Annotated in this window: 64 protein-coding genes; 10 read left to right on the top strand and 54 right to left on the bottom strand. The window is 63.1% G+C overall.

The genetic code is table 11. The features are described 5' to 3' along the window. Positions 1–281 precede the first annotated feature (281 nt). The 6 genes from LB526_RS15245 to LB526_RS15225 all read right to left on the bottom strand — a co-directional run bounded on the left by LB526_RS15245 (position 282) and on the right by LB526_RS15225 (position 4,561). Positions 282–647 carry a PRC-barrel domain-containing protein gene (locus LB526_RS15245; protein ID WP_095765629.1) on the bottom strand — a complete coding sequence of 122 codons (366 nt, stop codon included), beginning with the start codon at positions 645–647 and terminating at the stop codon, positions 282–284. A gap of 136 nt (positions 648–783) precedes the next feature. Then, positions 784–1,629, bottom strand: a complete 846-nt coding sequence (gene kdsA / locus LB526_RS15240) for a 3-deoxy-8-phosphooctulonate synthase (protein WP_224628226.1) — start codon at positions 1,627–1,629, stop codon at positions 784–786. Beyond that, positions 1,626–2,498, bottom strand: a complete 873-nt coding sequence (locus LB526_RS15235; protein WP_224628224.1) for a VOC family protein — start codon at positions 2,496–2,498, stop codon at positions 1,626–1,628. The genes kdsA and LB526_RS15235 overlap by 4 nt, the downstream gene beginning before the upstream one ends. A 69-nt stretch (positions 2,499–2,567) precedes the next feature. Beyond that, on the bottom strand, positions 2,568–2,858 hold the full coding sequence (locus LB526_RS15230; RefSeq protein WP_224628223.1) for a Dabb family protein: 291 nt from the start codon (positions 2,856–2,858) through the stop codon (positions 2,568–2,570). A gap of 102 nt (positions 2,859–2,960) precedes the next feature. Further along, complete coding sequence (locus LB526_RS29625) at positions 2,961–3,089, bottom strand: hypothetical protein (RefSeq protein WP_263481783.1); 129 nt, start codon at positions 3,087–3,089, stop codon at positions 2,961–2,963. A gap of 206 nt (positions 3,090–3,295) precedes the next feature. Beyond that, positions 3,296–4,561, bottom strand: a complete 1,266-nt coding sequence (locus LB526_RS15225; protein ID WP_224628222.1) for an NAD(P)/FAD-dependent oxidoreductase — start codon at positions 4,559–4,561, stop codon at positions 3,296–3,298. A 173-nt stretch (positions 4,562–4,734) separates the two neighbouring features. Between LB526_RS15225 and LB526_RS15220 the strand changes: the two genes are divergently transcribed. Next, entirely contained in the window at positions 4,735–5,394 is a 660-nt protein-coding gene (locus tag LB526_RS15220; protein ID WP_224628221.1) for a 5-formyltetrahydrofolate cyclo-ligase, read from the top strand. Here LB526_RS15220 and LB526_RS15215 read toward each other — a convergent pair. Continuing rightward, on the bottom strand, positions 5,391–5,864 hold the full coding sequence (locus tag LB526_RS15215) for an Lrp/AsnC family transcriptional regulator (RefSeq protein ID WP_040982960.1): 474 nt from the start codon (positions 5,862–5,864) through the stop codon (positions 5,391–5,393). The genes LB526_RS15220 and LB526_RS15215 overlap by 4 nt on opposite strands. Before the next feature lie 206 nt (positions 5,865–6,070). Here LB526_RS15215 and ald point away from each other — a divergent pair, with 206 nt between their 5' ends. Further along, positions 6,071–7,186, top strand: coding sequence for an alanine dehydrogenase (ald, locus tag LB526_RS15210; RefSeq protein WP_224628220.1), 1,116 nt, complete (start codon positions 6,071–6,073; stop codon positions 7,184–7,186). A gap of 431 nt (positions 7,187–7,617) precedes the next feature. On the opposite strand, the gene LB526_RS15205 is transcribed toward ald, so the two are convergent. The 5 genes from LB526_RS15205 to LB526_RS15185 all read right to left on the bottom strand — a co-directional run bounded on the left by LB526_RS15205 (position 7,618) and on the right by LB526_RS15185 (position 11,411). After that, positions 7,618–8,085 (bottom strand): DUF1203 domain-containing protein, encoded by a 468-nt coding sequence (locus LB526_RS15205; protein ID WP_140843424.1) that lies wholly within the window; start codon positions 8,083–8,085, stop codon positions 7,618–7,620. 103 nt (positions 8,086–8,188) lie between these two features. Continuing rightward, positions 8,189–8,752, bottom strand: a complete 564-nt coding sequence (locus tag LB526_RS15200) for a GNAT family N-acetyltransferase (RefSeq protein WP_224628479.1) — start codon at positions 8,750–8,752, stop codon at positions 8,189–8,191. After that, complete coding sequence (gene sseA, locus LB526_RS15195; RefSeq protein WP_224628219.1) at positions 8,752–9,603, bottom strand: 3-mercaptopyruvate sulfurtransferase; 852 nt, start codon at positions 9,601–9,603, stop codon at positions 8,752–8,754. The genes LB526_RS15200 and sseA overlap by 1 nt, the downstream gene beginning before the upstream one ends. A gap of 30 nt (positions 9,604–9,633) precedes the next feature. Continuing rightward, on the bottom strand, positions 9,634–10,377 hold the full coding sequence (locus LB526_RS15190; RefSeq protein WP_224628478.1) for an alanyl-tRNA editing protein: 744 nt from the start codon (positions 10,375–10,377) through the stop codon (positions 9,634–9,636). Next, a complete protein-coding gene (locus LB526_RS15185) occupies positions 10,377–11,411 on the bottom strand; it encodes a cysteine synthase A (protein WP_095765481.1) in 1,035 nt (344 codons plus the stop codon). The genes LB526_RS15190 and LB526_RS15185 overlap by 1 nt, the downstream gene beginning before the upstream one ends. A 191-nt stretch (positions 11,412–11,602) precedes the next feature. On the opposite strand from LB526_RS15185, the gene LB526_RS15180 reads away from it, so the two are divergent. Both LB526_RS15180 and LB526_RS15175 read left to right on the top strand, forming a co-directional pair. Then, complete coding sequence (locus tag LB526_RS15180; RefSeq protein ID WP_224628218.1) at positions 11,603–12,451, top strand: SDR family NAD(P)-dependent oxidoreductase; 849 nt, start codon at positions 11,603–11,605, stop codon at positions 12,449–12,451. 69 nt (positions 12,452–12,520) lie between these two features. Beyond that, on the top strand, positions 12,521–13,510 hold the full coding sequence (locus LB526_RS15175; RefSeq protein ID WP_095765483.1) for an alpha/beta hydrolase: 990 nt from the start codon (positions 12,521–12,523) through the stop codon (positions 13,508–13,510). Between the two features lie 186 nt (positions 13,511–13,696). On the opposite strand, the gene LB526_RS15170 is transcribed toward LB526_RS15175, so the two are convergent. After that, on the bottom strand, positions 13,697–15,136 hold the full coding sequence (locus LB526_RS15170; protein ID WP_224608817.1) for a DEAD/DEAH box helicase: 1,440 nt from the start codon (positions 15,134–15,136) through the stop codon (positions 13,697–13,699). 395 nt (positions 15,137–15,531) lie between these two features. Between LB526_RS15170 and LB526_RS15165 the strand changes: the two genes are divergently transcribed. From LB526_RS15165 to waaF, 3 genes are read left to right on the top strand one after another with little or no spacing between them, the layout of a single operon-like run. Then, positions 15,532–17,064, top strand: a complete 1,533-nt coding sequence (locus LB526_RS15165; RefSeq protein WP_140542881.1) for an acyl-CoA carboxylase subunit beta — start codon at positions 15,532–15,534, stop codon at positions 17,062–17,064. 52 nt (positions 17,065–17,116) lie between these two features. After that, complete coding sequence (locus LB526_RS15160) at positions 17,117–18,058, top strand: glycosyltransferase (protein ID WP_224628217.1); 942 nt, start codon at positions 17,117–17,119, stop codon at positions 18,056–18,058. Positions 18,059–18,118: 60 nt separating this feature from the next. Then, complete coding sequence (waaF, locus tag LB526_RS15155; RefSeq protein WP_224628216.1) at positions 18,119–19,138, top strand: lipopolysaccharide heptosyltransferase II; 1,020 nt, start codon at positions 18,119–18,121, stop codon at positions 19,136–19,138. A gap of 1 nt (position 19,139) precedes the next feature. Here the strand turns inward: waaF and LB526_RS15150 are convergent, their stop codons facing one another. Then, complete coding sequence (locus LB526_RS15150) at positions 19,140–21,140, bottom strand: hypothetical protein (RefSeq protein WP_224628215.1); 2,001 nt, start codon at positions 21,138–21,140, stop codon at positions 19,140–19,142. Beyond that, positions 21,137–22,654: an NAD(P)H-hydrate dehydratase gene (locus tag LB526_RS15145; RefSeq protein WP_224628477.1), complete on the bottom strand. Its 1,518-nt coding sequence runs from the start codon at positions 22,652–22,654 to the stop codon at positions 21,137–21,139. Before LB526_RS15145 ends, LB526_RS15150 begins: the two co-directional genes overlap by 4 nt. A 346-nt stretch (positions 22,655–23,000) precedes the next feature. On the opposite strand from LB526_RS15145, the gene LB526_RS15140 reads away from it, so the two are divergent. Both LB526_RS15140 and glnA read left to right on the top strand, forming a co-directional pair. Continuing rightward, the gene (locus tag LB526_RS15140; RefSeq protein ID WP_018428041.1) at positions 23,001–23,339 is read left to right on the top strand and encodes a P-II family nitrogen regulator; all 339 of its coding nucleotides are present in this window, start codon (positions 23,001–23,003) and stop codon (positions 23,337–23,339) included. Between the two features lie 50 nt (positions 23,340–23,389). Next, the gene (glnA, locus tag LB526_RS15135; protein ID WP_095765489.1) at positions 23,390–24,799 is read left to right on the top strand and encodes a type I glutamate--ammonia ligase; all 1,410 of its coding nucleotides are present in this window, start codon (positions 23,390–23,392) and stop codon (positions 24,797–24,799) included. A gap of 370 nt (positions 24,800–25,169) precedes the next feature. On the opposite strand, the gene LB526_RS15130 is transcribed toward glnA, so the two are convergent. Next, positions 25,170–26,207 (bottom strand): glutamine synthetase beta-grasp domain-containing protein, encoded by a 1,038-nt coding sequence (locus LB526_RS15130; protein ID WP_095765491.1) that lies wholly within the window; start codon positions 26,205–26,207, stop codon positions 25,170–25,172. Positions 26,208–26,517: 310 nt separating this feature from the next. On the opposite strand from LB526_RS15130, the gene LB526_RS15125 reads away from it, so the two are divergent. Next, positions 26,518–26,712: a DUF2735 domain-containing protein gene (locus LB526_RS15125; protein WP_224530070.1), complete on the top strand. Its 195-nt coding sequence runs from the start codon at positions 26,518–26,520 to the stop codon at positions 26,710–26,712. 86 nt (positions 26,713–26,798) lie between these two features. Here the strand turns inward: LB526_RS15125 and LB526_RS15120 are convergent, their stop codons facing one another. The 38 genes from LB526_RS15120 to rpsJ all read right to left on the bottom strand — a co-directional run bounded on the left by LB526_RS15120 (position 26,799) and on the right by rpsJ (position 54,617). After that, positions 26,799–28,688 carry an MFS transporter gene (locus LB526_RS15120; protein ID WP_140847586.1) on the bottom strand — a complete coding sequence of 630 codons (1,890 nt, stop codon included), beginning with the start codon at positions 28,686–28,688 and terminating at the stop codon, positions 26,799–26,801. Positions 28,689–28,969: 281 nt separating this feature from the next. After that, positions 28,970–29,434 (bottom strand): cupin domain-containing protein, encoded by a 465-nt coding sequence (locus tag LB526_RS15115; RefSeq protein ID WP_095765494.1) that lies wholly within the window; start codon positions 29,432–29,434, stop codon positions 28,970–28,972. Positions 29,435–29,547: 113 nt separating this feature from the next. Beyond that, a complete protein-coding gene (locus LB526_RS15110) occupies positions 29,548–30,339 on the bottom strand; it encodes an ATP12 family chaperone protein (protein ID WP_224628214.1) in 792 nt (263 codons plus the stop codon). 103 nt (positions 30,340–30,442) lie between these two features. Then, positions 30,443–31,318 carry a DMT family transporter gene (locus LB526_RS15105; RefSeq protein ID WP_224628476.1) on the bottom strand — a complete coding sequence of 292 codons (876 nt, stop codon included), beginning with the start codon at positions 31,316–31,318 and terminating at the stop codon, positions 30,443–30,445. A gap of 43 nt (positions 31,319–31,361) precedes the next feature. Beyond that, entirely contained in the window at positions 31,362–32,342 is a 981-nt protein-coding gene (locus LB526_RS15100; RefSeq protein ID WP_140847581.1) for an RluA family pseudouridine synthase, read from the bottom strand. Positions 32,343–32,444: 102 nt separating this feature from the next. Continuing rightward, a complete protein-coding gene (locus LB526_RS15095; protein WP_224628213.1) occupies positions 32,445–32,807 on the bottom strand; it encodes a DUF779 domain-containing protein in 363 nt (120 codons plus the stop codon). 64 nt (positions 32,808–32,871) lie between these two features. After that, the gene (adh, locus tag LB526_RS15090; RefSeq protein ID WP_224628212.1) at positions 32,872–34,389 is read right to left on the bottom strand and encodes an aldehyde dehydrogenase; all 1,518 of its coding nucleotides are present in this window, start codon (positions 34,387–34,389) and stop codon (positions 32,872–32,874) included. A gap of 135 nt (positions 34,390–34,524) precedes the next feature. After that, on the bottom strand, positions 34,525–35,472 hold the full coding sequence (locus tag LB526_RS15085; RefSeq protein WP_224628211.1) for a helix-turn-helix domain-containing protein: 948 nt from the start codon (positions 35,470–35,472) through the stop codon (positions 34,525–34,527). Between the two features lie 264 nt (positions 35,473–35,736). Next, the gene (locus tag LB526_RS15080; protein WP_224628210.1) at positions 35,737–36,564 is read right to left on the bottom strand and encodes an aspartyl/asparaginyl beta-hydroxylase domain-containing protein; all 828 of its coding nucleotides are present in this window, start codon (positions 36,562–36,564) and stop codon (positions 35,737–35,739) included. A 168-nt stretch (positions 36,565–36,732) separates the two neighbouring features. Further along, positions 36,733–38,043, bottom strand: coding sequence for a replication-associated recombination protein A (locus LB526_RS15075; protein ID WP_224530047.1), 1,311 nt, complete (start codon positions 38,041–38,043; stop codon positions 36,733–36,735). Positions 38,044–38,173: 130 nt separating this feature from the next. Beyond that, positions 38,174–39,661: a DegQ family serine endoprotease gene (locus LB526_RS15070; protein ID WP_095765502.1), complete on the bottom strand. Its 1,488-nt coding sequence runs from the start codon at positions 39,659–39,661 to the stop codon at positions 38,174–38,176. Between the two features lie 190 nt (positions 39,662–39,851). After that, positions 39,852–40,283, bottom strand: coding sequence for a 50S ribosomal protein L17 (gene rplQ, locus LB526_RS15065; RefSeq protein ID WP_140544883.1), 432 nt, complete (start codon positions 40,281–40,283; stop codon positions 39,852–39,854). Positions 40,284–40,387: 104 nt separating this feature from the next. After that, positions 40,388–41,398: a DNA-directed RNA polymerase subunit alpha gene (locus LB526_RS15060; protein ID WP_027170350.1), complete on the bottom strand. Its 1,011-nt coding sequence runs from the start codon at positions 41,396–41,398 to the stop codon at positions 40,388–40,390. A 97-nt stretch (positions 41,399–41,495) separates the two neighbouring features. After that, positions 41,496–41,885 (bottom strand): 30S ribosomal protein S11, encoded by a 390-nt coding sequence (gene rpsK / locus LB526_RS15055; protein ID WP_006205444.1) that lies wholly within the window; start codon positions 41,883–41,885, stop codon positions 41,496–41,498. A 127-nt stretch (positions 41,886–42,012) separates the two neighbouring features. Beyond that, positions 42,013–42,381: a 30S ribosomal protein S13 gene (rpsM, locus tag LB526_RS15050; protein ID WP_027170351.1), complete on the bottom strand. Its 369-nt coding sequence runs from the start codon at positions 42,379–42,381 to the stop codon at positions 42,013–42,015. A 231-nt stretch (positions 42,382–42,612) separates the two neighbouring features. Then, positions 42,613–43,203, bottom strand: a complete 591-nt coding sequence (locus LB526_RS15045; protein WP_224628209.1) for an adenylate kinase — start codon at positions 43,201–43,203, stop codon at positions 42,613–42,615. Next, complete coding sequence (secY, locus tag LB526_RS15040; RefSeq protein ID WP_095765505.1) at positions 43,200–44,540, bottom strand: preprotein translocase subunit SecY; 1,341 nt, start codon at positions 44,538–44,540, stop codon at positions 43,200–43,202. Before secY ends, LB526_RS15045 begins: the two co-directional genes overlap by 4 nt. A 256-nt stretch (positions 44,541–44,796) precedes the next feature. Continuing rightward, a complete protein-coding gene (gene rplO / locus LB526_RS15035) occupies positions 44,797–45,270 on the bottom strand; it encodes a 50S ribosomal protein L15 (protein ID WP_224628208.1) in 474 nt (157 codons plus the stop codon). A gap of 22 nt (positions 45,271–45,292) precedes the next feature. After that, positions 45,293–45,490: a 50S ribosomal protein L30 gene (rpmD, locus tag LB526_RS15030; protein ID WP_027170355.1), complete on the bottom strand. Its 198-nt coding sequence runs from the start codon at positions 45,488–45,490 to the stop codon at positions 45,293–45,295. Between the two features lie 25 nt (positions 45,491–45,515). Then, entirely contained in the window at positions 45,516–46,079 is a 564-nt protein-coding gene (rpsE, locus tag LB526_RS15025) for a 30S ribosomal protein S5 (RefSeq protein ID WP_032933400.1), read from the bottom strand. Between the two features lie 149 nt (positions 46,080–46,228). Beyond that, on the bottom strand, positions 46,229–46,591 hold the full coding sequence (gene rplR, locus LB526_RS15020) for a 50S ribosomal protein L18 (protein WP_224628206.1): 363 nt from the start codon (positions 46,589–46,591) through the stop codon (positions 46,229–46,231). 138 nt (positions 46,592–46,729) lie between these two features. Next, complete coding sequence (rplF, locus tag LB526_RS15015; protein ID WP_095765508.1) at positions 46,730–47,263, bottom strand: 50S ribosomal protein L6; 534 nt, start codon at positions 47,261–47,263, stop codon at positions 46,730–46,732. Between the two features lie 90 nt (positions 47,264–47,353). Beyond that, positions 47,354–47,752: a 30S ribosomal protein S8 gene (gene rpsH, locus LB526_RS15010; protein WP_066989600.1), complete on the bottom strand. Its 399-nt coding sequence runs from the start codon at positions 47,750–47,752 to the stop codon at positions 47,354–47,356. A 12-nt stretch (positions 47,753–47,764) separates the two neighbouring features. Beyond that, on the bottom strand, positions 47,765–48,070 hold the full coding sequence (gene rpsN / locus LB526_RS15005) for a 30S ribosomal protein S14 (RefSeq protein ID WP_042642199.1): 306 nt from the start codon (positions 48,068–48,070) through the stop codon (positions 47,765–47,767). 26 nt (positions 48,071–48,096) lie between these two features. Then, positions 48,097–48,675 carry a 50S ribosomal protein L5 gene (rplE, locus tag LB526_RS15000; protein WP_224628203.1) on the bottom strand — a complete coding sequence of 193 codons (579 nt, stop codon included), beginning with the start codon at positions 48,673–48,675 and terminating at the stop codon, positions 48,097–48,099. Further along, positions 48,668–48,982 (bottom strand): 50S ribosomal protein L24, encoded by a 315-nt coding sequence (rplX, locus tag LB526_RS14995; protein WP_095765510.1) that lies wholly within the window; start codon positions 48,980–48,982, stop codon positions 48,668–48,670. The genes rplE and rplX overlap by 8 nt, the downstream gene beginning before the upstream one ends. 12 nt (positions 48,983–48,994) lie before the next feature. Then, positions 48,995–49,363, bottom strand: a complete 369-nt coding sequence (gene rplN / locus LB526_RS14990) for a 50S ribosomal protein L14 (RefSeq protein WP_006205457.1) — start codon at positions 49,361–49,363, stop codon at positions 48,995–48,997. A gap of 82 nt (positions 49,364–49,445) precedes the next feature. Next, positions 49,446–49,685, bottom strand: a complete 240-nt coding sequence (gene rpsQ, locus LB526_RS14985; protein WP_023675136.1) for a 30S ribosomal protein S17 — start codon at positions 49,683–49,685, stop codon at positions 49,446–49,448. Between the two features lie 4 nt (positions 49,686–49,689). Then, positions 49,690–49,890, bottom strand: coding sequence for a 50S ribosomal protein L29 (rpmC, locus tag LB526_RS14980; protein ID WP_042642190.1), 201 nt, complete (start codon positions 49,888–49,890; stop codon positions 49,690–49,692). A 12-nt stretch (positions 49,891–49,902) separates the two neighbouring features. Then, positions 49,903–50,316: a 50S ribosomal protein L16 gene (rplP, locus tag LB526_RS14975; RefSeq protein WP_095765511.1), complete on the bottom strand. Its 414-nt coding sequence runs from the start codon at positions 50,314–50,316 to the stop codon at positions 49,903–49,905. Positions 50,317–50,343: 27 nt separating this feature from the next. Then, positions 50,344–51,078 carry a 30S ribosomal protein S3 gene (gene rpsC, locus LB526_RS14970; RefSeq protein WP_095765512.1) on the bottom strand — a complete coding sequence of 245 codons (735 nt, stop codon included), beginning with the start codon at positions 51,076–51,078 and terminating at the stop codon, positions 50,344–50,346. Then, on the bottom strand, positions 51,078–51,467 hold the full coding sequence (rplV, locus tag LB526_RS14965) for a 50S ribosomal protein L22 (RefSeq protein ID WP_006205462.1): 390 nt from the start codon (positions 51,465–51,467) through the stop codon (positions 51,078–51,080). The genes rpsC and rplV overlap by 1 nt, the downstream gene beginning before the upstream one ends. A 2-nt stretch (positions 51,468–51,469) precedes the next feature. Then, entirely contained in the window at positions 51,470–51,748 is a 279-nt protein-coding gene (gene rpsS / locus LB526_RS14960; RefSeq protein ID WP_006205463.1) for a 30S ribosomal protein S19, read from the bottom strand. A gap of 16 nt (positions 51,749–51,764) precedes the next feature. Next, positions 51,765–52,598, bottom strand: a complete 834-nt coding sequence (gene rplB / locus LB526_RS14955) for a 50S ribosomal protein L2 (protein WP_126084116.1) — start codon at positions 52,596–52,598, stop codon at positions 51,765–51,767. Between the two features lie 22 nt (positions 52,599–52,620). Continuing rightward, positions 52,621–52,914 (bottom strand): 50S ribosomal protein L23, encoded by a 294-nt coding sequence (locus tag LB526_RS14950; RefSeq protein ID WP_040983033.1) that lies wholly within the window; start codon positions 52,912–52,914, stop codon positions 52,621–52,623. Further along, positions 52,911–53,531 (bottom strand): 50S ribosomal protein L4, encoded by a 621-nt coding sequence (gene rplD, locus LB526_RS14945; protein ID WP_095765514.1) that lies wholly within the window; start codon positions 53,529–53,531, stop codon positions 52,911–52,913. Before rplD ends, LB526_RS14950 begins: the two co-directional genes overlap by 4 nt. Beyond that, on the bottom strand, positions 53,531–54,247 hold the full coding sequence (rplC, locus tag LB526_RS14940; protein ID WP_095765515.1) for a 50S ribosomal protein L3: 717 nt from the start codon (positions 54,245–54,247) through the stop codon (positions 53,531–53,533). Before rplC ends, rplD begins: the two co-directional genes overlap by 1 nt. A gap of 61 nt (positions 54,248–54,308) precedes the next feature. Then, positions 54,309–54,617, bottom strand: a complete 309-nt coding sequence (gene rpsJ, locus LB526_RS14935) for a 30S ribosomal protein S10 (protein ID WP_006205468.1) — start codon at positions 54,615–54,617, stop codon at positions 54,309–54,311. Between the last annotated feature and the right edge of the window lie 34 nt (positions 54,618–54,651).

Raw genomic sequence — 54,651 nt, 5'->3', positions numbered from 1 at the left:
AGCGCAATTTTCTGTCATCATAAGTCATGCGCGCTGTGTGACCATCTCATCTATGGTCGCGTTCGCGCGGGGCGAAACAGGAGGAGTTTCGCCATGTCCCAGTTGAGCGGTATCGTGAGTTTGTTCCTGATCGCGGCAGCGTTCCTGACGTCATGCGACGATCAGAAACCCCAGCAGAGCTCGGTGGAGCTATCGACTCTCAACGCGGCGGAGTAGCTAAACGTCAAAGGCCCCCGGCTTTGTGTCGGGGGCCTTTCGATTCCCAGCTTGCCGATCTGCGATCAATGCCAATAGGGCTTCACATGGTAATACTGGAATGACGCATCGCGGGCGGCTTCGCCGTCGGCGCCGGTCAGCTCGTCGATCGAATAGGCGGGCGCGGCCTGAAGCTGTTCCTTTGTGAACGGCACGACGTAGCCGCCTCTGTCCTCGTCATAGTCGAGCGTCGCCCACGGAACGGCGTGGTATTTCTCGCCCATACCGAGAAAGCCGCCGAAGCCGATCACGGCGAACATAATGCCATTCGACATCTTGTCGAGCATCACATCCTCGATGCTGCCGATGCTCTTGCCTTCGGTGTTATAGACCGACGTGCCGATGACGCGCGAGGCGGCAATGGCTTCGGTATGCCCGGACGGAGTGGTCATGATGGTGCTCCTCTCGTTGAATGCCTGCACCGACAATGAGAGGAGCGCGCTAAGGTTCCCGACGATTTGCTCGGCTGTCGGTGAGGCAGCCCCCGCTCACCACAAACCGGCGCCGGATCGAGGTCCGCCGCTGCAATCAGTGACCCTTGGCAATCCGATCAAAGGCCATGAGCTTTTCCAGCAACGCCGGCATGTCCTTGAGAGGCACCATGTTGGGGCCATCCGAAGACATCGAATTGTCCGGGTCCTGATGGGTTTCGATGAAGACGCCGGCGACACCGACGGCAACGGCCGCGCGCGCGAGCGTCGCGACAAAGCGCCGTTCGCCGCCGGAGGAGCCGCCCTGCCCGCCCGGCTGCTGCACGGAATGGGTGGCGTCGAAGATTACCGGGGCGCCGATCTCGGCCATGACCGGCAGAGCGCGCATGTCCGAGACGAGCGTGTTGTAGCCGAACGAGACGCCGCGCTCGGTGGTGAGCACATTCGGGTTGCCGGAGCCGGTGATCTTGGCGACGACGTTCTTCATGTCCCAGGGCGCGAGGAACTGCCCCTTCTTCACGTTGATGACCTTGCCGGTCCTGGCGGCGGCGACCAGCATGTCAGTCTGGCGCGACAGGAAGGCGGGGATCTGCAGGACATCGACATGGGGTGCTACGATCGCGCATTGCTCCTCGTTGTGGACGTCGGTCAGCACAGGAAGGCCAAACTCGTTGCGCAGATCGTCAAAGATCGGCATCGCCGCATCGAGCCCGGCGCCGCGGGTCGCCGACAGCGAGGTGCGGTTGGCCTTGTCGTAACTGGTCTTGTAGACGAGGCCGATTCCCAGACGTTCCGTCAGTTCCTTCAGCGCGCCGGCCATGTCGAAAGCGTGCTGGCGCGATTCAAGCTGGCACGGGCCGGCGATTAGCGACAGCGGCGCATTGTTGGCGAAGACGACCTTGCCGACGGTTACCGATGAATTGGGCGCCAGGGGCTTGCTCATGGGATCTCCCGGAAGATGAAGGCCGCGCCCCGCCCGCGCGCCGGTGGAACGACGATGTCAGTGCCGCTCATGTCGTGATCGATGGCCCCGGCCGCAAGCGCGTGCGCCGCTGTAGCTTTGTCGCGGATCGAGAAAACAATCGCCTCAAACCGTAAATGTGGTGAGGCTTCGGCCGCCAGGCCGAAACGCTGCGCGTAGCTCTCTGGCGTGACCACGCTCAAGATTGCATTCGGCAACCGCACCATGTCGCCGTCTGCCTCTGACCCGGCGGCGATCGAGATCAATGCGATCTGTGCGGAAGGCACATCGCTCACGGCGATTACCTCGATGACGCCGGTCACGCCATTGGCATGGGCCTGCAGCGCCGTGCGATCGATCTTCGGCGGGTTCACGCGCTCGCAGGCGAAGAGGAAGGCGTCCGTCGCTCCCTTGCCGACCGCAAAGGCCAGCTTGAAGGATGCCGTGTCGCTCTTTCCGTTCGTATCTGTGAACGCGCGCGAGAAACGCAGCGTATCGCCGGCTGACAGACCGGCTTCGACAAAACGCATATGGTCGGCATCGGCATTGCCGGTTCCAAGCACGACGGCGGAAAAACCTTCCTCGCCCAGCCGCTCGCGATAAAGGCGGTCGCGCGTAATGAAAACATTGCCGGCCGCAATCGCTTGTCTTGCCGCCTGTTCATTTCCCACCGCCAGCGGCTCGAGATAGGTGCCGTCGGCGAAAAAGACGCAAGCATTCTCCGTGCCGAAGGGGTGGATGCCTGTGGGCGCTACGACAAAGCCGAGCGAGGTCAGACGCGACCGGACGGCATCGAGGCTCGGTGTCGGCAGCACGAGATGGTCAAGCGGATGGGCGGAGCTTTCGATCATACCGGCGCGGTGTGCCCCATTCCGGCCGGCTGTTCAAGTGCACCGAACGGTCGGCCGCGGCTTTGCCGCTCAGGCAGCGGCCACTACATCCGCAGAATAGCGCAGTTCGCGCAGCGGCTTCACCTTGCTGGTCGTATCCGCATAAATCGGATGCGCCTTGTAAGCGGCAAGCGCCGCCTCGTCCTCGAACTCGGCATAGACGACGACATCGATCGCATTGGAGAACTGATCGACCTTGGTATTGAGCGTCACCTCGAAATGCTTCGAGTGCGGAATGTTGCCAAGCGCCAGCAGGCCCGAGCGCACAGTCTCGACATCTTCCTTGCGCCGCACGCTGAAGAAAACGATGTGCCGGATCAAGCCAGCCTCCCTGGTCTTCGCTTCAGCGGCGTTTTTGTGGGAGCAATGCCCAGGCGTCAACCGGCAACGATGTCGCGCCCGCGATGCGAAACCGGCGAGACCTTACCCGGTAACATAGCGCACGATGCGCGACACTTCCCGCACGGTCACATCGAGGTAGTGGCCGCGATTGTAGAGTCCGTCCCAGAACAGGAAGAAGGTGATGGAGGCGATGACGATCACATAACGCATGGCTAAAACTATCCCATGCGGACGGCCGGAACCAGAGGGGGGAGCGACGGCAGTCGTTCCAGTTAACCGCTTTTTGCCTGGCGCTCTCGGCCAACGGCGCCTGCGCAAGAGGGCCTGGCCGCAGAGTGCCACGCTCTTGAGGCGACGGAATGAAACCGCGATCGGCCATCAAGCATCTCCGCTGCCCGCAGGCGGCGGCCTGGGAATCAGCTTTTGTCGTCGTCGCCCTGCGTGATCAGGCGCGCGCTGCGCTGACCCGTAAAATATATCCATAGCCAGCTAAGCGAGACCGCCAGGCGGTTGCGGAAATCGATCAGGAAATAGATGTGCGCTATGCCCCAGAGCCACCAGGCGAGCCAGCCGGTGAGCTTGATCCAGCCGAAATCGATTGCCGCGGCGCGCTTGCCGATCGTCGCCAGATCGCCGTCATGACGGTATTGGAAAGGACGCATCGCCGTGTCGCCGGCGAGCCGCGCCTTGATTGTCGCGGCAACATGCTTGCCCTCCTGCTTGGCAGAGGGCGCCACACCCGGCACTGGCTTTCCATCCGGCCGCAGCACATGCGCGGTGTCGCCGATGACGAAAATGTCGGGACTGCCCGGCACGGTGAGGTCGGGTTCGACGACTACCCTGCCCGCCCGGTCGGCCGGCGCTCCCAGCCATTCGGCCGCCGGCGAAGCGGCAACGCCAGCCGCCCAGATGATCGTCCTTGCCGACAAGCGCGCGTCGCCGAAGACGACACCTTCGGCATCGAGGTGCGTGACCGGACGCCCGAGCTCGACGGTGACGCCCAGCCGTTCCAGCGCCTTGCGGGCATAGTCGGAAAGCTGCGGCGCGAAATTGGCCAGGATCCGGTCGCCGGCTTCGATCAGCACGACGCGCGCCTGGCTTGGATCGATGTGGCGGAACTCGCCGCGCAACGTGTCGTGCGCGAGCTCGACAATGGTACCGGCGAGCTCGACACCGGTCGGCCCGCCGCCGACGATGGCCAGGGTCAGCAGCGCCTGGCGCTTGGCCGGATCGGTTTCGCGCTCGGCCTGCTCGAAAGCGAGCAGGATACGGCGCCGGATCGTCGTGGCATCCTCAAGCGTCTTCAGACCCGGCGCGAACGGCTCCCATTCGTCATGGCCGAAATAGGCGTGGCGCGCGCCGGTGGCGAGCACCAGCGTGTCATAGGGGATCGAGCCGCCGTCCTCGAGCAGCACGCGCTTGCCGGCGCGGTCGACGCCGGTGACATTGCCGAGAAGCGTCGTCACGTCCTTGCGCCTGCGCAGAAGATGGCGGATCGGCCAGGCGACTTCCGAGGTCGCCAGCGACGTCGTCGCCACCTGGTAAAGCAGCGGTTGGAAGAGATGGTGGTTGCGCTTGTCGATCATGGTGATGCGCACCGGAGCTCCCGCCAGCGCGCGCGTGAGTTCGAGGCCGCCGAAGCCGGCGCCGACGACAACGACTTTATGCTCGGTTTCGCTCATTTCATTCCACCTCGCCAAAGTGCAATCCTGCCGATGATGTAAGTATTTTTGTGCACTGCAACAATATTGCGCATGGCAACGGTCATGCCCGGGAGTCGTCGTGCGGCGTCGTGAATGCACATGCGGTCGCACAGGTGCGAGTATAGCGTGAAACAAAACGACAGGAGCCAAGCATGGCTGACAAACACGACGACGAAGGCCCGGCCCAATACGCCTCACCGCCCTGTTTCATGCACGAACTCGACCCGGAATACCGGGAGCCGCTCTCCGACTGGACGGATGTTCGGCGATGGCGCAAGGCCGAGCGTGAGCGGCTCATCACCGGGCGCCTCGCCGTTTCAGCCGATGCGCGCGCCGCGATGTCGGCACGCATCGCGGAAGGCCTCGACGCGTTGATCGGCGACATAGCCGGCCGGATGGTCAGCCTCTACTGGCCGTTTCGCGGCGAGCCGGATCTGCGTGGCTGGATGACCTCGATCAACGAGCGCGGTGGGCGCACCGCGCTGCCCGTCGTCATCGAGAAGGGACAGCCGCTGGTGTTTCGCGCCTACAAACAGGGCGACCGGCTGGAAAAGGGCGTGTGGAACATTCCGATCCCGGCCGAGGGCGACCCGGTGCTGCCCGACATCGTGATCTCGCCGATCGTCGGCATCGATCCGGGTAACTATCGGCTGGGTTATGGCGGCGGCTTTTACGATCGCACGCTTGCCGCAATGCCGTTCAGGCCGCTGGTGATCGGCGTCGGCTACGAATTGCAGCGCATCCCGACCATCTACCCGCAGCCGCACGATATCCCAATGACTACTGTGGTGACCGAAGCCGCAGCGGTTTAAGCCATCTCAGGCCGCAGCCCGACCGCGGTGCGATCGACGATCTCGCGCAGCGCGAAGGACGAGTTGATCTTGGTGACGTGCGGCATGGCTGACAGCCATTCCTTGTGGATGCGCTCATAGTCGACGAGATCCTTCGCCGCGATGCGCAGGATGTAGTCGTATTCGCCCGACATCAGATGGCAGGAGAGCACGTTCGGGCAGCGCTTGATTGCCGCCTCGAAATCCGACAGCGTTTTTTCGAATTGCCCCGACAGCGATATGTGCACGATCGCCGTCATCTGGTGGCCGAGCGCGGAATTGGACAGCCGCGCGTGATACCCGCGGATGGTTCCGGACTTCTCCAGATTGTCGAGCCTGCGTGAACAGGCTGATTGGGAAAGGCCGACCTTCTCCGCGAGCGCTGCATTGGGGATCCGGCCATCCTTCTGCAAAGTCTCCAGAATGGCGATATCAATCCTGTCGAGCCGCATTTTTCGTGGTTCCTGCGAATTTCAAGTCATTTTGCGCAACGATTATCGAAGAGCGACCATTACCGCAAGTGCATTCGCAAACACATACGGAACGATTCGTGGTTGACTGCGGTTACTGCGTGTCCACCCTCCGCATTTTCGACCCGGTGACATGCACGAGCGACAGTGAGAGCGCCCCCTGAAGGGCGCGGACAGGGAGAAGAAAAATGCGTGTCGGCTGCCCCAAGGAAATCAAGAACCATGAATATCGCGTCGGCCTGACGCCGGGCTCGGTCCGCGAATATGTCGCGCATGGCCATGAAGTGCTGGTCGAGACCGGTGCTGGCGCCGGCATCGGCGCCGACGACAACGCCTATCGCGCCGCCGGCGCCACTATCGCCAAGACGGCCGCCGACGTGTTCGCCAAGTCCGACATGATCGTTAAGGTCAAGGAACCGCAGCCAAACGAATGGGTGCAGCTGCGCGACGGCCAAATCCTCTACACCTATCTTCATCTGGCTCCGGATCCGGAGCAGACCAAGGGTCTTCTTGGCTCGGGCGTCACCGCGATCGCCTATGAGACCGTGACCGACGACCGCGGCGGCCTGCCGCTGCTCGCGCCGATGTCGGAAGTCGCCGGCCGCCTGTCGATCCAGGCCGGCGCGACTGCGCTGCAGAAGGCCAATGGCGGCCGCGGCGTGCTGCTCGGCGGTGTGCCCGGCGTGCTGCCCGGCAAGGTCACCGTGCTCGGCGGCGGCGTCGTCGGCCTGCATGCGGCCAAGATGGCGGCCGGCCTCGGCGCCGACGTCACCATTATCGACCGTTCGATCCCGCGCCTGCGCCAGCTCGACGACATTTTTGGCGGTCGCGTCCACACACGCTACTCGACCGTCGAAGCGCTGGAGGAAGAATGCTTCTCGGCCGACATCGTCATCGGCGCCGTGCTGATCCCGGGCGCCGCGGCGCCCAAGCTCGTCACCCGCGAAATGCTTTCCGGCATGAAGAAGGGCTCGGTGCTGGTCGACGTCGCGATCGACCAGGGCGGTTGCTTCGAGACCTCGCATGCCACGACACACGCCGATCCGACCTATGAGGTCGACGGCGTGATTCACTATTGCGTCGCAAACATGCCTGGCGCCGTGCCGGTCACTTCGGCGCACGCGCTCAACAACGCGACGCTGCACTATGGCCTGCAGCTCGCTGACAAGGGCCTCAAGGCGCTGGTCGACGACCACCATTTGCGCAACGGCCTCAATGTTCATAAGGGCAAGATCACCAACCGCGCCGTCGCTGAGGCGCTCGGCTACGAAATGGTCGAACCGAAGGCGGTCCTTGCCGCCTGATAATTCGCAACGATTTCCTTCAGTCGCCCGCCGGGTCATTCCGGCGGGCTTTTTCTTGCGCGGAAACTGCGCTTCCGTCGAAAAATCCGGTCAACAAAAAAGCGGAGCAAAAAGCCCCGCTTCCTCGACTGTCGCGATCTGCCGCCGGTCCATCCGCGGTCGACACATCGCAACCGCTGCGTTTTAGCGCAGTAGTACGACGATAATACGACGGTCTTGAAAATGCGCTTCTTTTCGTTCTTCCGCCATTATGCGGCCTTGTGTGAAATGCTTCACATTCGCTCGACGAGAAAGCTGCCTAGAGACGGACCGTTACTGGCGGTCTGAGCTGCTTGCCGGGTCGGGCAAGTCCGACCCGGACGGCACTGGCCCGACAGCTTCTGTCAGACCCTCCAACGGCCCGCCCGACCATCGGCGGGCTTCTTTTTTGGTCATGCCCGCTCGATGCGGCATTGATAGCAATTGTTGCGGGCCGAGCGGACATGGATGTAGGCGATGTCGTCGCGCCCAAACAGCGTCCGCGCGCGGGCGGCAATCTCGCTGGTCGGCGTGACGGCGCCGCTGCCATAAACGATGCGATCGTCCCTGCCGTAACCCCTGACGATATAGTCGCTGCTTTCGAGCATCTCCGGCAGCGCATCCCCTTCGGCTGCGCGCTCGCATTCCTCCGCATGCAGGAAGATTGGGCCGGTTTCGGCATAGGGCTGCAGTTCCGGAAACGGGCGGTAGGCAACGATCAGATAGCCGTCACCCTCGGCGACATTCCTGAGGCAATGTCTGCAAGGCACGCCGTCGCCGTCGGAGATGCGGTGCTCCGGGGTGCGGCCGTAGGCATCGGGCCCTCCCCGCTGCAAGGCGCGCACGGCTTCGGTCGGCAAGGCTTTGAACTGGATGCTCATGGCAGATCTCCGGTGTCGATCTCCGGAAGCTATGCCTTGGCGATAGTGCCTCCCACCCGATTCCTGACTGGCGGAGCCGTTTCTCACTAGTCCTGGAATTGCTCTAGTCTCGCATGACGCTGGCCGAGCGCTCGGCGAAGGTCAGCGGATGCACGACCTCTTTCTTCTGCGCCACCGGGGTGAAGCCGAGCTTCTGGTAGAGCGGCAGAGCCGCCGGATGGTCGAGGGTACAGGTCTGCACGGTGACGCGCCTTGGCCCATGCGCCCAGGCGGCCGAGATCGCGGCGCCGAGGAACCAGCGACCGATGCCCTGACCATGCGCATGCTCCATCATGCCGAAATAGGCGAGCTCCACCTCGTCAGGCAGATGCGGCTTCAGGTCGAAGAAGCCGGCGGGAGCGCCGTCGAGATAGAGCACGCGGATGTCGCGGTCCTCGCGGTGCAAGCCGGCGGCAAGCTCCTCGTCGCTCAGCCTCAGCACGTTGACCCAATGCCATTTGCGCCCGACGCGATCCATCAGATAGCGGTAGAAATGGAGCGGGATATCTTTCGTCTTCAGCAGCGCGATCTGGCGATTGTAGGGGATCGGCGGTGAAACCGCCGGCGCCGCATGCATCTCCAGGAAAGTGACCGTGACATCGATATCTTGCAGCGCGCCGTTTTCCATCATTCTTTCCCCGTCACCACCGGTGTGTCGCTGAGACTGCCCCACTCAGCCCAGGATCCATCGTAAAGCCGGTTGTCGGTGTGGCCGAGCGTCTCGAGCGCCAGCGTGATCGCCGCCGCCGTGATGCCCGAGCCGCAGGACGTCACGACCGGTTTCGACAGGTCGATGCCGGCATCCTCGATCACCTTGCGCAGACGGTCCTTGGGCAGCAGCTCGCCATTCTCGGCTAGCGCCGTGACCGGAACATTACGCGCACCCGGCATATGGCCCGAACGGACGCCCGGACGCGGCTCCGGATCGGTTCCGGCAAAGCGGCCGGCCGAGCGCGCGTCGGCGATCTGGCTCTCATGGCTGCCGACGATCCTGCGCATCTCGTCGAGGCCGACAACACGTCCGGCATCGAAATCGGCATAAAAGACACTCGGCGCGATTTTTGTCGGCTCGGCCGTCACAGGTCGCCCCTCGGCCTTCCAGCGATCGATGCCGCCGTTCAGGATGTAGACCTGGAACACGCCCATGACGCGGAACATCCACCAGGCGCGCGGTGCCGAGAACAGGCCGGGCCCGTCATAGACGACGATGGTGTCGTCAGCCGAAACGCCCATGGCGCCGACATATTGGGCGAAGTGCTGCGGCGATGCCAATGTGTGCGGCAGTTTCGAATCCGGATCGGAAACTGCGTCCTGGTCGAGGAAGCGCGCTCCGGGAATGTGGGCGGCATCGTATTCGGCGCGGGCGTCGCGCTTTTGCGCCAGCAGGTACCAGGAGGCGTCGATGATGGTGAGACCCGGCTCGCCAAGTCGCTTTTCCAGCCAATCGGCGTCGACGATGAAGGGACTGTCCTGCGCCATTTTATTCTCCTGCCCCGCCCAGCTTTAACGTCAGTTCGCCGGCATCGGTCCGAATCGGATGCGGAAGCGCCGGTTCTCGCGGCCTTTCTTCTCGATTTTGCCGATATGAATCTCGCCAACCTCGCCGGTCGACCTCACATGCGTTCCGCCGCATGGCTGGCTGTCGATCGAGCCGTCGTCGCCGATGCAGACCAGGCGGATCTTGCCGGTGCCGACCGGTGGGCGGACGTTCTTCGATTTGACCAGGCCGGGATTGGCGGCGAGTTCCTCGTCGGTGATCAGCCGGGTGAAGATCGGATGATCGGCGCGCACCAGCTCCATCAGCCTCGCCGTCACATCCTCCTTGGTGAAGCCGGCGTCGGGAATGTCGAAGTCGACGCGGCTGTCGTCCTCTGCGACCGCTGCCCCGGTGATTGGGAAAGGGCAAACGACAGTCAGCAGGTGACAGGCGGAGTGCATGCGCATCAGGAGGTGCCGCCGCTCCCAGTCGATCAGGAGTTTCAGCTTTTCGCCGACCGCGGGCAGCGCCTGCTCCGGCGCCGGCACATGGACGATCTCGTCCTTGGTCTCGCCGGTGATGGTGGCAGCGATCGCGATGCGGTCGCCATCGGCGCGCTCAAATATCCCGGTGTCGCCCGGCTGCCCACCGGACGTTGCATAAAAGACTGTCCGATCGAGAAGGATGCCGCCACGATCGTTGATCGCGACGACCTCGGCCTCCGCCGTCTTCTGATAGGCGTCGTCGCGAAACCGCGCCTCGGTTTTGTACGCCATCATGCCACCTTTTCGAACGGCACTGAAATATCGGCTTTTTCTTCCATCCAGCCCGGCACCGGAAGGTTCTTGCCGCGCAGGAACTCCGGATTGAAGAGCTTGGCCTGGTAGCGCGTGCCGTAGTCGGCCAGGATCGTCACGATGGTGTGGCCGGGTCCGAGCTCGCGCGCCAGCCGGACGGCGCCGGCGATGTTGATGCCGGTCGAGCCGCCGACGCAGAGCCCCTCTTCCTGGATCAGGTCGAAAATGATGGGCAACGCTTCCTCGTCCGGGATCTGGTAGGAGAAATCCGGCGTGAAGTCTTCCAGATTGGCGGTGATGCGGCCCTGGCCGATACCTTCGGTGATCGAGCTGCCATCGGATTTCAGCTCACCGCTGGTGTAGAAACTGTAGAGGGCGGCACCCAGCGGGTCGGCGAGCGCGATCTTGACGTCCTTGCTCTTGCCCTTGAGCCCGAGCGCGACACCCGCAAGCGTGCCGCCGGAGCCGACGGCCGAGACGAAGCCATCGATCTTGCCGCCGGTCTGGGCCCATATCTCCTGGGCAGTCGTGCGGACATGGCCGTCGCGGTTGGCGACATTGTCGAACTGGTTGGCCCAGATCGCGCCGTTCGGCTCCGAGCGCGCCAGTTGCTCGGCAAGGCGGCCGGACAGTTTTATGTAATTGTTGGCGTTTTTGTAGGGCACCGCCGGCACTTCGATCAGCTCCGCGCCCAGGATCTTGATCGTGTCCTTCTTTTCCTGGCTCTGCGTGTCGGGGATGACGATGACGGTGCGGTAGCCAAGCGCCTTGGCGACCAACGTCAACCCGATGCCGGTGTTGCCGGCAGTACCTTCGACGATCAGCCCCCCGGGCTTGAGCAGGCCGCGCTGCTCGGCATCGCGGATGATGAACAGGCCCGCCCGATCCTTTACTGATTGCCCCGGATTCATGAACTCGGCCTTGCCGAGGATCTCACAGCCGGTCGCTTCCGAAGCCTTGTTGAGCCGGATCAGGGGCGTGTTGCCGATCGCTTCGATCACAGAACGGGGCATGCGGGATTCCTTTATGTGTGCGGCGAGACCCTAAAAACCGGACGCCCCGGTTTCAAGGTAAGATTTTGTCTGGTCCAGTCGCATTCTGGACGCTGCAATGCTTGCGATCATTTCAACGCCAAGCGCAAAAGCGCTCTTTTCATTCGATTTCTTCGCCGCTACAGCAAGCCCGAACATTCGCAGGACATCGCATGACACTCTACCGGGCCAATCCGAAGGACGGTGTCGCTTGGATCACGGGCGGCAGCAGCGGGCTTGGCCGCGCGTTGGCCAAGGATCTTGCCAATCAAGGCTATGCCGTCGCGGTGACCTCTCTGCCCGAAGATCCGGCCGACACGCTGGTCGTCGAAACGGCGCAAATGTCCGGACATGTGAAATCCTTTCCCTGCGACGTCACCGACGAGCAGGGCATGGCGCGTACGGCCGCCGCAATCGAGGAGCAGATGGGCCCCATCGTGCTTGCCGTCTTCAACGCCGGCAACTACATCGCCACCCCCGGCGAGAATCTGGTTGTGCGCGATTTCCACCGCTCCTTCGCCGTGAACTATTTCGGCATCGTCAACGGCGTGGTGCCTATCGTCGAGCATATGCGCGTGCGCGGGCGCGGCCATATCGTTCTGGTGGGATCGGTCACCGCTTATTCCGGCTGGCCGACCACGGCGGCCTATGGCGGCACCAAGGCCGCGATCAACATCCTGGCGGAGTCACTGAAATACGACTTCGACAAGATGAACATCCGCATCCAGGTCATCAATCCGGGATTCATCGACACGCCGCTGACGGAAAAGAACAGGCTGCCGATGCCGGGCCTCATGCCTGTGCATCGCGCGTCGCGCCGCATGGCTCGCGGCATCCGGAAGGGCGGCTTCGAAGTCACCTTCCCGTACCACATAAGCTTGCCGTTGAAGGTGCTCGGCCTGCTGCCGCGGCCGATCGGCCGCTTCGTCATCGGGCTCACCACCCACTGGTGGGGACGGCCATTGCATTTCGATCGCAGGCTGCCCGGCGACAAGAACCCATCCCGCGACAAGGCGGCATAAACCGGCGAAACGGCGATTGCCTGCCGGCGGGTACGGCCATAGGTTGAGAATCATTGCTTGGAGACTGTAATGGGGCGGCGGATCGTGCTGACGGTGCTTGGCCTTGCAGTCGTCCTGATAGCCGTTTTCTTCCTCGGTCCACGCGTGCCGGTCGACACCACAATCCGGTTCAATCCGTCGGCGATCGGCGACGATCCGCAGGCCTATCTGGCGCGCGAAGAGGCTGCCGTGCCCAACATCCGCGACGGCCTCGACAAGGAGATCATCTGGGCGAACCCGATGGTCCATGCCAAGACGCCCTTGGCCATCGTCTATATCCATGGCTTTTCCGCCTCGAAGGGCGAGGTCCGCCCCTTGCCGGACGACATTGCGAATGAATTGGAGGCCAACCTCTTCTACACGCGCCTGACCGGCCACGGCCAGGACGGCGGGGCTATGGCGCAAGGCAGCGTCAATGCCTGGATCAACGACTATGAGGAAGCTTTGGCCATCGGCCGTGCCATCGGTGACAAGGTGATCGTCATCGGGACCTCGACCGGCGGCTCGCTCGCAGCATGGGCTGCAACCCGGCCGGATGCATCGGACGGTGTCGCTGCTATCGCATTCATATCGCCGAATTTCGGCGTCAAGGCCTCCGGCGCCGAGGTTCTCACACTGCCCTGGGGCCGGCAGATCGCCGAGCTTGTCGGCGGCAAGGAGCGCAGTTTCCCTGCCCGCAACGCGCTGCACGAGAAATTCTGGACCACCAAATATCCCATGAGATCGGTGCTGCCGATGGCGGCGCTCACCAATCTCGCCTATGAGGCGCCGGTCGAGAAGGCGAAAATCCCTGCCCTGTTCATCTTCTCGGATTCCGACAAGGTGGTGCGGCCCGACCGGACGCGCGAGATAGCTGGGCGCTGGGGTGCGCCGCATGAGCTGGTGCCGGTCGACGACACCGGCGATCCGGACAATCACGTCATCGCCGGCGATGTGCTGTCGCCGCAGACCACAGCCTTCCTCACCCAGCGTATCGTGGTGTGGGTGAAGGCGTTGATGCAGCAGCAATCAGGCCAGTGAAATCAGGCCAGTGAAATGGAAAACGGCCGAAGCATCGCTCCGGCCGTTCCTGTTCGCGTGGTTCTGCTAGAGCATAATGCCGAAAAGTGTGGAGCGGTTTTCGGACGACATCATGCTCTATGTCTTTGATTTAGAGCCGGATTCAGATTTCAGCTCGACTCGACCTGAAATCATCCGGCTCTAGGCTCAGGCGGCCCGGTTCGCCGGACGCTTGCCGCCAAAGCGGCGCTTGTTGTTGCCCTTGAAGCGCTTGAAGCCGTCGGGCTTGCTCGAGCCATTCGGCTTGGCCGCGGCCGGGCGTTCGCCCTGCGGCTTCGGAGCGCGCTCGCCATGAGGCTTGCCGCCGAAACGCTTGTTGTCGCCACCGTTGCCCGGGCGGCGGCCATCGCGACGGGCGCCGTGATGCTCGCGGTCATTGGCCGGTTCGAAATGACGCTCGGTCTTTTCCCTGGGGTCGCGCTGCGGATCCGGGCTGCCGAGATGGTCGGCGACGACCGGCAGCTTCATGCGGATGATGCGCTCGACCTGCCGCAGCTTGGCGTTTTCCGAAGGATCGCACAGCGTGATCGCAATACCGTCCCTGCCGTTGCGGCCGGTGCGGCCGATACGATGGACATAGCTCTCCGCTTCGTCAGGCAAGTCGAAATTCACGACATGGCTGATGCCGGGCACGTCGATGCCGCGCGCCGCGATATCGGTCGCGACCAGGATGCGCACCGAGCCGTCGCGGAAATCGTTGAGCGCCTTCTGGCGCGCGTTCTGCGACTTGTTGCCGTGGATAACGGCCGCCTCGAAACCGTCACGGGCAAGGTCCTTGGTGACGCGGTCGGCACCATGCTTGGTGCGCGAGAACACGATCACCGAACGCATCGCCTCGTCGGCCAGCATCTTGGACAACACCTGGCGTTTCTGCTTGGTGCGGGCGAGCACCAAGCTCTGCACGATCTCGACCGCAGCGGTGCTTTGCGGCGAGACTTCGATACGGACGGGGTTCTTCAGCAGGCCCTTGGCAAGCTCCGCGATTTCATCGGGCATGGTGGCCGAGAACAGTGCCGTCTGGCGGTCCGGCGCAGTCGCCTTGGCGATACGCTTGACGTCGTTGATGAAGCCCATGTCGAGCATGCGGTCGCCCTCGTCGAGCACCAGCCATTTGGTGTCGGCAAGGATGAGGTCGCCCTCACGCACCAGGTCGGTCAGGCGGCCGGGCGTGGCGATCAGAATGTCGACGCCGGGCGCAACCTTCTTCACTTGGCTGAAGCGCGAGACGCCGCCCAGCACCAGCGCGGTCGAGACATGCGCGCCCTTGGCGAGGATCTTGATGGTGTCCTCGATCTGCACGGCTAGCTCGCGCGTCGGCGCCAGGATGAGCGCCCGCGTCGTCTTCGGCCGGCGCTTGGTGCCGAGGCCGATGATCTTCGAGAGAATCGGCAGCGCGAAGGCCGCCGTCTTGCCCGAACCGGTCTGGGCGATACCGAAAATGTCGCGCCCCTCGAGCTGCGGCGGGATTGCCTGCATCTGGATCGGCTTCGGATCGGTGAAGCCGGCGGCATGGGTCGCCTTGAGCAGCGCGCCGGAAATCCCAAGTGCTGCGAAACCGTTCAGTTCCGCTGTGTTTTCGTTGGTCAAAATAATCTTCTTTCACGCGGCCTTGTGGCCGCAAACATCTATGGCGGCAGGGCGCAACCTGCCGTCGGATAAATTGTCATGGAACGACAAGGCGGCGGACGGCTCCGTCCGCGCGGCTGCGCTGTCGTGCCCGCAAGCATCATGCCTCGGGGCTTTTTCGCCAGCTTGCCGATCGACCAGGGCCGATTTGCCGGAAAGAGGGAAAACAGACGCAACCAGTCTCATTCGTCGAGAAGGCCGGATGATTCCCGGCCCAAGCGCCTATGCCGCTGCATATGGCTGAGTTCGTCCCGAAATGCAAGGGGCGTCATGTTGCAACGCAGCAAAACAGGGACGCTTGCGCTCCCCTGCCGGCGCGATTACCACAAATTACCTATTGGTTTTGAGGACTAGCGATGAAGGACGTGCTGAAGGAACTCGAGCGTCGCCGCGAGATTGCCCGCATGGGCGGCGGCAAGGACCGCATCGAGGCGCAGCACAAGAAGGGCAAGCTCACCGCGCGCGAGCGTATCGAGATATTCCTCGACGAGGGCTCGTTCGAGGAGTTCGACATGTATGTCGAGCATCGTTCGACCGATTTCGGCATGGAGAAGACCAAGATCGCCGGCGATGGCGTCGTCACCGGCTGGGGCACCGTCAATGGGCGTCCAGTCTATATCTTCGCCAAGGATTTCACCGTGTTCGGCGGCTCGCTGTCGGAAGCGCATGCCGAGAAGGTCATCAAAGTCCAGGAGATGGCTCTGCGCAACCGCGCGCCGATCATCGGCCTCTACGATGCCGGCGGCGCACGCATCCAGGAAGGCGTTGCGGCGCTTGGCGGCTATGCCGAGATATTCCAGCGCAACGTGCTGGCATCCGGCGTCATTCCGCAGATTTCGTTGATCATGGGTCCCTGCGCCGGCGGCGACGTCTACTCGCCCGCCATGACCGATTTCATCTTCATGGTGCGCGATACTTCCTACATGTTCGTCACCGGACCGGACGTGGTGAAGACCGTGACCAACGAGACGGTGACCGCGGAAAGCCTCGGCGGCGCAAGCGTGCACACCACCAAATCCTCCATCGCCGATGGCGCCTATGACAATGACGTCGAGGCGCTGCTGCAGATGCGCCGGCTGGTCGATCTTCTGCCGGCGTCGAACACAGCCGAGATTCCCGAGATCGAGTGCTACCAGTCGGTGACGGACCACGACCTGTCGCTCGACCGGCTGATCCCCGACAATGCCAACAAGCCCTACGACATCAAGGAACTGATCCTGAAGGTCGCGGACGAAGGTGATTTCTTCGAGATCCAGCAGAGTTTCGCCAAGAACATCGTCACCGGCTTCGGCCGCGTCGAGGGCCGCACGGTCGGTTTCGTCGCCAACCAGCCGATGGTGCTGGCCGGCGTGCTCGATTCCGACGCCAGCCGCAAGGCGGCGCGCTTCGTGCGCTTCTGCGATTGTTTTTCGATCCCGATCGTCACCTTCGTCGACGTGCCAGGCTTCCTGCCGGGCACCGCGCAGGAATATGGCGGGCTAATCAAGCATGGCGCCAAACTGCTCTTCGCCTATGCCGAGGCGACCGTGCCGAAGATCACCGTCATCACCCGCAAGGCTTATGGCGGCGCCTATGACGTGATGGCTTCGAAGCATCTGCGCGGCGACATGAACTATGCCTGGCCGACGGCGCAGATCGCGGTGATGGGCGCCAGGGGCGCGGTCGAGATCATCTATCGCAAGGACATCGGCGATCCGGAGAAAATCGCCGCTCATACAAAGACTTACGAGGACCGCTTCCTGTCGCCCTTCGTCGCCGCCGAACGCGGCTATGTCGACGAGGTGATCATGCCCCACTCGACCCGGCGCCGCGTCGCGCGGGCATTGCGCATGCTGCGCAACAAGGACATGCAGAACCCCTGGAAGAAGCACGACAACATTCCTTTGTGAAAGACCTCCCGCCAGCCGAAGGGACAATCGCTAAAATGAGCGCGGAGACGAAATGCGAATAACACTTGCGGCCCAGGGCCTTATTCCGTGCAAAGGCTATGGCGGCATCCAGCGGCAGGTCGAATGGCTGACTACGGAAATGGTCAAGATGGGGCATCAGGTGACATTGATCGCCGGCCCGGGATCGTCGCATCCGATGTGCGAGGTCCGCCACGCGGTGACCAATGACGAGTGCCGCGCGGCTGTTCCCAAGGATACCGACATCGTCCATCTCCATGCCTGGAAGGTCGAAGTTCCCTTCCCAACGCTCAATACCGAGCGCGGCCATCTGCCGGATTACCCCAGGCCGCAGCCGAACTGGAGCTTCATCAGCGCCCGCCATGCCGAGCTGCATGGGCGCAAGACCTTCGTCTACAATGGCTTTCCGGTGGATGCCTATCGCCTGGCAGCGACGAAGAACGACCATCTATTCTTCATGGCGGCCATCGCGCGGGCCGGAAAGGGCCTCAATCGGGCGGTGGACCTGGCGAAAAAGTACGATTTCAAGCTCGATATCGCCGGCGGCTCGCGCTGGAAGCTGCTTGGCCGCAGCAAGACGCGACGCGAGGGCGTGTTCTTCAAGAGCCTGTCGCCGCGCTTCCGCTATCACGGCATGGTCGACGGCGAACCGAAGGTGCGATTGCTGGGCGAGACCAAGGCCTTTCTGAATCCGATTTCCTGGGAGGAGCCTTTCGGCAACGCGCCGGTCGAATCCATGCTGTGCGGCACGCCGGTCTTGACCACGGCACGCGGCGCGCTGCCCGAAACCGTCGATGCCGATACCGGCCGTTTCTTCGACACGGATGAGGAGTTCGCGCGCGGTTTCGGTGAAATCGACGGTTTGTCGGCGCAAAGATGCCGCGAATCCGCGGCAGACCGGTTCCCGATCCAAAAGGCCGCAAAAGCCTATATCGAGCTCTACCACCGTATTCTTGATGGCGAAGCGCTTCCATGAGACATCACGCAGGTGTTTCTTAGCAGCGCTGACCGTTCCGGACCGAAAGAGTATCGCGCATTGCGCCCCATCCTGATCTTCTGCCTGCCGGCGATCGGTGATTTCATCCGCTGCCACTCGGCCATCCGGATCATCGCCGAGAGATTCCCGGGGCAGCCGATCGACATCATCACTTCAAGGGTCGCCGCGCCGCTGGCGCGGCTGATGCCGCATGTTCGCAAGGCCTGGATAGCCGAGAAGCACTGGAAGCCAGGGCTGAAAGAGCGGGCTGGTCTGGCACGCGAAATCCGCCGGGAGAATTACCAGGCGGCCTATATGCTCACCAGCAGCACCAAGGCTTGCCTAGTGCCATGGCTGGCCGGAATACCGGAGCGCATCGGCTATCCGCGCGAGTTCCAGTTCGGCATCGTCAATCGACTCCCCGCCGGTTGGCTGAAATCGATGCTTGCATTCGGCCCGCGCAAGACGCGGGTGGCAGACCAGGTTTGTGCAATCGCGCGTCTCGGCAAAAGGCCTGCCGAGGACGGACCATTGCCGGCTCCGCAGCTGGTTGTTTCCGCCGAAGAGCTTGCCGGTTGGCGTCGGCGCAACGGGATCGACCCTGCGAAGCCGGCGATTGCCCTCTACACGTCGGACTTTGCCAACAAACGCTCATGGCCGATGGAGCGCTTCGTCTCGATCGCGCGCGACCATGTTGCCCGCGGCTGGTCGGTTTGGCTGATCGGCGGGCCGCGCGAGCGGCAGGCTGCGGCGGAAATCAGGGCTTGTTTGCCCGAGGCGCTGGATTTTACCTCGACGCCCGATATAGCAGAAGCCATGTGCCAGATCGCGGCCTCGACCATTTTTCTCGGAGTCGACGGCGGCATCTCCCACGCTGCTGGGGCGCTGGGCGGCCCTTGTGTGCTCATATACGGTTTGAACCGAGCCTATATGCACGGTCCGGTGAACGAACAGGTGATTTTTCTCGAGCCGCCGATTTCGACGCCAGGCTGGGTGGAGAACACGCGCGCGGTATCCGAGGACAGGGTTCGCGAGGCGCTTGCGGCAGCGATCCGAAAAAACGCGCCGCAATTCACCTGACCTATTCCTCCGCTGCCGCCCCGAAACCCGCGCCCATGCTCGCGGGCGCCGAGGCCGCCCAAGGCGTGGCATGGTTGTCGATGCGCATCTGGAAGATGAAATAGGTCGGCGAGCAGAAGCCGATGCCCTTGACCCTGGCGGCGCCCGGCGTGTCCGGCGGCAGCGACTGGCACATATAATCCTCGCGGCAGAAATGGTCAGCCGAGCAGGCTGGGCGGTTGCCGCGGTTGACCGAGCCGCCGAGACACTGGTCGAAATTGTTGGTGGCCACGCAGGTGTCGAACTTCTTGCCGCCGACCAAGCCGCAGATCTCGCTCGGCATCGGCTTGCCGGGCTTGAAAGCGGAGAAGGCGCGATCCTTGTCATCGCAAGCGCGATACGCGAAGCCTCCCGGAACACCGATCTTCGGCGGCCGGCAGGTATAGGCAGTGCGCGAGATCGCCGGCGCGAAGGCAGCGAATTGGCCGGTGATCTTGTAGCGATCGTTGAACGGCTGCGTCACGTTGCTGGCGATCGAGCCGGTGAGGCAAGGATGGCCCGAAAACATCGCGGGACTGTCTTTCGGCAGCAGGCATTGCGCCAGTTTGGTTCTCACCCCCGAAGCGGTGGCGATCGGCGTGCAGACCGTGCCGGCGCCGCATTGCCAGGTGCCGCCGAAGCGGCTTGCGTCATCTGGCATCAGGCATGGCATTGCCGTTTCGGCCGGCGCATAGGCGGGCTCGCCCGCATCCTTCCAGACGGCGGGCGGTGCGAAGGAGAGCGGACGAAAACGATTGGGCTCCCTGGCTTCAGCCGTCGCCTTGAGCCACGCCTCGCGGCGCGCAATCTCGGCATGGAGATGCGGCGAGATGCCGACTTCGATACGGTTGAGCGGCGAGGTCGTGGCGTCGTCGAGACCGATGAAATGGAAGCCGGCGGTCGAGCCCGCCTGATGGCAACCCTGGCAGGCGCCGTTGTCGAGCCGCTCGATCAAAGCGTCCGGCGTGCGCGCCAAGGTAAACTTCGAATAGTCGAGCCCGGCGAACTCCTTTGGGTCGAACAGCGGCGTGAACGGATGATTGGCTTGCCTTGCGCTGCCGAAGGTCGACCAGGAGATGACTTTTCGGGCGAGGAATTCATCCGGGATTTCATAGACGCCGAGATCGACCGCAGCGGCATTGGCGCGGACATAGTCGGCAAGCCGCGCTTTCAATGCCGCATCCTGCGCAAGCCTGGCCGTGTCCGGTGTATTTTCCAGCGGCTTCTCGCCGACCCTCGAACCATCGATGCTGAAGATGCGCATCAGGTAAGCGGCCTGCCCGCCGAACTCGGTTTCCTGGCCCGAAGGAAAGCGCACCACCTGCGCGTTGAGCTCGAGCTGCTTCAAGGACAGCGAGGTCTTGTCGAGCGGCCCGCCGGTTAACCAGCCGGCATCGACCGTTTCGTCGAGCTGCGGCGTCCAGCGGCCAGCAGCGCCCACACAGCCGCCGTCGGCATCTTGAGCGACGCGGTATATGGCGCTGAAGTTGAACGGCAGGCGCGAGGCCAGTTGCTTGCCGTTCTTCTTGAAGCTGTAGGCCAGGCGATAAACGAACCGCACCTCGCCGCAGTTCGTCTCGTTGCCAAGCGTTGCGAAATCGCGTCGGTCGAGCCGGTTGACGACGCCGACAAGGCGGAAGCGCGCGGCGTTCGTCTTCAGCCAGCGCATGTCGATGATGCGGCCGACATTGCCGTCGGTCACTTCGTAGAGAGTACGGCCGCCGGCCTTCATCTCGGTGCGCAACGCGGCGACATCGCCGGCCACTGTGTCGACGATGGCGTGATAGGCTGGTGCCTCATCATAGAGGGATTTCAGATCGTCGCTGCCGTCGACGCCGAAGAGGTCGGCGAAGCCATATCCCCCGACATCTAGTGCGGCGAGCACGCGTGGGTCGTCGATGATGGCAACCGGATGATCGGTGGCGCGCGCCGGCTGGGCAATGAAAGCGGCCAGGACGGCAACAAGCAGCCCCAGCCGCTTCATAGGACAGCGCTCTGCGCCAGTTCGCGAAGAACCGGCACCATTGCCAGAGGCAGGTCTTCCGCAATCAAACCCGGCCCAAAGCGGCTGCCGGCTTCGGCATGGATCCACACCGCGGCGCAAGCCGCTTCGAAGGCCGGCATGCCTTGCGCCAGGAGCCCGGCAATGATGCCCGCCAGCACGTCGCCCGACCCGGCGGTGGCGAGCCATGGCGCGCCATTGCTGTTGATCGCGGCGCGGCCCTCCGGCGAGGCGATCACGCTGTCGGCGCCCTTGTAGACGATCACGGCGTTGGCGCGCTGCGCGGCTTCGCGTGCCTTGGCCAGCTTCGACAAGGCCTTGTTGCCGGCAATGTCGGCAAACAACCTGCCGAACTCACCCTCATGCGGCGTCATGATCAACGCCGGCGCGCCCGGTCTGGCGGCCGCCTCGAACAGCGTCGAGGCCGCATTGCGGAAAGAGGTGATGCCGTCGGCGTCGAGCACGAGGCCCTCAACGCCGCCGTCCTGCCGGTTTTTGGCGAGCACGGCGAGCGCGAAATCGCGCGCCTTGTCACCGATGCCGAAGCCGGGGCCGAGAACGAAGGCGGACGGCCGGCGATCGCCGATAAGATCATGCACATCCTCGATCGCGTCGACCTTGCGCAGCATGATCGAGGTCAGATGCGCAGCGTTGACCTGCATGGCGTTGGCGGGCGAGAGCACGGTGACGGCCCCTGCTCCGCTTCTGGCGGCCGCAAGCGCCGACAGGCGCGCCGCGCCCGTCGCGGATGGTCCGCCCGAAAAGACGCTGGTATGGCCGCGCTTGTATTTGTGCGTGTCGAGGGCGGGCGCGGGAAAGCTTGCGATCCAGAGCCCGGGGCGGTTCTCAAAGGCCCGCGGCGCGACCTCGTCGATGATCTCGTCACGAATGCCGATGTCGGCCAACACGATCTCGCCGCATCGCTCGCGGCCAGGCAGCAGCAGATGCCCAGGCTTCTTTCGTGCGAAGGTCACCGTGAGAGCCGCGCCAAATGCCGAACCGAGGACTTCGCCGCTTTCGCCTGAAACGCCCGAAGGCAGGTCGATCGCGACAACCGGCAGGTTCATGCCCGTCGCGGTGTCGATCGCGCCTTTGGCGTCGCCGGCGAGAGGCTTCGACAGGCCCGCACCATAGATGGCGTCGACAACCAGCGATCCAGCTTCCGCGGTGAAGGCTGAAAGCGGGTGCCGCTCCAGAGTGCAATCAGCCGCCGCGAGCGCGGCGTCGCTGCCTGCCTTCGGTTCGCCCAATGTCCATAGGGCCACATCGACGCCGGCCTCGGCCAGCAGCCGCGCCACGACGTAGCCGTCGCCGCCATTGTTGCCGGGGCCACACAGCACGTGCACCTTCTTCGCGCCAGGATAGCGCGCCAGCACGACGGCCGCGACCGCCTCGCCGGCGCGTAGCATCAAGCGATAGCCGTCGAGCGGTCCGGCCGCGATTGTCAGCCTGTCGGCCTCGGCCATTTCGGCCGGCGATAGAAGTTCATTGCGCATGGGATTGCCGATCTCCATGCGATCAAGCATTGTCCAGTTTTCGGTTCGAAGCAAACCAGTGACCGCGCATTGTCTTGCAAATGCGGTCGCATCCGGGAGGGGTTCAGCCTGCAAATTGCGCTGTCTGCCCATTTTTTGCGCAGACGCGAGGAGGAGCGATGTATACGGTTTGGGCGTCCATGACGCATCCGATGCAGCCGATGACGCGAATTTGCATCCGGACGCGGCATGGGCGCGAAAACGCCCCTCACCGTCTGCGCTCCTCAGGATTGGCACGCTTCGTGCTTGATGAAGGCGCAAGCGGGGCACACAACCCGTCTTCTTGGCAGTGGAGGCCACTTTTTACATGAAAAAGATCGAAGCGATCATCAAGCCATTTAAGCTGGACGAAGTGAAGGAAGCGCTTCAGGAGGCCGGACTGCAAGGCATCACCGTCACCGAAGCCAAGGGTTTCGGCCGTCAGAAGGGCCATACCGAGCTCTATCGCGGCGCCGAATATGTCGTCGATTTCCTGCCCAAGGTGAAGATCGAGGTGGTGCTTGGCGACGAGGCTGTCGAAGGCGCCATCGAGGCCATCCGCAAGGCGGCGCAGACCGGCCGCATCGGCGATGGAAAAATCTTCGTCTCCAACATAGAGGAAGTCGTGCGAATCCGCACGGGCGAGACCGGCATCGACGCCATCTGACCAAAACCTACAATCCATTTCCGGACGTCATCACACAGGGAAGAAATGACATGACGACAGCCAAAGACATCATGAAGCAGATCAAGGACAACGACGTGAAATTCGTCGACCTGCGCTTCACCGATCCGCGGGGCAAGCTGCAACATGTGACGATGGATGTCGTCGAGGTGGAGGAAGACATGTTCGCCGACGGCGTCATGTTCGACGGCTCCTCGATCGCCGGCTGGAAGGCGATCAATGAGTCCGACATGGTGCTGATGCCGGACACGGATACCGTCCATATGGATCCGTTCTTCGCCCAGTCGACCATGGTCATCCTGTGCGACATCCTCGATCCGATTTCGGGCGAGGCTTACAACCGCGATCCGCGCGGCACCGCCAAGAAGGCCGAGGCCTACATGAAGGCGGAAGGCATCGGCGACACCATCTATGTCGGTCCCGAGGCCGAGTTCTTCGTGTTCGACGACGTCAAGTACAAGGCCGATCCCTACAACACCGGCTTCCGTCTCGACTCGACCGAACTGCCCTCCAACGACGACACCGACTACGAGACCGGCAATCTCGGCCACCGTCCGCGCATCAAGGGCGGCTATTTCCCGGTGCCGCCGATCGATTCCTGCCAGGACATGCGTTCCGAGATGCTGACCGTGCTCGCCGAAATGGGCGTGCGCGTCGAAAAGCACCATCACGAGGTCGCCGCCGCGCAGCACGAGCTCGGCATCAAGTTCGACACGCTGGTGCGCAACGCCGACAAGATGCTGATCTACAAGTATGTCGTGCACCAGGTCGCCAACGCTTACGGCAAGACAGCCACCTTCATGCCGAAGCCAGTGTTCGGCGACAACGGCTCGGGCATGCACGTCCACCAGTCGATCTGGAAGGGCGGCAAGCCGACCTTCGCCGGCAACGAATATGCCGGCCTGTCGGAGAGCTGCCTCTATTACATCGGCGGCATCATCAAGCACGCCAAGGCGATCAACGCCTTCACCAACCCGCTGACCAACTCCTACAAGCGTCTGGTGCCGGGCTATGAGGCGCCGGTGCTGCTCGCCTATTCGGCGCGCAACCGCTCGGCTTCCTGCCGCATTCCGTTCGGCAACTCGCCGAAGTCGAAGCGCGTCGAGGTCCGCTTCCCCGATCCGGGCGCGAACCCCTATCTCGGTTTCGCCGCCATGCTGATGGCCGGCCTCGATGGCATCAAGAACAAGATCCACCCCGGACAGCCAATGGACAAGGATCTCTACGACCTGCCGCCGAAGGAGCTGAAGAAGATCCCGACCGTCTGCGGCTCGCTGCGCGAAGCCCTGCAGAACCTCGACAAGGACCGCGGCTTCCTGAAAGCCGGCGGCGTCTTCGACGACGATCAGATCGACAGCTATATCGAGCTCAAGATGGCCGAGGTCATGCGCTTCGAAATGACCCCGCACCCGGTTGAGTACGACATGTACTATTCGGTCTAAGCTTCTGATCGGATAGAAAATTCCGCCCTTGGAAGGCACTCCCTTCCAAGGGCTTTTCATTTCTGAAGACGGGCTTTCGAGCCGGCGCGGCGCGTGCCGGTCGGGCTCGCGCACCGGCCCGCCGGCTGCTCGCATTTCTCCGGCGACATCTTCATCCCCCTGGTCAACCACGACGGGAACCGCACGCCCGCCCTGCCCCACGCCAAGATGTGGCGGCGCTCAAATTGCGTGCGTGATTGCCGCCTGACCGTGGCGGCAGACTGGCCTGTATTGCCGGCTCATCCCATGCAAAAAGCCCCAGCGGGTTTCCGCTGGGGCTTTTCTAGCGTGCTCATCGCGCCAGGGGCCTGCGCCCTGGCAAGCGAGGAGATCAGGCGGCGGCCGAAACGGCGGCCGTCGAAACCTGCGAGATCGTCTTCAGCACCTGCGAGGCGATCTGGTAGGGGTCGCCCTGCGAGTTCGGGCGACGGTCTTCCAGGTAGCCCTTGTAGTCGTTCTTGACGAAGGAGTGCGGCACGCGGATCGAAGCGCCGCGGTCGGCGACGCCGTAGGAGAACTTGTTCCACGGCGCGGTTTCGTGCTTGCCGGTCAGGCGCTTGTCGTTGTCCGGGCCGTAGACCGCGATATGATCCATCAGGTTCTTGTCGAACTGCGCCATCAGAGCCTCGAAATAGGCCTTGCCGCCGACTTCACGCATGTACTTGGTCGAGAAGTTGCAGTGCATGCCCGAGCCGTTCCAGTCGGTGTCGCCGAGCGGCTTGCAGTGGAACTCGATGTCGATGCCGTATTTTTCGGTCAGACGCAGCAGCAGATAGCGCGCCATCCAGATCTGGTCAGCGGCCTTCTTGGAGCCCTTGCCGAAAATCTGGAATTCCCACTGGCCCTTGGCCACTTCGGCGTTGATGCCTTCATGGTTGATGCCGGCGGCGAGGCAAAGGTCGAGATGCTCCTCGACGATCTGGCGGGCGACATCGCCAACGTTCTTGTAGCCGACGCCGGTGTAATACGGGCCCTGCGGGGCCGGATAGCCGCTCTCGGGGAAGCCAAGCGGACGGCCGTCCTTGTAGAAGAAATATTCCTGCTCGAAGCCGAACCAGGCATCCTCGTCGTCGAGGATGGTCGCGCGGCTGTTGGATTCATGCGGGGTGACGCCATCGGGCATCATGACTTCGCACATGACCAGAATGCCGTTGGTGCGGGCCGGGTCTGGATAAAGCGCGACCGGCTTCAGCACGCAATCGGAGCTGCGGCCCTCGGCCTGGTTCGTGGAGGAACCGTCGAAGCCCCATAGCGGCAGCTGCTCGAGCGTCGGGAACTCGGCGAATTCCTTGATCTGGGTCTTGCCGCGCAGATTGGGGACCGGTGTGTAGCCGTCCAGCCAGATATACTCGAGCTTGTATTTGGTCATTCTAGAGCCTCTCGTTGCTTGATCACCGCCAAATGGTGGCGACGCTCGGCCGGCTCGAGCCGGCCTGCCGACGGTCAAAAAGCAATTCGTATGCCACTCGGCCTTCGCGGGGTGCGGCAAAATGGTCATGGCAACGCGTTGATTTTGTTGAGCCGTCTCAGCAATGCGATTGGATCGTTCAGGTGCCGTTTTTGCTTACAAAATATGCATTTGCTGATCTTTTTGTAAGCATATTGCCTAAAGGAGTCGCAGGGCATATTTTGGTGGGAAGGTGAATCGGTACGCTCCTGAAAAGGCGAGGAGATCGGCAATGCAAGTCACGCCATCGCGGCCGTCGGCAAAAGTCCTGCTGTTCCCGCTCGCAGCACGCAAGTCTGCCTCAAATTTAGGCGCCAAGGCCAAATTCGCGGCAGAACTTGCGGCACTTCGCGGCGAGCACGCCGACTTCGACGGCTGGTACCACGAAGCGGCGATCGAGGAAGAGAACCAGCAGCGCAGGAGCTGAGCTGTCCGCTTTCTTCCAATTGGGCATGAAAAAAGCCCGGCGTGATCGCTCACGCCGGGCCTTCTGTTTGAGCGGGATGACCGAGGTCATTCCTTGGCGTGGAGGTCTGTGCCGAGCGTATCCCTGACGAAGATCATGCCGATGATAAGCGACATTGCCGCGATGATAACCGGGTACCAGAGACCGTAGTAGATATCGCCCTTGTAGGCGCTGAGCGCGAACACCGTTGCCGGCAGCAGACCGCCGAACCAGCCATTGCCAATGTGGTAGGGCAGCGACATGCCGGTGTAGCGAATGCGGGTCGGGAACATCTCGACCAGGATGGCCGCGATCGGCCCATAGACCATGGTCACGAACAGCACCAGGATGAACAGGATGCCGATCGTGAGCGGCCAGTTGATGGCTGCCGGATCGGCAGTCATGGCGAACGGACCGCCGCCCGGGATATTGTAGACGGTGACTTCGGGCGCACCCGCCGCCTCCTCCTTGGTCAGCAGCTTGTCGGCGATCGCCTTGTCGGCCGGAACCGTCGCCTTTTCGCCGCCGCGGATGGCCGCAGCATCGAGCTTGAGTTCGGGATTGGCCGCGATGAAGGCGTCGAGCTTCTGGTCCGGAACCTTGGCCGCGGCGCGCTTCAGCGGATAGCCGCCGTCCCGCAGCGCCATGTTCACCGCTTTCTGGAAGGCCGCCTCCTTGGCCTTGGCCTGATCGCCAGCGGCAACGGCATCATAGGACGCCACCGTCTCGTTGCCGATCTTGACCGTGGCAGCCGTGCCGGGCGCTGCCGTCGCAACGACGTCGTAAGGCACCGAGTTCTTGGTCAGGAACGACGTCGCGATATCACAGGATGTCGTGAACTTCGCCGTGCCGACAGGATTGAACTGGAACTTGCAGTCGCCGGGCGCCGCCGTCACCGTCGCGCGGGTGTTCTGCTGCGCGGTGGCCAGAGCCGGATTGGCGGCCCAGGTCAGAGCCTTGAACAGCGGGAAGGTGCAGACGATGCCCAACGCAAGGCCTGCCATGATGATGGGCTTACGGCCGATCTTGTCCGACAGCCAGCCGAACACGACGAAGAAGATCGAGCCGACGGCCAGCGCGATAGCGATCATGACGTTGACCGACCATGCGTCGACCTTCAGCACGTTCTGCAGGAAGAACAGGGCGTAGAACTGCCCGTTGTACCAGATCACGGCCTGGCCGGCGGTAAGGCCGAGCAGCGCCAGAAGGGCGATCTTGGCGTTCTTCCACTGACCGAAAGCTTCCGTTAACGGCGCCTTGGAGCCCTTACCTTCCTCCTTCATGCGCTGGAAGGTCGGCGACTCCGAAAGCGACAGCCGGATCCAGATCGAGATGGCGAGCAGCAGGAACGAGACGATGAAGGGGATGCGCCAACCCCAACTGGCGTAGGTCTCCTTGCTGAGCGAGCCCTGGACGATCAGGATGACGATCAGCGACAGGAACAGGCCGAGCGTCGCCGTGGTCTGGATCCAGGACGTGTAGTAGCCGCGTCGGTCGTCCGGCGCGTGTTCGGCGACATAGGTCGCGGCACCGCCATACTCGCCGCCAAGCGCAAGGCCCTGCAGCATGCGCAGCCCGATCAGGATCACGGGCGCCGCGATGCCCCAACTGGCATAGCCGGGCAGCAGGCCCACCAGGAAGGTGGACAGGCCCATGATCGTCATAGTGACGAGGAAGGTGTATTTGCGGCCGACGAGATCGCCGATGCGGCCAAACACGAGCGCGCCGAACGGACGCACAAGGAAGCCGGCGGCAAAGGCCAGCAGCGCGAAGATGTTGCGCGTCGCTTCGGGAATCGCCGGGCTGAAGAAGGTCGAGCCGATGAAGGCGGCCAGCGAGCCGTAGAGATAGAAATCATACCACTCGAAAACGGTACCGAGCGAGGAGGCGAAGATGACCTTCTTCTCCTCCCGCGTCATGCCGCGGCTGGTTCCGCCGGCGGTCGAAGCCATTGCCATTGATATATCCTCCCGTGAGATCCCGTCTGTCCTCGATGGCTGCGCGCCACCGTCCGCGCTCCTGCGAACGCGGACTCAAAAACGCCGCCAACGAAGGAAAAATGACAGAAAGGGCGGGCGAAAGGCACCGCGACGATGGGATTATGACTTTGGTATTAGGTGCGCTGCGAAAGCTGAGTGCAGCACTTGGAGCGGATCATTTCCGGCACCGGGCCGCAAATATCGCCGATCGAATGTGTCTTCTTGGAAAGGAAGCGTTTCTCAAGATGCATGGCCAAGCGTCAGCGATTGATCGCCACCGTCTCGTCGTTGATTATCCCAAGGCGTGCTTCAATCAATGCGATCTCGTCGGGCGCGTCGGCGCCAGAGGCCTCTATCTCCATGAAGAGTTGCTCGAAGCCACCCGGCGTCACTATTGCGAACATCTGCCCGGGCTCGTCGCCAATGTTTCGCCAACTGTGACGCACGTGAGGAGGCAAAACAACGACGGCGCCTGGAGGGGCATCGAATTCCTCGTCACCACATTGGAAACGATAGATCCCGCGTATCACCCGAAAAACCTCGGTCTCTCGGGTGTGAGTGTGAGAGGCCGGGCCTTTCCCGGGTGGGGTGAAAGTTTCCCACATCCCGAATGCGCCGTTCGTCTCGGCGGCAGTGGCATGGATTACAACTTTTGCGCCATGGGGCGCTTTAGCCAGGCGCTCCCTGCCCGGCATTGAGGTTACCGCATTCCGAAAGTCTGACATTGCCGCCCCCCGATTGCGCGGCGAATAATAGCATAGGATCGGTTGCCGGATAGCTGTCAGTGGCCAAGCGGTATTCTGAACGGAACCCGTTGTGCGGCGTTCCTGAAGTTACTTTAGCCCTGCAGCGCCTCGAGCAGGCTGACCGCCGCCATCATGTCGCGCTTGCGCGCCAAGCGGCGCGCCAAGGCCTCCGCATCCTGGCCCCAATGCTCGATCTGCCAGTCCTCGTCGACATGGCCGGCCTCCCAGGCTTCCTCGCCGTCGAGCTCGCCGAAATCGACGGCCAAGGCCAGCAGCGCCGAGCCGGTCAGCGCGGTCATGACATGGATGGCGGCCAGCCGCATCGGTTCCGAGCGCTGGCCAAGATGCGCGCCGAGGACCGCGATTGTCTCGCGCGGCTGCTCGACATGGACGACGCCTTCGGCAAGGTTGAAGCGTGCGCCGAGATGGCCCCGCGCCCAGTCCAGCACCGGGTCCCAATGCTTGTTCTGGCGATCGACCAGGCCTTGCGGGCCGTCGGCGCGGTAGCAAAGAAGATCGGACGAGGCGAAGCGCAGGATATCCTCCAGCACCGCCTGCGGATCGGAGGCGACGCCGTCGATGGCGGTGTTCACCAGCCGCATGACCGGCATCGTCACGGGATCGATGACTTCGCCTTGCGCGCTGAATTCAGCGGCCACAAGTGCTGCAGCCTTTTCGGTCGGTAGCACCATCACAGCCTTGCCCGGCGTGCGCACGGGGCGGCCGTCGAGATGAACGGCAAAGCCATTCTCGACGGGAGTCACCGAAACAGCCTGGTAGAAACGCTTCGGCAGCGGCGTCTTCATCTGGATCTGGGCGCGGCGCACAGGATCGGGATCTGAAAGCAGCTTACCGGCTTCGAGGTCTTCGAGGATGTCGCGCATTCCGAACTCCTTAAAGCAATTCCAGGAAAAGTGTGAAGCGGTTTTGCGTCCGCAATCGCGTCAACACAAAGAGATAGGGCAGCTTGCCGTTCCGCGAGCTGATCTATGGTGCGGGTTGTCTGCGCGCCGGGCGATTGACGATGATTAGCCCGGCGGTAATCAGGCCGAGCGCCAGGAAAATCCTGGTCGTCGGCAGCTCGCCCAACAGCACCGCGCCGCATAGGACGCCGAACACCGGCGACAGAAACGCGAAGCTCGACAAGCCGGCCGCCGGATAGCGCGTGAGCAGCCAGAACCACAACACATAGGTGAACGCGACGATATAGAAAGACTGGAACAGCAGCGCCAGTGTCGGCATGACGGCAAGCGCGCGGATGGGCGGACCGGCGAAAGGCATCACCAGGACGCCGACGATGGCGGCGCCGGCCAGCTGATAGAGCAGCAGTTTCTCCGCGCGCGTGTCGACCAGCCTCGATCGTTTGATGACAATGCTGGTCGCCGCCCAGAGAATGCCCGAGCCGAGACTGAGCAGATCGCCGGTCAGTGTCGCGCCGCTGCCGGCAGTGATGCCGTCGGAGAAGACCGCCGCCAGGCCGCAGAAGGCGAGAACAAGGCCACCGAGCTTGCGCGCATTGATGCGCTCGCCAAGCAGGAAATGGCCGCCGATCAGCACCCAGAACGGCATGGTGTTGACCAAGAGCGTGTTGCGGGCAACGGTCGTGTATTCGAGGCCGATATAGAGACACAGGAACTCGACGCCGAAGAGCACGCCGACGACGATGCCGGCGGCCAGCGTCCGATCCGCTTCGAAGAGCTTGATGCCGCGCAGCCGGCACCAGGCGAACACGCAGGCTCCCCCGATGAGCGACCGTGCGATCGAGACGAAGACAGGGTCGTAGCCTGCATAGGAGACTTTGGCGGCGACGTAGTTCAGCCCCCAGGAAAAGGTCAGCCCGACCATGATGGCGGCGGCGGCCATATCGACTGCATCGCGTCTGTCCAATGCGGGGGCGACAGCCAAGTCAGTCTTCCGCGCTCTGGTCGTCGAAGCCGATCAGGTTCCAGCTCTGGCGCATATGCGGCGGCATCGGCGCCGTGACGTCGATGACGCCGTGGTCCGGATGCGGGATGATGATGCGGCGCGCATGCAGGTGCAGGCGGTTTTGAATGCCACCCGGGAAATCCCAGTTGGTATCGGCCTCGAAATATTTGGGATCGCCGATGATCGGGCAACCTATGTAGGCGGCGTGAACGCGAAGCTGGTGCGTGCGGCCGGTATAGGGCTCCATCTCCAGCCAGGTCATCGTCTGCGCCGCCTGCTCGATGACACGGTAGTAGGAGACGGCGTGGTCGGCGCCCTTCTCGCCATGCGCGGCTACGCGCACGCGGTCGCCATCTTCCGTGGGCTCCTTGATGAGCCAGGTCGAGATCTTGTCCTCGCGCTTGGGCGGCACGCCCTTGACAAGCGCCCAGTAGGTTTTCTTGGTCTCGCGCGCGCGGAACGCTTCCGAAAGCTTCATCGCCGCAAGACGGGTGCGGGCAACCACCAGCACGCCGGACGTGTCGCGGTCGAGGCGATGGACGAGGCGCGGCTTCTCGCCCTTCTTGTTGCGCCAGGCCTCCAGCATGTCGTCGACATTGCGGGTGACGCCTGAGCCGCCCTGCACGGCGAGCCCCGCCGGCTTGTTGAAGACGAAGACTTTCGGGTCCTCATGCAGAAGCATCTTGGCGAGCACGTCGGCATCGCCCTGGTTGCGGATCGAGTGGCCGGTGAGCGGCGCATCGCCCTTCTTATCGACATCGAGCGGCGGAACGCGGACAGACTGGCCGGGCTCGACACGCGTGTCGGCCTTCACCCGGCCGCCATCGACGCGGATTTGCCCCGACCGAAGCAACTTCTGCAGATGGCCGAAGCCTAGGCCCGGATAATGGACCTTGAACCAGCGGTCGAGCCGCATGCCCGCCTCGCCGGCCTCAACCGTGATCTGTTCAACACCCGCCATGACTTTGCTTTTCCATTCGAAAGCGGCGCCATAGCACTAAGGCGGACAGGTTGCGAGCCAAAGGCCCAACAAAGCGCGATAATTACCCCAAACGTCGTCTGATCAATCGCCCGAAGGCGTAAGCACCGCGCAGACCGTCGAGCGCGTCAGAAAGCGCTTCTCGCGGCCATTGTCGAGCGAGAACATCCCGCCCCTGCCCTTCACCACATCGATGATGAGATCGGTGTGCTTCCACGCCTCATATTGCGAGGCACTGATATAGACCGGCGTATCGCCGATTTCGCCCAATTTCACGTCATTGTCGCCGATCATGAACTCGCCACGCGGGTAGCACATCGGCGAGGAGCCGTCGCAGCAGCCGCCGGACTGATGGAACAGAACCGGGCCGTGATCGGCGATGATCTCGGCAAGCAGCGCCTCGGCCTCCGGCGTGGCCGACACCTTGCTCAATGAAAGCTTATCCATCAAATCCTCCTCGACTGACGGGAGGACGCGGGTGGGCCGCGCCCTCCTCTTCGCCCTGGGAGGATCAGAAGAAGCCGAGCTTCTTCGGGCTGTAGCTGACCAGCATGTTCTTGGTCTGCTGATAGTGGTCGAGCATCATCTTGTGCGTCTCGCGGCCGATGCCGGACTGCTTATAGCCGCCGAAGGCGGCATGCGCCGGATAGGCGTGATAGCAGTTGGTCCAGACACGCCCGGCCTGGATGGCGCGGCCGAAGCGGTAGCAGCGGTTCGCGTCGCGGCTCCAGATACCGGCGCCGAGGCCGTAGAGCGTGTCGTTGGCGATCGACAGCGCCTCGTCATCGTCCTTGAAGGTCGTCACGGACACGACGGGTCCAAAGATCTCCTCCTGGAAGATGCGCATCTTGTTGTTGCCCTTGAACACTGTCGGCTTGACGTAGTAGCCGCCGGCGAGATCGCCCGGCAGATAGTTCCGCTCGCCGCCGGTCAAGACTTCGGCGCCTTCCTGGCGGCCGATGTCGAAGTAGGACAGGATCTTTTCCAGCTGCTCGCTCGAGGCCTGCGCGCCGATCATGGTGGCGGGATCGAGCGGATCGCCCTGGACGATCGCCTCGACACGCTTCAGCGCGCGCTCGATGAACTTGTCGTAGATCTTCTCATGCACCAGCGCGCGGCTGGGGCACGTGCAGACCTCGCCCTGGTTGAGCGCGAACATGACGAAGCCCTCGATCGCCTTGTCGAAGAAATCGTCGTCTTCGGCCGTCACATCCTGGAAGAAGATGTTGGGCGACTTGCCGCCAAGCTCAAGCGTCACCGGAATGAGGTTCCGGCTGGCATATTCCGAGATCAGGCGGCCGGTGGTGGTCTCGCCGGTGAAAGCGATCTTGGCAATGCGGTTCGACGAGGCGAGCGGCTTGCCGGCCTCAAGGCCGAAGCCGTTGACGATGTTGAGCACGCCTTCGGGCAAGAGGTCACCGATGAGGTCGGCCCACAGCATGATCGTGGCGGGTGTCTGCTCGGCGGGCTTCAGCACCACGCAATTGCCGGCGGCGAGCGCCGGCGCCACCTTCCACACCGCCATCAGCAGCGGGAAGTTCCACGGAATGATCTGGCCGACGACACCGAGCGGCTCATGGAAGTGGTAGGCGACGGTGTCGTGGTCGATTTCGGAGATCGAGCCTTCCTGGCTGCGCAGCACGCCGGCGAAATAGCGGAAATGGTCGATGGCCAGAGGCAGGTCGGCGGCGGTCGTCTCGCGGATCGGCTTGCCATTGTCCCAGGTCTCGGCGAGCGCCAGCAGGTCGAGATTGTCTTCCATGCGATCTGCGATGCGGTTGAGGATCAGCGCGCGGGCCGCGGGGCTGGTCTTGCCCCAGGCGTCCTTGGCTTTGTGGGCTGCATCAAGCGCGGCCTCGATGTCATTTGCGTCCGACCGGGCGATTTCGCAGAGCGGCCGGCCGGTGACCGGCGAGATGTTTTCGAAATATCTGCCGGAGAGCGGCGCCGCCCACTTGCCGCCGATAAAGTTGTCGTAGCGCTTGGCGAAAGGAACCTTGGCCGCGCGCGAGAATTCCACCTTGTTCATCATTGCCTCCCAATGAGCACGCCGCGGGATGCGGCGCTATGGGAGGAAGGGTTGCGGATCGGCGTTGGCTTGTCAGCCCGGGGCTGGATGATCGTGGCGCCCGACTGTCGCAGAACTGCGACAGTGGGGCCGCAATCAATGCGGGCGGCGAATGTCGAAGCGGGCGAGCTTGCGATGCAGGGTGGCGCGGGAGATGCCGAGGTTCTGCGCGGCGGCCGAGACGTTGCCGCCGGCGCGCGCCAGCGCCCGCTGAACCACACCACGTTCGGCATCGTCCAAATCCTCAGCGGTCTTTGCGCAGTCGCCGAGAATATCGGCGGCAAGCAGTCCTCTCGCCAGCGCTTCCCGCGTTATGCCGAGACCAAGACGGGCAGAGCGCGTCGCGCCGATCACAAGATCATCCGAATCGACCGCTATCAGCGCACCGGCGCTGCGCTCGGTGACAGGTGCGAGCAAGATGCGGGCATCCGAAAACACCATGCGGAAATTTTCCGCTTCGATCCGGCGCGCGGCGTCGCCGACGGCGACCGCGATGAGCTGGACAAAGCCCTCGGTCAGGTCCGACCGGCAGGACGAGACATCGAGCGCCGCCGCCAGATTGCCTTCATGGTCATAGACCGGAGCCGTGGTGCAGCTCAGCAGCGTGTTGCGGGAGAAGAAATGCTGATCGCGGTGGATGGTCAGAGCGCGCTGGTCGGCGATGCAGGTGCCGATGCCGTTGGTACCTTCGCTGTCCTCGCTCCAGACGGTGCCGGTCCACAGGCCCCATTGATCGAATGTCTCGTCGTCCGCGACGGCGCCCCGTCGCTCGACCGGGATGCCGTCTCGATCCGCCAGCATGACGCAGCAGCCGACGCCGCCCACGGCGAGATAGAGCCGATTGAGGCTGGGTTCGGCCGCGCGGATCAACCGCTCCATGCGCTGCCTCGTGAGCCTGAGCTCGCCTTCGGTCAGCCGCCGCGGCGCCGTGCGTGCTGCGGGGTCCAGGCCGTGCAATTGGAGGGACCGCCGCCACGAAGCGACGACCGCCGAGTGGGCTGCGTCGCTCTTGGCGACCGAGGCCTGGACCTGGTCCGCGTGCACGGCTGGCTGCCGTCCAATCAACCTAATCCTCCCGGTGAGCGGAACCTCCTGCCGCTCAGTCATCATGCTCGGTAGACTATTCCGCTACCAGTTGCGGGTCAGCTTTCGATAGAACGCCGGCCGGAACGCGTATTTGATCTTGCGCAATTCCCGACGAAAAATCGCTACGCGTGTCCTGGAGCCGCGCTGGAGTCCTAAAGGTCGCGGTTCGTCCGCGCCATTGGACGTTGGTTTAAGGCGGATCGAGGCGAGGTTCCGCCGTGGTCAGTTGGCGGCCGCCTTCGGCTTCGACGAGCCGATCATCTTCCAGTTCTTGTAGAAGACCGAATTGATACGCTCCACGCTGACGGAGACGATGGCGAGAAGGCCCGCGATCAGCCTGGGAAACGGAGACGGCCGGATGATATCGACGAAGACGCAGTAGCGGCGGCCGTCATATTCGTTGACCGAGCGGTGGAACAGGGTGTCGTCGAAGATGAACAGCGGATTGTCGTACCAGTAGTTCTTCTTGCTGCCGCACTGGACGAAGATCTCGGCCTTCACCGGTATCAGATTGTAGAGAATGCGCAGGCTGAGCCGGAGCGGACCGAAATGCCAGGACGTCGATTCGCGCTTGCTGAAAACGGATACCGCGATCGTCTTAATGTATTTGTAGTCCTTGTTGAATTCGGGGACGTTGTCGATCTTGTGCTTGCCGTACCACTGGTAGACATACATGCCGCGGCGGCCGGCGCCAAAATTGGCATCGATATCGGCGATGATCTCGTCCTTGCGCGCCTTGAAGACGCCCAGCACCTCGTTGATCTCGCGCTGATAGTCCTCGGGGAACTGCTCGGGCTTCCAGACGCCGGGGTTGCGGTAGCTGAGAAGGTCGACGATCAGATTGAACGGCGACAACAGCCAGGTGAACAGGCCATTGCCGAGGAAGTAGCGCTCGAACAGGTTCTGGTTCTTCTGGTCGTTGCGCATGACATCGACCAGGCCGCAGACGACCCAGATGGTGGTCAGGATCGGAATGAAGTAGAAGGCGAGCGCAAGAACTACAACGGCGATGGCGGCCTTGCGGAGCGTCTTGACGGTTTGCTTTGTCATTGTCATTCGCGCGGGAGCGCGATCCTGTTCCATGGGACAACATCACGGCGACCCCCGCCAGCCGTGCGTCTTGATAGGATTTTTTGTTTCCCGGCACAATGCCGCAGCAGTGTGGTCCACCACAACGCGGCTTCGCGTCGAAGCGTGCCGACCGCCGGGCCGCGTAACTCAGCTGTTCCGTTCGCTTCGCAGCTTCGCCCAGTATTCCAGCCGCTTGCGGATATCGCGCTCGAAACCGCGTTCCGGCGGATCGTAGAAAGTGCGCCGGCCCATCTTCTCCGGAAAATAGTCCTGGCCTGAAAACGCCTCCGGCTCGTCATGGTCGTAGCGATAGCCGGCGCCGTAATCCTCCTGCTTCATCAGCTTGGTCGGCGCGTTGAGGATGTGCTTGGGCGGCAGCAGCGAGCCGAACTCCTTGGCTGCCGCGGTCGCGGCCTTGAAGGCAGTGTAGACCGCGTTCGATTTCGGCGCCGTGGCGAGATAAACGGCGGCCTGGGCAAAGGCGAGCTCGCCCTCTGGCGAGCCTAGATAGTCATAGGCGTCCTTGGCCGCATTGGCCACGACAAGCGCCTGTGGGTCGGCGAGTCCGATATCCTCCACCGCCATGCGCACGAGCCGGCGGCCGAGATAGAGCGGATCCTCGCCGGCATCGAACATGCGGGCGAGGTAATAAAGCGCGGCATCCGGATCGGAGCCGCGCACCGATTTGTGTAGCGCCGAGATCAGATTGTAATGGCCGTCCTGGCCCTTGTCGTAGATGGGCGCACGGCGCTGGATGACGCGCTGCAGGCCTTCTGGCCCGAACACCTCGCCTTTCTTGGCGGCGCGCCAGACTTCCTCAGCCAGCGTCAGCGAGGCGCGGCCGTCGCCATCCGCCATGCGGATCAGCATGGCGCGCGCTTCTTCGTCGAGCGGCAGCGCCCTGCCCTCTGTTTCTTCCGCCCGGGCCAGAAGCTTGGCGATGCTGTCCTCACCCAGCGAACGGAACACCAGCACGCGCGCGCGGGACAAAAGCGCGGCATTCAATTCGAAGGACGGGTTCTCCGTCGTGGCGCCGACCAGCACTACGGTGCCGTCTTCCATCACCGGCAAAAACCCGTCCTGCTGGGCGCGGTTGAAGCGATGGATCTCGTCGACGAAGAGCAGCGTCTGGCGGCCATTGGAGCGCCTGAGCTTGGCCGCCTCGAACACTTTCTTGAGATCCGCGACACCGGAAAACACAGCAGAGATCTGCTCGAAGGCGAGATTGGTCTCGCCGGCGAGCAGCCGCGCCACCGTCGTCTTGCCGGTGCCGGGCGGACCCCAGAAAATCATCGAGCCGAGCGAACCCGAATCGATCAACCTGGTCAGCGCGCCGTCAGGGCCGGTCAGATGCTCCTGCCCGACGACCTCGCCGAGGTTTTTCGGGCGCAACCGATCGGCCAGCGGCCGCCCGGGCGGCGCCTTCTCCGGCTCATCGGAACTGAACAGATCTGCCATGCAAGTCTTTTGGTTGAAACGCGATTCCGCTCTTTTGCGAGCACCATCTTATCCGAACGCCGGCTCCCACTTCTTGCTACGCCGGCCTTCGGTTCGGGATCATGATCATGCTCTAAATGGGCAGATCGCCTCAATAACGCAACACCTGGCGCAGTATCTGCCCGCCGCGCTCGACGGTAAAGCGCCACCAGCGCGTGTCCTGCTGGGCAACCTGCGCCAGTGTCGCCGCGGTCTCGATGGTGGTGCCGTTCACCTCGCGCACGATGTCGCCCGGCTGGAAACCGAAATCGGCGGCCGGCGAATCGCGGCTGATATCGATGACGGTGACGCCCTTGAGATCGGTGCGAAGGCCAAGCCGCTGGGCAAGCCTGGGTGACAGTTCCGCCACCTTGGCGCCGGAAAAGGGACTGCGGCCACGCAAGGTGACCTCGCTAGGCTTGGCGCCTTCCGGCGCGCGCTCCAGCGGAATCTCCAACGTCGCCTGCTGCCCCTTGCTCAGCACGGCGAAGGTCGCCTTGGTGCCGATCGACAGCGTCGCCATGCGGTAGTCGAGCGCCTCGATGCTTTCGACCGGCGTGTTGTTGAGCGACAGGATGACGTCGCCAGGCTTCAGGCCGGCCTTGCCAGCAGGCCCGGTGGCGTCCACGGACGACACCAATGCGCCGGTGGGTTTCTCCATGCCGAGCGACTCTGCGATCTGCGGCGTCACCAGTTCGAATTCCGCTCCGATATAGGGACGCTCGAAGAAGTCGAGCCCGGCCTTGGCGGCGTCGGCGAAGGCGCGCACCATGTTCGAAGGAATGGCGAAGCCGATGCCGATCGAACCGCCGCTGCGGCTGTAGATGGCCGTGTTGATGCCGACCAGCTGGCCGCCCATGTTGATCAGGGCGCCGCCGGAGTTTCCGGGATTGATGGCGGCATCGGTCTGGATGAAATAGCCCGAATCCGAAACGCCGATATGGCTGCGGGCGAGCGCCGAGACAATGCCGCTGGTGGTGGTCTGGCCGACACCGAACGGATTGCCGATGGCGAGCACAAGGTCGCCGACCTCAAGCGCGTCGGAATCGCCGATGGCAATCACCGGAAACGGCTTGTCGGCCGAGATCTTGAGCACCGCGAGATCGAGTGTCTCGTCCTTGAGCATGACCTTTGAGGTGAACTCGCGCCCGTCGGCGGTCGCGACCTTCACCTCGTCAGCATCTTTGATGACGTGGAAGTTGGTGACGATCACGCCGCTCGGATCGACCAGCACGCCGGAACCCAGCGAGGACTGGGCGCGCGGCTGGGCACGGCCGAAGAACTCCTCGAAGAAGGGATCGCCTTCGAAAGGTGACGTCACCTTTGCGGTCTGCGAGGCATAGACATTCACGACGGCCGGCGCCGTCTGCTTGACCAGCGGCGCGAAGGAGAGCTGCACCTCCTCGCGGCCGAACGGCACGCGCTTGTCGGGGCCGGACGTGCCGTTCTCGCCTTCGACGCCATGCAACAGATCGGTCAGCACGTCGGAGAGGCCCGGATCGGCCGGCTTGGCGGCGTCCTCGGCAAAAGCCTGTCTTGCGGCCGGTGCCGCGGCGAAGACCGCCAGCGCGGCAACAAGAAACAGTCGTTTGAGGTGCATTCTCGAATCCCTCCAGATAGGGCGCCATTGTCTCGACGAATGTGCAGAATGAAAGGCTAATGCACACAAATGCGACACTTGTCGCGCAAAAGCTTGAGCCTGGGCGTGAAATTCCGCTCACCCGCTCAAACCTGCTCCAAATGCAAAAGGGGCCCGTAGGCCCCTCGAAGTCATTGACGAAACAGCGACCTCAGGCGGCCGCGGCTTCCTCGTTGGCGCCCTCAGCCTCTATGCGGGCGCGGTCGGCGGCGCCCTTGGCCGAGGTATCGCGATCGACGAATTCGATCACCGCCATCGCGGCGTTGTCGCCCTTGCGGAAGCCCGCCTTCATGATGCGCAGATAGCCGCCATTGCGGGTGGCGTAGCGCGGGGCGATGGTCTCGAACAGTCGCTTGACGACGCCTTCATTGCCGATCTGCGCGATCACCTGGCGGCGGGCGTGCAGGTCGCCGCGCTTGCCGAGCGTCACCAGCTTCTCGACGATCGGACGCAGGTCCTTCGCCTTCGGCAAGGTGGTGACGATCTGCTCGTGCTCGATCAGCGACACGGCGAGATTGGCGAACATCGACTTGCGGTGGCTGATGCTGCGGGCGAAACGACGGCCTTTGAAACCGTGGCGCATGGCTCTTTTCCTTCTTCAGTTGTTCAAGAGGCCACGGCCTCTGATGGTTTTCCGCATGACCGTCGGATCGAGCGGCTCTCGCCGCCGATCCTTGGAATTCATGCTCAATATTGGTCTTCGTAACGCTTGGCGAGGTCTTCGATGTTTTCCGGCGGCCAGTCCGGCACTTCCATGCCGAGATGGAGGCCCATGGCCGCCAGCACTTCCTTGATCTCGTTCAGCGACTTGCGGCCGAAGTTCGGGGTGCGCAGCATCTCGGCTTCGGTCTTCTGGATCAGGTCGCCGATGTAGACGATGTTGTCGTTCTTCAGGCAGTTGGCCGAACGCACCGAAAGCTCGAGCTCGTCGACCTTCTTGAGCAGCGCCGGGTTGAAGGCGAGCTCGGTGACGGCCTCGGTGGCGACTTCCTTCTGCGGCTCGTCGAAGTTGACGAACAGGCCAAGCTGGTCCTGCAGGATGCGGGCGGCGAAAGCGACCGCGTCCTCGCCCGAAATCGAGCCGTTGGTCTCGATCGTCATGGTCAGCTTGTCATAGTCGAGAACCTGGCCCTCGCGGGTATTCTCGACCTTGTAGGAGACCTTCTTGACCGGCGAATAGAGGCTGTCGACCGGGATCAGCCCGATCGGCGCGTCCTCGGCGCGGTTGCGCTCGGCCGGCACATAGCCCTTGCCGGTGTCGACGGTGAACTCCATGCGGATCTCGGCGCCCTCGTCCAGCGTGCAGATCACGTGGTCGGGGTTGAGGATTTCGACGTCGCCGACCGTCTGGATGTCGCCGGCGAGCACGGCGCCCGGGCCCTGCTTGCGCACGACCATGCGCTTGGGGCCATCGCCTTCCATGCGGATGGCGATTTCCTTGATGTTGAGCACGATGTCGGTCACGTCCTCGCGCACGCCGGCGATGGACGAGAATTCGTGCAGCACGCCGTCGATCTGCACGGCGGTGACAGCCGCGCCGCGCAGCGAAGACAGAAGCACACGCCGCAGCGCGTTGCCCAGCGTCAGGCCAAAGCCGCGTTCGAGCGGCTCGGCCACCAGCGTGGTCAGCGTCTTCTTCTTCGACGAGAACTCGATCTTGTTCGGCTTGATCAGTTCCTGCCAGTTTTTCTGGATCATAAAAGTCTTCCTTCCTTTGCCCCGCCACCATCCAATCGTGGCGGGCGACACGGAAAACCGCGGAGGATCGCCTTGGCGTTCGCGCGGCGTTTAAAAATCAGACGCGGCGCTTCTTGCGCGGGCGGCAGCCATTGTGCGGGATCGGCGTCACGTCACGGATCGAGGTGATGGTGAAGCCCGCCGCCTGCAGCGCGCGGAGCGCCGATTCACGACCGGAGCCGGGTCCGCAGACCTCGACCTCGAGCATGCGCATGCCGTGTTCCTGCGCCTTCTTGGCGACGTCCTCGGCAGCCATCTGGGCTGCGAACGGGGTCGACTTGCGCGAACCCTTGAAACCCTGGGCACCGGCCGACGACCAGGCGATCGAATTGCCCTGCGCGTCGGTGATGGTGATCATGGTGTTGTTGAAGGTCGAATTGACGTGGGCAACGCCCGACGAAATGTTCTTGCGTTCGCGACGGCGAACACGAGCGGCTTCCTTGGCCATGGTATTCCTTTCAGTTGATCTCTACACCGCCGTAATGCCAGCGGCTCCACCTTGGAAAAGCGAGTAGTGAGTAGGGAATAGCGAATAGGGTCCCCTACTCGCTAACCGCTACTCGCTATTCGCTCAATTACTTCTTCTTGCCGGCGATCGCCTTGGCCGGGCCCTTGCGGGTGCGGGCGTTGGTATGCGTGCGCTGGCCGCGGACCGGCAGCGAGCGGCGATGACGCAGGCCGCGGTAGCAGCCGAGGTCCATGAGCCGCTTGATGTTCATCGAGACTTCGCGGCGCAGGTCGCCTTCGACCTGGTAGTCGCGGTCGATCGTCTCGCGGATCTGCAGCACTTCCGCGTCGGTCAGCTGGTTGACGCGGCGGTCCGCCGGGATGCCGACCTTGTCGACGATCTCCTGGGCAAACTTCTTGCCGATGCCGTGAATGTACTGAAGCGCGATGACGACGCGCTTGTTGGTCGGAATGTTGACGCCGGCTATACGAGCCATTTTCTTCTCTTTCTCCATTTGGGCCGGGCGAGCCGGCGCTGTCGAAGTTGCCCCGCGTCCGGTGGAGGCCGGCCCTTGCGGGAGTTTCCTGGTTCAAAGCGGATGCCTTGCCCGCAAGGGCAAGCAAAGTCCATGCCTGATAGGAAGACGGGCCGCCATACCCCAACGGCCCACTCCAGTCAAGCGCAATCGTTAATTGTCGCCAAGCGCTATCTTTAGTGTCGGCCCGGTCTACTTCACCGCGGCCGCGAGCACCTTGCCGATCTCGGCGGTCACGGCATCCATACTGGCCATGCCGTCGACGGTCTTGAGCTTGCCCTTGGCGTAGTAGTAGCCGGTCAGCGGCGCCGTCTTCTTGTAGTATTCGCGCAGGCGTTCCTCGAACACCTCCGGGTTGTCGTCCTTGCGCACAGGCTGGCCGGCGGCCTTGGCGTCCTCGGCGCGTTTGACGATTCGGCCAACCAGCGCCTTGTCGTCGACGACGAGCTCTATGACGGTGTCGAGCGCTATGCCGCGTTCGGCAAGCATGGCCTCGACCGCGTCGGCCTGGACCAGCGTGCGCGGATAGCCGTCGAGGATGAATCCCTTGGCGCAATCCGGCTGATCGATACGCTCGGCGACGATGGCGTTGACGATCGCATCCGAGACCAGCTCACCGGCATCCATCACCGCCTTGGCACGCTTGCCGACCTCGGTTCCGGCCTGGACGGCGGCACGCAGCATGTCACCCGTCGAGAGCTGGGGGATGCCGTGTTTTTCAACCAGTCTTTGTGCTTGTGTCCCCTTGCCCGCTCCTGGCGGCCCAAGCAAAATCAGCCTCATCTGCTCCTCTTCCCCCCGCGCAACTTCGACTTCTTGATCAGGCCCTCATACTGGTGCGCGATCAGGTGACCCTGAATCTGCGCCACCGTATCGAGCGTGACACTGACCACGATCAGAAGCGATGTGCCACCGAGGTAGAAAGGTACGCCAGTCGCCGAAATCAGGAACTCCGGCAGCAGACAGACCAGCACCAGGTAAATGGCGCCGATGACGGTAATGCGCGTCAGAACATAGTCGATGTAGTCGGCGGTGCGCTCGCCCGGCCGATAGCCCGGGATGAAGCCGGAGTGCTTCTTGAGCTGGTCGGCTGTGTCCTTCGGGTTGAAGACGATCGCCGTGTAGAAGAAGGCGAAGAAGATGATCATGCCCGCATAGAAGATCATGTAGAGCGGCTGGCCGTGGCCGAGCGAGGCGAGAATCGTGCTTGCCCAGGCCGGCAGGTTGGTCGCCTGCGAGAAGCCCGCCACGGTCGCCGGCAGAAGCAGCAGCGAGGACGCGAAGATCGGCGGGATGACGCCGGAGGTGTTGAGCTTCAGCGGCAAATGCGAGGTATCGCCCTGGAACATGCGATTGCCGACCTGGCGCTTCGGATACTGGATGAGCAGGCGCCGCTGCGCGCGTTCGAAGAAGACGATGAGCGCAATGACGATGATGGCCAGCACGATGATCGCGAGGATGAGGCCCGTCGACAGCGCGCCGGTACGGCCGAGTTCCAGCGTGCCGGAGATCGCGCGCGGCAGGCCCGCGACGATGCCGGAGAAGATGATCAGCGAAATGCCGTTGCCGATGCCGCGCGCGGTGATCTGCTCGCCGAGCCACATCAGGAACATGGTGCCGCCGACGAGCGTGACGACTGTCGAGATGCGGAAGAACATGCCGGGATCGTTGACGATACCGTTGCCGCCCTCGAGGCCGATCGAAATGCCGTAGGCCTGGATCAGCGCCAGGAGCACGGTGCCGTAGCGCGTGTACTGGTTGATGATCTTGCGGCCCTGCTCGCCTTCCTTCTTCAGCGTTTCCAGCGACGGGATGACCGAGGTCATCAGCTGCATGATGATGGAGGCGGAGATGTAGGGCATGATGCCCAGCGCGAAGATCGCCATGCGCTGCACGGCGCCGCCGGCGAACATGTTGAACATGCCGAGCACGCCCTTGCTCTGCGAGGAGAAGGCCTGGGCGAAAGCATCGGGGTTGATGCCGGGAAGCGGGATATAGGTGCCGAGGCGGTAGACGAGCAGCGCGCCGATGGTGAACCAGATGCGCTTCTTGAGATCCTCGGCCTTGGCGAAGGCCGCGAAATTCAGATTGGAGGCTAGTTGTTCAGCAGCCGAGGCCATGCCTGATTCTCCGCTAGAGCACGATGCCGAAAAATGTGGAGCGGTTTTCGGACGACATCATGCTCTACTTCTTTGATTTCTACGTCGCGCTCGATGCCGCAGCTCAGGCGGCGCGTGTCACCGAAGCTCACGAGATAAGCTCGGGACCGTAAACATGCAAGCGGCCGCGTTGACGCGGCCGCCCAATTCATCCGGTCAAAGCGCGGTTCGACGGAATATGCGAAGTCATCCCGGTCGGCCGCGCTTCAAATCGCCGTTACTCGGCGGCGGCCGCTTCCGGCAGCTTCACCGAACCGCCGGCCTTCTCGATCTTCTCGATCGCAGCCTTGGAGGCGCCAGCGACGTCGAAGGACAGCTTGGCCTTGAGTTCGCCGTCGGAGAGCACGCGCACGCCGTCCTTGGCGCGGCGGATGACGCCGGCGGCAACCAGGGCCTCGGCCGTCACGGTCGCCTTGGCGTCGAGCTTCTTGGCATCGACAGCAGCCTGGATGCAGGCCAGCGACACGACAGTGAAGCTCTTGGCGAAGATGTTATTGAAGCCGCGCTTCGGCAGGCGCCGATAGAGCGGCATCTGGCCACCCTCGAAGCCGTTGATGGCAACGCCAGAGCGGGCCTTCTGGCCCTTGACGCCGCGACCGGCGGTCTTGCCCGAGCCGGAACCGATGCCGCGGCCGAGACGCTTCTTGGAGTGCGTCGCGCCGTCCTTGTCACGCAGATCGTTGAGTTTCATGTTTCTTCTCCTGCCCTTCCGTTCAGGCCTCGTCCACGACGCGGACGAGGTGCTGGACGGCGGCGATCATGCCGCGCACCGAAGGGGTATCTTCCAGCGTGCGCCGCTTGTGCATCTTGTTCAGGCCGAGGCCGACCAGCGTCGCGCGCTGCTCCTTCGGCCGGCGGATCGGAGAGCCGATCTGCTCGACGGTGATGGTCTTGGTAGCTTTCTTGGCCATGGTCGAAATCCCTGGTCAGCGTCGACTATTCTTCAGCCGCAACGGCGGTGCCGCGGCGGGCCTGAAGGGTCGAGTACTTGATGCCGCGCGCGGCAGCCACATCCTTCGGATGCATCTGGCTCTTCAGCGCGTCGAAGGTGGCGCGAACCATGTTGTAGGGGTTCGACGAACCCATCGACTTGGCGACCACGTCATGCATGCCGAGCGTCTCGAAGACGGCGCGCATCGGACCGCCGGCGATGATGCCGGTACCTTGCTTGGCGGCGCGCAGCAGAACGCGTCCGGCGCCCCAGCGGCCCTCGACGTCGTGATGCAGCGTGCGGCCCGAACGCAGCGGCACGAAGATCATGTCGCGCTTGGCCGACTCGGTCGCCTTGCGGATCGCTTCCGGCACTTCGCGCGCCTTGCCGTGGCCGAAGCCGACGCGGCCCTTCTGGTCGCCGACGACGACGAGAGCGGCAAAACCGAAACGACGGCCGCCCTTCACCACCTTGGCGACGCGGTTGATGTGGACGAGCTTGTCCACCATGCCGTCGTCACGCTCTTCGCGCTCGCGGCCGCGGCCGCCTTCTCTACGTTCCTGTGCCATATCCTGTTCCTTGTTCTTTTCCGGAAGCACGGGTTGCTGTTTGCCGACGCCGCTTTAGGGTCGCCGGCGGCGAACTTTTCCTTTGCATGATCTTGTCCGAAAAGTCTGCAACTTTTCGCTGCGCGGACCTCTCGGTTCGGGATCAAGCATTAGAAGCTGAGACCGCCTTCGCGGGCAGCCTCGGCCAGCGCCTTGACGCGGCCGTGATAGATGTACGGGCCGCGGTCGAAGACGACTTCCTTGACGCCGGCCTTGGCGGCACGCTCGGCGATCAGCTTGCCGACCGCGGTCGCGGCTGCGGTGTCGGCGCCGGTCTTGAGCGAACCCTTGAGGTCCTTCTCGAGCGTCGAGGCGGCGGCCAGCGTGTGGCCGTTGGCGTCGTCGATCACCTGGACGTAGATGTTCTTCGAGGTGCGGTGCACCGAAAGCCTCGGACGCTCGCCGGCGACCTTCTTCAGCTGGCGGCGCACGCGCTGCGCGCGGCGCTGGATGGTTTCTTTGGGGCTTGCCATAATGTCAGTTCCTTGCCTTCAGAAAACGGGGGCAACCCTGTGCGGTAGGCCAAGGCTCCCGCGGCCGCTCCCCGCGGCGTTACACTTCTGCGGCTTGGCCCTTTTCGAAAAGTCTGCAACTTCTCGGGGCCAGGCCTATTACTTCTTCTTGCCTTCCTTGCGCACGATGCGCTCGTCGGCATAGCGCACGCCCTTGCCCTTATAGGGCTCGGGACCGCGATATTCGCGGATCTCGGCTGCGACCTGGCCGACCTGTTGCTTGTCGATGCCGGAGACCGTGATTTCGGTCGGCTTCGGCACCGTGATGGTGATGCCCTGCGGCGTCTGATAGACCACGTCGTGGCTGAAGCCGAGCGCCAGCTGCAGGTTTTTGCCCTGCAACGCCGCGCGATAGCCGACGCCGGTGATCTCGAGCTTCTTCTCGAAGCCGTCCTTCACGCCCTGCAGGATGTTGACGATCTGCGTGCGCGACATGCCCCACTTGGAGCGGGCGGTCTTGGTCTGGTCGCGCGGCTCGACGGAGATCTCGTTGTTCTCCATCTTCACCAGCACTTCGTCGTTCACCACGAACTTCAGCTCGCCCTTGGGGCCCTTCGCCGTCACGGTCTGGCCGTTGACGGACGCGGTCACGCCTTGCGGCAGCGAAACGGGTTTCTTTCCGATACGAGACATTTTGTTGTCCTCGTCACTTCTTTCGTTTCAGGTTCCAGTTCCCGGGCGCGATCCCGAGAACCGAAGCCCATTCATCAATCTCTTGGCCGATCAGAAGATCTGGCAGAGGATTTCGCCGCCGACATTCTGCTCGCGCGCTTCATGGTCGGCCATGACGCCCTTCGGCGTCGAAAGGATGGCGATGCCGAGGCCGTTGGCGACGTGCGGGATCGACTTGGCCGAGACATAGACGCGACGGCCAGGCTTCGAGACGCGCTCGATCTCGCGCACAACCGGGGCGCCGTCGAAATATTTCAGCTCGATCTCGATTTCCGACTTGCCGTTTTCGAAGTCGGTCTGGCTGTAGTCGCGGATATAGCCTTCCGACTTCAGCACTTCGAGGACGCGGGCACGCAGACGCGAGGCCGGGGTCGAAACGCTCGACTTCTTGCGGCCATAGGCGTTGCGGATGCGGGTCAGCATATCGCCGAGAGGATCGCTCAATGACATCTCAGTGTCTCCTTACCAGCTCGACTTGACAAGGCCCGGGATCTGGCCGGTATTGCCCAGATCGCGAAGCGCGATACGCGAAAGCTTCAGCTTGCGATAGTAGGCGCGCGGACGGCCCGTCACCTCGCAGCGATTGCGGATGCGGATCTTGGCCGAGTTGCGCGGCAGCGCCGAAAGCTTCAACTGGGCGCGGAAACGCTCTTCCATCGGCTTGGACTGATCCATGATGATGGCCTTGAGCGCCGTGCGCTTGGCGGCGTACTGGTCGGCGAGCTTGCGGCGCCGGTTGTTCTTCTCGACTGAGCTGGTCTTTGCCATTTCAGATGTTTCCTTTTTCGCTGCCGTTACTGGCGGAAGGGGAAGTTGAAGGCCTTGAGCAGCGCTCTTGCCTCGTCGTCCGTCTTCGCCGTCGTACAAACGATGACGTCCATGCCCCAGACCTGATCAACCTTGTCGTAGTTGATCTCCGGGAACACGATGTGTTCCTTGATGCCCATGGCATAGTTGCCACGGCCGTCAAAGCTCTTCGGGTTCAGTCCGCGGAAGTCGCGAACGCGCGGCAGCGCGATGTTCACCAGGCGGTCGAGGAACTCGTACATGCGTTCCTTGCGCAGCGTGACCTTGGCGCCGATCGGCATGTTCTCGCGCACCTTGAAGCCGGCAATCGAGTTGCGGGCGCGGGTGACGACGGCCTTCTGGCCGGCGATCAGCGCGAGATCCTCGGCCGCGACCGAGGGCTTCTTGGAGTCTGCGGTTGCTTCGCCGACACCCATGTTCAGCACGATCTTGTCGATGCGCGGAACCTGCATGTCATTGTCGTAGCCGAACTGCTCCTGCATCGCCTTGCGGATGATCTCGTTGTAGACCTTCTTGAGGCGCGGCTCGTTCTTGGCAGTTGCCTGCTTGGTTTCAGCCTTAGCCATTGATGACTTCTCCCGAACGCTTGGCGACGCGCACCTTCTTGCCATCCTTCTGGATGGTGAAGCCGACGCGGGTCGGCTTGCCGTCCTTGGGGTCGGCCAGCGCGATATTCGACAGGTGGATCGGCGCTTCCTTGGTGATGATCCCGGCCTCTTGCGACTGGGTCTGCTTCTGGTGACGGCGAATGAGGTTCACGCCGCGGACGACCGCGGTGTCTTCCTTCGGCTGCACCGACAGGACTTCGCCCGAACGGCCCTTGTCCTTGCCGGCAAGCACGACGACCTTGTCGCCTTTTTTGATCTTTTGCATTGGTCCGGCTCCTTACAGCACTTCAGGCGCGAGCGAGATGATCTTCATGTGGTTCTTGGCGCGCAATTCGCGCGGAACCGGTCCGAAGATACGGGTGCCGATCGGCTCTTTCTTATTGTCGACGAGAACGGCCGCGTTCTTGTCGAAACGGATCACGCTGCCGTCCGGGCGGCGGATGTCCTTGGCCGTGCGAACCACGACCGCCTTCATCACATCGCCCTTCTTAACGCGGCCGCGCGGAATGGCTTCCTTGATCGACACCACGATGATGTCGCCGACGGAGGCGTATTTCCGCTTCGAGCCGCCCAGCACCTTGATGCACATGACACGACGGGCGCCGGAATTATCCGCGACGTCGAGGTTTGTTTGCATCTGAATCATGACTGGCCGCCTTCTTCTTTTCTAACGGGACGGGTTCTTCACCCCTCCCCGGTCTGTCCAAAATTCGGTTCGTTCGCCCGGATCAAGCCTGATCCGAAGAGACGACAACCCAGCGCTTGTCCTTGGAAATCGGCTTCGATTCCTGGATGAACACCTGGTCGCCGACCTTGTGGGCGTTGTTCTCGTCGTGCGCCTTGTACTTCTTGGTCATGCGCACGGTCTTCTTCATCACGGGATGCGTGAAGCGACGCTCGACCTTGACCACGACCGTCTTCTCGTTCTTGTCGCTGACGACGGTGCCCTGCAGGATGCGCTTTGGCATGGTCTTAACCCTTCTTGGCCGCGGCTTTTTCCGCGGCGATGGTCTTGATGCGCGCGATGTCCTTGCGGACCTGCTTCACGCGCGCGGTCTTTTCGAGCTGGCCGGTGGCCTTCTGGAAGCGCAGGTTGAACTGCTCCTTCTTGAGAGCGGCCAGGTCGTCGGTCAGCTGATCCTGGGTCTTGGTCCGGATATCTTCGGCTTTCATGATCGCCTGTCCTTATTCTGCGATGCGCTGCACGAAGCGCGTCTTGACCGAGAGCTTGGCGGCGCCGAGACGCAGCGCTTCACGAGCGGTCTCCTCGCTGACGCCGTCGATCTCGAACATGATACGGCCGGGCTTGACGCGCGCCGCCCAGTAGTCGACGGCGCCCTTGCCCTTACCCATGCGGACTTCGGTCGGCTTCGAGGTGACCGGCAGGTCCGGGAACACCCGGATCCAGACGCGGCCGGCGCGCTTCATCTCGCGGGTGATCGCGCGGCGGGCCGCCTCGATCTCGCGCGCGGTGACGCGGTTCGGCTCAAGCGCCTTCAGCCCGAAACCGCCGAAATCCAGGTTGGTGCCGCCCTTGGCGGCACCGTGGATACGGCCCTTGAACTGCTTGCGGAACTTTGTGCGCTTTGGCTGCAGCATCGTTCTAACTCCAAATTCTCAAATGTCTCAGGCGTTCTCGCGACGGCGGCCGCGTTCGCGCTCACCGCCAGCACCGCCGCCGCCATGCGCGGCATCGCCTTCGGTTGCACGGCGCTCGGAAGCCATCGGGTCATGCTCGAGGATCTCGCCCTTGAACACCCACACCTTGACGCCGCAGATGCCGTAGGCCGTGTTCGCCTCGGCCGTGCCGTAGTCGACGTCGGCGCGCAGCGTATGCAGCGGCACGCGGCCTTCGCGGTACCACTCCATGCGCGCGATCTCGGCGCCGCCGAGACGGCCGGAGCAGTTGATGCGGATGCCTTCGGCGCCGAGACGCATGGCTGACTGAACGGCACGCTTCATGGCGCGGCGGAACGCGATGCGGCGCTCGAGCTGCTGGGCGATCGACTGGGCGACCAGCGTGGCGTCGATTTCCGGCTTGCGCACTTCAACGATGTTGAGGTGCGTTTCGGACTTCGTCATCTCGGTCAGCTTCTTGCGAAGCTTCTCGATGTCGGCGCCCTTCTTGCCGATGATGAGGCCCGGACGCGCGGCGTGGATGGTGACGCGGCACTTCTTGTGCGGGCGCTCGATCACGACTTTCGAAATCGCGGCCTGCTTGAGTTCCTTCTCGAGATACTTGCGGATCTTGAGGTCTTCGTGCAGCAGCTGGCCGTATTCGCCGGTGTTCGCGAACCAGCGCGAATCCCAGGTACGGTTGATGCCGAGACGCAGCCCGATCGGATTGACTTTCTGGCCCATTATGCGGCCTCCCCTTTTTCCTCGACTTCACGAACGACGATCGTGAGGTGCGAGAACGGCTTTTCGATACGGCTGGCGCGGCCGCGGCCACGAGCGTGGAAACGCTTCATGACGATCGACTTGCCGACATAGGCTTCCGCCACGATCAGAGCGTCGACGTCGAGGTCGTGATTGTTTTCCGCATTGGCGATCGCCGATTCCAGCGTCTTCTTGACCGTGCCGGAAATCCGCTTGGCCGAGAATTCGAGATCGGAAAGCGCTGTCGCGACCTTCTTGCCGCGGATCAGCGCGGCAACCAGGTTGAGCTTCTGCGGGCTGATGCGGATCGTGCGCAGAACGGCACGCGCCTCGTTATCAGCAAGCCTGCGCGGAGCTTTGGCCTTGCCCATGATTATTTCCTCTTCGCCTTCTTATCCGCGCCGTGACCGTAATAGGTCCGGGTCGGAGCGAATTCACCGAACTTGTGGCCGACCATGTCCTCGTTCACCGAGACGGGAACGTGCTTCTGGCCGTTGTAGACACCGAAGGTGAAGCCGACGAACTGCGGCAGGATGGTGGAGCGACGGCTCCACATCTTGATCACCTCATTGCGACCGCCTTCACGAACCTTGTCCACCTTCTTGAGAAGGTAGCCGTCGATAAAGGGGCCTTTCCAAATCGAACGAGTCACTTGGCGTTACCTCTTCTTAGCTCTTGCGCTGATGACGCGAGCGCAGGATGAACTTGTCGGTCGCCTTGTTGGACCGCGTCTTCTTGCCCTTGGTCGGCTTGCCCCAGGGCGAAACCGGATGACGGCCACCCGAGGTGCGGCCTTCGCCGCCGCCATGCGGATGGTCGACCGGGTTCATGGCCACGCCGCGATTGTGCGGGCGCTTGCCGCGCCACACGGTGCGACCGGCCTTGCCGTCGTTGATGTTGCCGTGGTCGGGGTTCGACACGGCGCCGACGGTGGCCATGCAGGAGCCGTGCACGACACGCTGCTCGCCCGAGTTGAGGCGCAGGATCGCCATGCCCTGGTCGCGGCCGACGAGCTGGGCGTAACCGCCAGCCGAACGGGCGACCTGGCCGCCCTTGCCCGGCTTCAGCTCGATGTTGTGGACGATCGTGCCGACCGGCATCGAGGCCAGCGGCATCGCGTTGCCCGGCTTCACGTCGACCGCTTCGCCGGCCACGATCTTGTCGCCGGCAGCAAGACGCTGCGGGGCCAGGATGTAGGACAGCTCGCCGTCGTCATACTTGATCAGCGCGATGAAGGCGGTGCGGTTCGGATCGTATTCGATGCGCTCGACCGTGCCGACGACGTCGTACTTCTTACGCTTGAAGTCGATAATGCGGTACGAACGCTTGTGACCGCCGCCGATGAAGCGGGCCGTGATGCGGCCGTAGTTGTTGCGGCCGCCCGACTTGGTCAGGCCTTCGGTCAGGCCCTTGACGGGCTTGCCCTTGTAGAGGCCCGAGCGGTCGACGATGACCAGCTGGCGGGTGCTCGGCGTTACCGGGTTAAATTTCTTAAGTGCCATTGTCCTGTCCTCGCGGCCTTGCTCAGAGACCCGTCGCGACGTCGATCGACTGGCCGTCGGCCAGCGTCACAACCGCCTTCTTGACGTCGCCCTGGCGGCCAACGGTGCCGCGGAAGCGCTTGATCTTGCCCTTGCGGACGAGCGTGTTCACAGCCGTCACCTTGACGCCGAAGAGAGCCTCCACGGCAGCCTTGATTTCCGGCTTCGACGCCTTCTTGGCGACGTTGAAGACGACCTGGTTCTGCTCGGAAGCCATGGTCGACTTTTCGGTGATCGCCGGCGAGACGATCACGTCGTAGTGACGGAGGTCGGTCATTTAAAGCGCTCCTCGAGAGCCTCGACGGCGGCCTTCGAAAGGACCAGCGTGCCGCGGCGCAGAATGTCGTAGACGTTGATGCCCTGGATGGGCAGCACGTCGATGTTCGGAATGTTGGTCGCGGCCAGCTTGAAGTTCTGGTCAAGCTCGGCGCCACCGATGACCAGGGCGTTGGTCAGCCCCAGCGTCTCGAAATTCGCCACCAGCGCCTTGGTCTTGGCTTCGGTGAGCTTCAGCTCGTCGACGATGATCAGCGAAGCGCTCTTGGCCTTGGCCGAGAGAGCGTGCTTGAGGCCAAGCGCACGGACCTTCTTCGGCAGCTCGTGCTCATGGCTGCGAACGACCGGGCCGTGTGCCTTGCCGCCGCCTCGGAACTGCGGAGCGCGAGCCGAGTGGTGACGGGCGCGGCCCGTACCCTTCTGCTTGTACATCTTGGCGCCGGTGCGCGCGATTTCGGCGCGGCCCTTGGCCTTGTGCGTGCCCTGCTGCTTCTTGGCGAGTTGCCAGCGCACGACGCGCTGCAGGATGTCCTCGCGCGGGTCAAGGCCGAAAATCTCCTCGGAGAGTTCCACCTTGCCGGCGTCCTTGCCGCCCAGCGTTGTGATCTTGAGATCCATTATTCGGCTCCCTCAGTGGCCGGGGCTTCGTTCTTGGCGGCAGCGGCGCGGATCGCGGCCGGCTTCGGCGCATTGGCCGGCAGCGCAACCTTGGCGGCGTCCCGAACCAGGATCCAGGCGCCCTTGACGCCGGGCACCGCGCCGCGGATCAGGATCAGGCCGCGATCGGCATCGGTCGAGACGACCTCGACATTCTGCGTGGTGACGCGGGTGTCGCCCATGTGGCCGGCCATCTTCTTGCCCTTGAACACCTTGCCGGGGTCCTGGCGCTGGCCGGTCGAGCCGTGCGTGCGGTGCGAGACCGAGTTACCGTGCGTGGCGCGGCCACCACCCATGTGGTGCCGCTTGATCACGCCCTGGAAACCCTTGCCGGTCGAGGTGCCGGTGACGTCCACCTTCTGGCCGGCGACGAAATGCTCGACGGTCAGCTCGGCGCCGACGTCGATCATGTTGTCGGCGGAGACGCGGAACTCGGCGACCTTGGCCTTCGGCTCGACGGAAGCGGCGGCGAAATGGCCGCGCATCGCCTTCGACGTGTTCTTCACCTTGGCAAGGCCAACGCCGAGCTGGACGGCGGTGTAGCCGTTCTTCTCCTGCGTGCGCTGGGCCACGACCTGGCAGTTCTCCATCTGGAGAACGGTGACGGGAACGTGTTCGCCAGCATCGTTATAGATGCGGGTCATTCCCACCTTCTTTGCAATCACACCTGAACGCATCGGTTCAATTCCTTTAGAGTTCCGGGCCAGGGGCACCGCCCCTTACCGCTCTCTCATTCCCTTAGAGCTTGATCTCGACGTCGACACCGGCGGCCAGATCGAGCTTCATCAAAGCATCGACCGTCTGCGGGGTCGGATCGACGATGTCGAGCAGCCGCTTGTGCGTGCGCATCTCGAACTGTTCGCGGCTCTTCTTGTCGACGTGGGGCGACCGGTTGACCGTGAATTTTTCGATCCGCGTCGGCAGCGGGATTGGGCCGCGGACGTTGGCGCCGGTGCGCTTGGCGGTCGACACGATTTCGCGCGTCGAGGCGTCGAGCACCCGGTGGTCAAACGCCTTAAGGCGGATGCGGATATTCTGTCCGTTCATGCGTCAATTCCTTGTTCTGGCGCGGCGCGGGCCG

The organism is Mesorhizobium sp. CA6, from assembly GCF_020165035.1.
GTDB lineage: Bacteria > Pseudomonadota > Alphaproteobacteria > Rhizobiales > Rhizobiaceae > Mesorhizobium.
Note: the sequence above shows the minus strand (reverse complement) of the source record. Positions and strands in the feature narration are given on the sequence as shown.

Coding starts and splice junctions, on each gene's coding strand:
- LB526_RS15245 (WP_095765629.1), bottom strand. CDS start 647: ATGACCACTCCGTCCGGGCATACCGAAGCCATTGCCGCCTCGCGCGTC.
- LB526_RS15130 (WP_095765491.1), bottom strand. CDS start 26,207: ATGACCAAATACAAGCTCGAGTATATCTGGCTGGACGGCTACACACCG.
- LB526_RS15225 (WP_224628222.1), bottom strand. CDS start 4,561: ATGAGCGAAACCGAGCATAAAGTCGTTGTCGTCGGCGCCGGCTTCGGC.
- rpsN (WP_042642199.1), bottom strand. CDS start 48,070: ATGGCAAAGACCAGCTCAGTCGAGAAGAACAACCGGCGCCGCAAGCTC.
- LB526_RS15075 (WP_224530047.1), bottom strand. CDS start 38,043: ATGGCAGATCTGTTCAGTTCCGATGAGCCGGAGAAGGCGCCGCCCGGG.
- sseA (WP_224628219.1), bottom strand. CDS start 9,603: ATGGCGCAGGACAGTCCCTTCATCGTCGACGCCGATTGGCTGGAAAAG.
- LB526_RS15175 (WP_095765483.1), top strand. CDS start 12,521: ATGGGGCGGCGGATCGTGCTGACGGTGCTTGGCCTTGCAGTCGTCCTG.
- rpsQ (WP_023675136.1), bottom strand. CDS start 49,685: ATGCCAAAGCGCATCCTGCAGGGCACCGTCGTCAGCGACAAGAACGAG.
- rplE (WP_224628203.1), bottom strand. CDS start 48,675: ATGGCTAAGGCTGAAACCAAGCAGGCAACTGCCAAGAACGAGCCGCGC.
- rpsM (WP_027170351.1), bottom strand. CDS start 42,381: ATGGCTCGTATAGCCGGCGTCAACATTCCGACCAACAAGCGCGTCGTC.
- rpmD (WP_027170355.1), bottom strand. CDS start 45,490: ATGGCCAAGAAAGCTACCAAGACCATCACCGTCGAGCAGATCGGCTCT.
- rpsK (WP_006205444.1), bottom strand. CDS start 41,885: ATGGCCAAGGAAGCCGCTCGTGTTCGCCGTCGCGAACGCAAGAACATT.
- LB526_RS15115 (WP_095765494.1), bottom strand. CDS start 29,434: ATGTCAGACTTTCGGAATGCGGTAACCTCAATGCCGGGCAGGGAGCGC.
- LB526_RS15080 (WP_224628210.1), bottom strand. CDS start 36,564: ATGACAAAGCAAACCGTCAAGACGCTCCGCAAGGCCGCCATCGCCGTT.
- glnA (WP_095765489.1), top strand. CDS start 23,390: ATGACGACAGCCAAAGACATCATGAAGCAGATCAAGGACAACGACGTG.
- LB526_RS15220 (WP_224628221.1), top strand. CDS start 4,735: ATGGCTGACAAACACGACGACGAAGGCCCGGCCCAATACGCCTCACCG.
- LB526_RS15185 (WP_095765481.1), bottom strand. CDS start 11,411: ATGCCCCGTTCTGTGATCGAAGCGATCGGCAACACGCCCCTGATCCGG.
- LB526_RS15105 (WP_224628476.1), bottom strand. CDS start 31,318: ATGGCCGCCGCCGCCATCATGGTCGGGCTGACCTTTTCCTGGGGGCTG.
- rplB (WP_126084116.1), bottom strand. CDS start 52,598: ATGGCACTTAAGAAATTTAACCCGGTAACGCCGAGCACCCGCCAGCTG.
- rplN (WP_006205457.1), bottom strand. CDS start 49,363: ATGATTCAGATGCAAACAAACCTCGACGTCGCGGATAATTCCGGCGCC.
- rpsH (WP_066989600.1), bottom strand. CDS start 47,752: ATGTCATTGAGCGATCCTCTCGGCGATATGCTGACCCGCATCCGCAAC.
- LB526_RS15140 (WP_018428041.1), top strand. CDS start 23,001: ATGAAAAAGATCGAAGCGATCATCAAGCCATTTAAGCTGGACGAAGTG.
- rplF (WP_095765508.1), bottom strand. CDS start 47,263: ATGTCTCGTATCGGAAAGAAACCCGTTTCGCTGCCGCAAGGCGTGACC.
- LB526_RS15045 (WP_224628209.1), bottom strand. CDS start 43,203: ATGAGGCTGATTTTGCTTGGGCCGCCAGGAGCGGGCAAGGGGACACAA.
- LB526_RS15120 (WP_140847586.1), bottom strand. CDS start 28,688: ATGGCAATGGCTTCGACCGCCGGCGGAACCAGCCGCGGCATGACGCGG.
- rplP (WP_095765511.1), bottom strand. CDS start 50,316: ATGCTGCAGCCAAAGCGCACAAAGTTCCGCAAGCAGTTCAAGGGCCGT.
- LB526_RS15165 (WP_140542881.1), top strand. CDS start 15,532: ATGAAGGACGTGCTGAAGGAACTCGAGCGTCGCCGCGAGATTGCCCGC.
- LB526_RS15060 (WP_027170350.1), bottom strand. CDS start 41,398: ATGATCCAGAAAAACTGGCAGGAACTGATCAAGCCGAACAAGATCGAG.
- secY (WP_095765505.1), bottom strand. CDS start 44,540: ATGGCCTCGGCTGCTGAACAACTAGCCTCCAATCTGAATTTCGCGGCC.
- LB526_RS15200 (WP_224628479.1), bottom strand. CDS start 8,752: ATGGAAAACGGCGCGCTGCAAGATATCGATGTCACGGTCACTTTCCTG.
- rpsE (WP_032933400.1), bottom strand. CDS start 46,079: ATGGCACAGGAACGTAGAGAAGGCGGCCGCGGCCGCGAGCGCGAAGAG.
- rplV (WP_006205462.1), bottom strand. CDS start 51,467: ATGGGCAAGGCCAAAGCTCCGCGCAGGCTTGCTGATAACGAGGCGCGT.
- LB526_RS15205 (WP_140843424.1), bottom strand. CDS start 8,085: ATGAGCATCCAGTTCAAAGCCTTGCCGACCGAAGCCGTGCGCGCCTTG.
- LB526_RS15110 (WP_224628214.1), bottom strand. CDS start 30,339: ATGCGCGACATCCTCGAAGACCTCGAAGCCGGTAAGCTGCTTTCAGAT.
- LB526_RS29625 (WP_263481783.1), bottom strand. CDS start 3,089: ATGCGTTATGTGATCGTCATCGCCTCCATCACCTTCTTCCTGTTCTGG.
- LB526_RS15125 (WP_224530070.1), top strand. CDS start 26,518: ATGCAAGTCACGCCATCGCGGCCGTCGGCAAAAGTCCTGCTGTTCCCG.
- rplO (WP_224628208.1), bottom strand. CDS start 45,270: ATGAAACTCAACGATCTGCGTGACAAGGACGGCGCGACGCACTCCAAG.
- LB526_RS15180 (WP_224628218.1), top strand. CDS start 11,603: ATGACACTCTACCGGGCCAATCCGAAGGACGGTGTCGCTTGGATCACG.
- adh (WP_224628212.1), bottom strand. CDS start 34,389: ATGAACAAGGTGGAATTCTCGCGCGCGGCCAAGGTTCCTTTCGCCAAG.
- LB526_RS14950 (WP_040983033.1), bottom strand. CDS start 52,914: ATGACCGACCTCCGTCACTACGACGTGATCGTCTCGCCGGCGATCACC.
- rplD (WP_095765514.1), bottom strand. CDS start 53,531: ATGGATCTCAAGATCACAACGCTGGGCGGCAAGGACGCCGGCAAGGTG.
- kdsA (WP_224628226.1), bottom strand. CDS start 1,629: ATGAGCAAGCCCCTGGCGCCCAATTCATCGGTAACCGTCGGCAAGGTC.
- rpsC (WP_095765512.1), bottom strand. CDS start 51,078: ATGGGCCAGAAAGTCAATCCGATCGGGCTGCGTCTCGGCATCAACCGT.
- LB526_RS15150 (WP_224628215.1), bottom strand. CDS start 21,140: ATGAAGCGGCTGGGGCTGCTTGTTGCCGTCCTGGCCGCTTTCATTGCC.
- rplC (WP_095765515.1), bottom strand. CDS start 54,247: ATGCGTTCAGGTGTGATTGCAAAGAAGGTGGGAATGACCCGCATCTAT.
- rpsJ (WP_006205468.1), bottom strand. CDS start 54,617: ATGAACGGACAGAATATCCGCATCCGCCTTAAGGCGTTTGACCACCGG.
- LB526_RS15095 (WP_224628213.1), bottom strand. CDS start 32,807: ATGGATAAGCTTTCATTGAGCAAGGTGTCGGCCACGCCGGAGGCCGAG.
- rpmC (WP_042642190.1), bottom strand. CDS start 49,890: ATGAAAGCCGAAGATATCCGGACCAAGACCCAGGATCAGCTGACCGAC.
- ald (WP_224628220.1), top strand. CDS start 6,071: ATGCGTGTCGGCTGCCCCAAGGAAATCAAGAACCATGAATATCGCGTC.
- LB526_RS15145 (WP_224628477.1), bottom strand. CDS start 22,654: ATGCGCAATGAACTTCTATCGCCGGCCGAAATGGCCGAGGCCGACAGG.
- LB526_RS15100 (WP_140847581.1), bottom strand. CDS start 32,342: ATGGCGGGTGTTGAACAGATCACGGTTGAGGCCGGCGAGGCGGGCATG.
- rplX (WP_095765510.1), bottom strand. CDS start 48,982: ATGCAAAAGATCAAAAAAGGCGACAAGGTCGTCGTGCTTGCCGGCAAG.
- LB526_RS15160 (WP_224628217.1), top strand. CDS start 17,117: ATGCGAATAACACTTGCGGCCCAGGGCCTTATTCCGTGCAAAGGCTAT.
- rplQ (WP_140544883.1), bottom strand. CDS start 40,283: ATGCGCCACGGTTTCAAAGGCCGTCGTTTCGCCCGCAGCATCAGCCAC.
- LB526_RS15190 (WP_224628478.1), bottom strand. CDS start 10,377: ATGGCGTACAAAACCGAGGCGCGGTTTCGCGACGACGCCTATCAGAAG.
- LB526_RS15215 (WP_040982960.1), bottom strand. CDS start 5,864: ATGCGGCTCGACAGGATTGATATCGCCATTCTGGAGACTTTGCAGAAG.
- rplR (WP_224628206.1), bottom strand. CDS start 46,591: ATGGCAAGCCCCAAAGAAACCATCCAGCGCCGCGCGCAGCGCGTGCGC.
- LB526_RS15070 (WP_095765502.1), bottom strand. CDS start 39,661: ATGCACCTCAAACGACTGTTTCTTGTTGCCGCGCTGGCGGTCTTCGCC.
- LB526_RS15235 (WP_224628224.1), bottom strand. CDS start 2,498: ATGATCGAAAGCTCCGCCCATCCGCTTGACCATCTCGTGCTGCCGACA.